This is a genomic window from Tetragenococcus halophilus, assembly GCF_001712815.1.
Classification (GTDB): domain Bacteria; phylum Bacillota; class Bacilli; order Lactobacillales; family Enterococcaceae; genus Tetragenococcus; species Tetragenococcus halophilus.
This window is the reverse complement of sequence record NZ_CP012047.1, coordinates 2,247,724-2,305,394: the sequence shown is the minus strand read 5'-3', so window position 1 is coordinate 2,305,394 and position 57,671 is coordinate 2,247,724. Positions and strand designations below refer to the sequence as shown.

At 38.4% G+C, this 57,671-nt stretch carries 43 protein-coding genes, 26 tRNA genes, 3 rRNA genes and 1 riboswitch (1 of these 73 running past the window's edge); of the genes, 61 read left to right on the top strand and 11 right to left on the bottom strand.

From position 1 onward, the window contains the following. Nucleotides 1-114: 114 nt before the first annotated feature. The 4 genes from AC806_RS11135 to AC806_RS11120 all read right to left on the bottom strand — a co-directional run bounded on the left by AC806_RS11135 (nt 115) and on the right by AC806_RS11120 (nt 6,065). A complete protein-coding gene (locus AC806_RS11135; RefSeq protein ID WP_014124543.1) occupies nt 115-1,437 on the bottom strand; it encodes an IS1380 family transposase in 1,323 nt (440 codons plus the stop codon). A 265-nt stretch (nt 1,438-1,702) separates the two neighbouring features. Beyond that, on the bottom strand, nt 1,703-3,346 hold the full coding sequence (locus AC806_RS11130) for a peptide ABC transporter substrate-binding protein (protein ID WP_069029326.1): 1,644 nt from the start codon (nt 3,344-3,346) through the stop codon (nt 1,703-1,705). Between the two features lie 22 nt (nt 3,347-3,368). Further along, nucleotides 3,369-4,787, bottom strand: a complete 1,419-nt coding sequence (locus AC806_RS11125; protein WP_069029325.1) for a transglutaminase-like domain-containing protein — start codon at nt 4,785-4,787, stop codon at nt 3,369-3,371. A gap of 297 nt (nt 4,788-5,084) precedes the next feature. Next, nucleotides 5,085-6,065, bottom strand: a complete 981-nt coding sequence (locus AC806_RS11120; RefSeq protein ID WP_014125810.1) for a polyprenyl synthetase family protein — start codon at nt 6,063-6,065, stop codon at nt 5,085-5,087. Between the two features lie 102 nt (nt 6,066-6,167). Between AC806_RS11120 and AC806_RS11115 the strand changes: the two genes are divergently transcribed. Further along, nucleotides 6,168-7,073, top strand: a complete 906-nt coding sequence (locus AC806_RS11115) for a prenyltransferase (RefSeq protein ID WP_069029324.1) — start codon at nt 6,168-6,170, stop codon at nt 7,071-7,073. A gap of 25 nt (nt 7,074-7,098) precedes the next feature. Further along, nucleotides 7,099-8,295: an NAD(P)/FAD-dependent oxidoreductase gene (locus tag AC806_RS11110; protein WP_069029323.1), complete on the top strand. Its 1,197-nt coding sequence runs from the start codon at nt 7,099-7,101 to the stop codon at nt 8,293-8,295. 86 nt (nt 8,296-8,381) lie between these two features. Here the strand turns inward: AC806_RS11110 and AC806_RS11105 are convergent, their stop codons facing one another. Further along, nucleotides 8,382-8,846: a MerR family transcriptional regulator gene (locus tag AC806_RS11105; protein ID WP_014125807.1), complete on the bottom strand. Its 465-nt coding sequence runs from the start codon at nt 8,844-8,846 to the stop codon at nt 8,382-8,384. A gap of 128 nt (nt 8,847-8,974) precedes the next feature. On the opposite strand from AC806_RS11105, the gene AC806_RS11100 reads away from it, so the two are divergent. The 5 genes from AC806_RS11100 (at nt 8,975) to AC806_RS11080 (ending at nt 14,493) form a co-directional block, all read left to right on the top strand. Next, nucleotides 8,975-10,438, top strand: coding sequence for an MDR family MFS transporter (locus AC806_RS11100; protein ID WP_014125806.1), 1,464 nt, complete (start codon nt 8,975-8,977; stop codon nt 10,436-10,438). Then, the gene (locus AC806_RS11095; RefSeq protein WP_014125805.1) at nt 10,435-10,935 is read left to right on the top strand and encodes a DUF4811 domain-containing protein; all 501 of its coding nucleotides are present in this window, start codon (nt 10,435-10,437) and stop codon (nt 10,933-10,935) included. Before AC806_RS11100 ends, AC806_RS11095 begins: the two co-directional genes overlap by 4 nt. A 494-nt stretch (nt 10,936-11,429) precedes the next feature. Then, nucleotides 11,430-12,854: an NAD-dependent succinate-semialdehyde dehydrogenase gene (locus AC806_RS11090; protein ID WP_014125804.1), complete on the top strand. Its 1,425-nt coding sequence runs from the start codon at nt 11,430-11,432 to the stop codon at nt 12,852-12,854. A gap of 322 nt (nt 12,855-13,176) precedes the next feature. Continuing rightward, entirely contained in the window at nt 13,177-13,683 is a 507-nt protein-coding gene (locus tag AC806_RS11085) for a VanZ family protein (protein WP_014125803.1), read from the top strand. A gap of 87 nt (nt 13,684-13,770) precedes the next feature. Further along, on the top strand, nt 13,771-14,493 hold the full coding sequence (locus tag AC806_RS11080) for a YebC/PmpR family DNA-binding transcriptional regulator (RefSeq protein WP_069029322.1): 723 nt from the start codon (nt 13,771-13,773) through the stop codon (nt 14,491-14,493). A gap of 42 nt (nt 14,494-14,535) precedes the next feature. On the opposite strand, the gene AC806_RS11075 is transcribed toward AC806_RS11080, so the two are convergent. Both AC806_RS11075 and AC806_RS11070 read right to left on the bottom strand, forming a co-directional pair. Then, on the bottom strand, nt 14,536-15,939 hold the full coding sequence (locus AC806_RS11075) for a L,D-transpeptidase family protein (RefSeq protein ID WP_014125801.1): 1,404 nt from the start codon (nt 15,937-15,939) through the stop codon (nt 14,536-14,538). Between the two features lie 269 nt (nt 15,940-16,208). Then, complete coding sequence (locus AC806_RS11070) at nt 16,209-17,183, bottom strand: L-lactate dehydrogenase (protein ID WP_069029321.1); 975 nt, start codon at nt 17,181-17,183, stop codon at nt 16,209-16,211. Nucleotides 17,184-17,509: 326 nt separating this feature from the next. Here AC806_RS11070 and pth point away from each other — a divergent pair, with 326 nt between their 5' ends. The 49 genes from pth (at nt 17,510) to AC806_RS10825 (ending at nt 49,959) form a co-directional block, all read left to right on the top strand. Continuing rightward, on the top strand, nt 17,510-18,070 hold the full coding sequence (gene pth, locus AC806_RS11065) for an aminoacyl-tRNA hydrolase (protein WP_014125799.1): 561 nt from the start codon (nt 17,510-17,512) through the stop codon (nt 18,068-18,070). 35 nt (nt 18,071-18,105) lie between these two features. Further along, nucleotides 18,106-21,639, top strand: a complete 3,534-nt coding sequence (gene mfd, locus AC806_RS11060) for a transcription-repair coupling factor (protein ID WP_069029320.1) — start codon at nt 18,106-18,108, stop codon at nt 21,637-21,639. Between the two features lie 47 nt (nt 21,640-21,686). Then, complete coding sequence (locus AC806_RS11055; RefSeq protein WP_069029410.1) at nt 21,687-23,252, top strand: putative polysaccharide biosynthesis protein; 1,566 nt, start codon at nt 21,687-21,689, stop codon at nt 23,250-23,252. Beyond that, a complete protein-coding gene (locus tag AC806_RS11050; RefSeq protein WP_014125796.1) occupies nt 23,249-23,506 on the top strand; it encodes an RNA-binding S4 domain-containing protein in 258 nt (85 codons plus the stop codon). Before AC806_RS11055 ends, AC806_RS11050 begins: the two co-directional genes overlap by 4 nt. 75 nt (nt 23,507-23,581) lie before the next feature. Next, nucleotides 23,582-24,001 carry an FtsB family cell division protein gene (locus tag AC806_RS11045; RefSeq protein ID WP_069029319.1) on the top strand — a complete coding sequence of 140 codons (420 nt, stop codon included), beginning with the start codon at nt 23,582-23,584 and terminating at the stop codon, nt 23,999-24,001. 207 nt (nt 24,002-24,208) lie between these two features. Further along, complete coding sequence (locus AC806_RS11040) at nt 24,209-24,652, top strand: S1 domain-containing RNA-binding protein (RefSeq protein WP_014125794.1); 444 nt, start codon at nt 24,209-24,211, stop codon at nt 24,650-24,652. A gap of 97 nt (nt 24,653-24,749) precedes the next feature. After that, nucleotides 24,750-26,174 (top strand): tRNA lysidine(34) synthetase TilS, encoded by a 1,425-nt coding sequence (gene tilS, locus AC806_RS11035; protein WP_061841005.1) that lies wholly within the window; start codon nt 24,750-24,752, stop codon nt 26,172-26,174. After that, on the top strand, nt 26,155-26,703 hold the full coding sequence (hpt, locus tag AC806_RS11030; RefSeq protein WP_061841004.1) for a hypoxanthine phosphoribosyltransferase: 549 nt from the start codon (nt 26,155-26,157) through the stop codon (nt 26,701-26,703). The genes tilS and hpt overlap by 20 nt, the downstream gene beginning before the upstream one ends. A gap of 68 nt (nt 26,704-26,771) precedes the next feature. Continuing rightward, nucleotides 26,772-28,874: an ATP-dependent zinc metalloprotease FtsH gene (gene ftsH, locus AC806_RS11025; RefSeq protein ID WP_069029318.1), complete on the top strand. Its 2,103-nt coding sequence runs from the start codon at nt 26,772-26,774 to the stop codon at nt 28,872-28,874. A 145-nt stretch (nt 28,875-29,019) separates the two neighbouring features. Continuing rightward, nucleotides 29,020-29,907, top strand: coding sequence for an Hsp33 family molecular chaperone HslO (gene hslO, locus AC806_RS11020; RefSeq protein ID WP_014125790.1), 888 nt, complete (start codon nt 29,020-29,022; stop codon nt 29,905-29,907). A 146-nt stretch (nt 29,908-30,053) separates the two neighbouring features. Beyond that, nucleotides 30,054-31,547, top strand: coding sequence for a lysine--tRNA ligase (gene lysS / locus AC806_RS11015; protein WP_094244113.1), 1,494 nt, complete (start codon nt 30,054-30,056; stop codon nt 31,545-31,547). Between the two features lie 534 nt (nt 31,548-32,081). Continuing rightward, nucleotides 32,082-33,640, top strand: a 16S ribosomal RNA gene (locus AC806_RS11010). A 68-nt stretch (nt 33,641-33,708) separates the two neighbouring features. Continuing rightward, nucleotides 33,709-33,781, top strand: a tRNA-Ala gene (locus AC806_RS11005). A 182-nt stretch (nt 33,782-33,963) separates the two neighbouring features. Further along, nucleotides 33,964-36,876: ribosomal RNA gene (locus tag AC806_RS11000) — 23S ribosomal RNA — on the top strand. An 84-nt stretch (nt 36,877-36,960) separates the two neighbouring features. Then, nucleotides 36,961-37,076 (top strand): 5S ribosomal RNA (gene rrf / locus AC806_RS10995). Together the 16S, 23S and 5S rRNA genes with 26 tRNA genes alongside form the textbook arrangement of a ribosomal RNA operon. Before the next feature lie 7 nt (nt 37,077-37,083). Beyond that, nucleotides 37,084-37,156: transfer RNA gene (locus AC806_RS10990), tRNA-Val, on the top strand. A 2-nt stretch (nt 37,157-37,158) separates the two neighbouring features. After that, nucleotides 37,159-37,231: transfer RNA gene (locus AC806_RS10985), tRNA-Lys, on the top strand. Nucleotides 37,232-37,244: 13 nt separating this feature from the next. Further along, nucleotides 37,245-37,326, top strand: a tRNA-Leu gene (locus tag AC806_RS10980). Nucleotides 37,327-37,337: 11 nt separating this feature from the next. Then, nucleotides 37,338-37,410, top strand: a tRNA-Thr gene (locus AC806_RS10975). A gap of 11 nt (nt 37,411-37,421) precedes the next feature. Continuing rightward, nucleotides 37,422-37,493, top strand: a tRNA-Gly gene (locus AC806_RS10970). Nucleotides 37,494-37,508: 15 nt separating this feature from the next. Then, nucleotides 37,509-37,594 (top strand) — tRNA-Leu (locus AC806_RS10965). A gap of 13 nt (nt 37,595-37,607) precedes the next feature. After that, a tRNA-Arg gene (locus AC806_RS10960) sits at nt 37,608-37,681 on the top strand. Nucleotides 37,682-37,684: 3 nt separating this feature from the next. Further along, nucleotides 37,685-37,758, top strand: a tRNA-Pro gene (locus AC806_RS10955). Nucleotides 37,759-37,772: 14 nt separating this feature from the next. Beyond that, nucleotides 37,773-37,845: transfer RNA gene (locus AC806_RS10950), tRNA-Ala, on the top strand. A 22-nt stretch (nt 37,846-37,867) separates the two neighbouring features. Continuing rightward, nucleotides 37,868-37,941 (top strand) — tRNA-Met (locus AC806_RS10945). A gap of 16 nt (nt 37,942-37,957) precedes the next feature. Further along, nucleotides 37,958-38,031, top strand: a tRNA-Ile gene (locus tag AC806_RS10940). A gap of 29 nt (nt 38,032-38,060) precedes the next feature. After that, nucleotides 38,061-38,150 (top strand) — tRNA-Ser (locus AC806_RS10935). Nucleotides 38,151-38,197: 47 nt separating this feature from the next. Beyond that, nucleotides 38,198-38,271: transfer RNA gene (locus tag AC806_RS10930), tRNA-Met, on the top strand. Between the two features lie 40 nt (nt 38,272-38,311). Continuing rightward, a tRNA-Asp gene (locus AC806_RS10925) sits at nt 38,312-38,385 on the top strand. A gap of 4 nt (nt 38,386-38,389) precedes the next feature. Further along, nucleotides 38,390-38,460: transfer RNA gene (locus AC806_RS10920), tRNA-Gly, on the top strand. Between the two features lie 17 nt (nt 38,461-38,477). Beyond that, a tRNA-Ile gene (locus AC806_RS10915) sits at nt 38,478-38,551 on the top strand. A 13-nt stretch (nt 38,552-38,564) separates the two neighbouring features. Beyond that, a tRNA-Glu gene (locus tag AC806_RS10910) sits at nt 38,565-38,636 on the top strand. A gap of 16 nt (nt 38,637-38,652) precedes the next feature. Next, a tRNA-Ser gene (locus tag AC806_RS10905) sits at nt 38,653-38,742 on the top strand. A 47-nt stretch (nt 38,743-38,789) separates the two neighbouring features. After that, a tRNA-Met gene (locus AC806_RS10900) sits at nt 38,790-38,863 on the top strand. 43 nt (nt 38,864-38,906) lie between these two features. Beyond that, nucleotides 38,907-38,980, top strand: a tRNA-Asp gene (locus AC806_RS10895). Between the two features lie 4 nt (nt 38,981-38,984). After that, nucleotides 38,985-39,057: transfer RNA gene (locus AC806_RS10890), tRNA-Phe, on the top strand. A 12-nt stretch (nt 39,058-39,069) separates the two neighbouring features. After that, nucleotides 39,070-39,140: transfer RNA gene (locus tag AC806_RS10885), tRNA-Gly, on the top strand. 19 nt (nt 39,141-39,159) lie between these two features. Continuing rightward, nucleotides 39,160-39,233, top strand: a tRNA-Ile gene (locus tag AC806_RS10880). A 24-nt stretch (nt 39,234-39,257) separates the two neighbouring features. Next, nucleotides 39,258-39,345, top strand: a tRNA-Ser gene (locus tag AC806_RS10875). 7 nt (nt 39,346-39,352) lie between these two features. Next, a tRNA-Glu gene (locus AC806_RS10870) sits at nt 39,353-39,424 on the top strand. A 123-nt stretch (nt 39,425-39,547) separates the two neighbouring features. After that, nucleotides 39,548-39,635, top strand: a riboswitch (SMK box riboswitch). Continuing rightward, complete coding sequence (gene metK / locus AC806_RS10865) at nt 39,633-40,820, top strand: methionine adenosyltransferase (RefSeq protein ID WP_069029317.1); 1,188 nt, start codon at nt 39,633-39,635, stop codon at nt 40,818-40,820. Its footprint overlaps the riboswitch before it by 3 nt. A 99-nt stretch (nt 40,821-40,919) precedes the next feature. After that, a complete protein-coding gene (locus AC806_RS10860; RefSeq protein ID WP_069029316.1) occupies nt 40,920-41,696 on the top strand; it encodes an alpha/beta hydrolase in 777 nt (258 codons plus the stop codon). A gap of 177 nt (nt 41,697-41,873) precedes the next feature. Beyond that, entirely contained in the window at nt 41,874-42,950 is a 1,077-nt protein-coding gene (locus AC806_RS10855) for a DUF871 domain-containing protein (RefSeq protein WP_014125786.1), read from the top strand. Continuing rightward, nucleotides 42,950-43,840, top strand: coding sequence for an N-acetylmuramic acid 6-phosphate etherase (gene murQ, locus AC806_RS10850; RefSeq protein ID WP_014125785.1), 891 nt, complete (start codon nt 42,950-42,952; stop codon nt 43,838-43,840). The genes AC806_RS10855 and murQ overlap by 1 nt, the downstream gene beginning before the upstream one ends. Before the next feature lie 16 nt (nt 43,841-43,856). Then, a complete protein-coding gene (locus AC806_RS10845) occupies nt 43,857-45,314 on the top strand; it encodes a PTS transporter subunit EIIC (protein ID WP_069029315.1) in 1,458 nt (485 codons plus the stop codon). Further along, nucleotides 45,311-45,940 (top strand): HAD family hydrolase, encoded by a 630-nt coding sequence (locus AC806_RS10840; RefSeq protein ID WP_014125783.1) that lies wholly within the window; start codon nt 45,311-45,313, stop codon nt 45,938-45,940. Before AC806_RS10845 ends, AC806_RS10840 begins: the two co-directional genes overlap by 4 nt. A gap of 113 nt (nt 45,941-46,053) precedes the next feature. Beyond that, nucleotides 46,054-47,931: a penicillin binding protein PBP4B gene (gene pbp4b, locus AC806_RS10835; RefSeq protein WP_069029409.1), complete on the top strand. Its 1,878-nt coding sequence runs from the start codon at nt 46,054-46,056 to the stop codon at nt 47,929-47,931. A 57-nt stretch (nt 47,932-47,988) separates the two neighbouring features. After that, nucleotides 47,989-48,837 (top strand): MurR/RpiR family transcriptional regulator, encoded by an 849-nt coding sequence (locus AC806_RS10830; RefSeq protein ID WP_069029314.1) that lies wholly within the window; start codon nt 47,989-47,991, stop codon nt 48,835-48,837. Nucleotides 48,838-49,002: 165 nt separating this feature from the next. Further along, nucleotides 49,003-49,959, top strand: a complete 957-nt coding sequence (locus tag AC806_RS10825) for a lactate/malate family dehydrogenase (protein WP_014125780.1) — start codon at nt 49,003-49,005, stop codon at nt 49,957-49,959. An 84-nt stretch (nt 49,960-50,043) separates the two neighbouring features. On the opposite strand, the gene AC806_RS10820 is transcribed toward AC806_RS10825, so the two are convergent. The 3 genes from AC806_RS10820 to ppdK are packed head-to-tail and all read right to left on the bottom strand — an operon-like array spanning nt 50,044 to nt 54,149. After that, nucleotides 50,044-50,859, bottom strand: a complete 816-nt coding sequence (locus AC806_RS10820) for a pyruvate, water dikinase regulatory protein (protein WP_014125779.1) — start codon at nt 50,857-50,859, stop codon at nt 50,044-50,046. Beyond that, nucleotides 50,852-51,484, bottom strand: a complete 633-nt coding sequence (locus AC806_RS10815) for a helix-turn-helix transcriptional regulator (protein ID WP_014125778.1) — start codon at nt 51,482-51,484, stop codon at nt 50,852-50,854. Before AC806_RS10815 ends, AC806_RS10820 begins: the two co-directional genes overlap by 8 nt. 34 nt (nt 51,485-51,518) lie before the next feature. Next, a complete protein-coding gene (gene ppdK, locus AC806_RS10810) occupies nt 51,519-54,149 on the bottom strand; it encodes a pyruvate, phosphate dikinase (RefSeq protein ID WP_014125777.1) in 2,631 nt (876 codons plus the stop codon). A gap of 220 nt (nt 54,150-54,369) precedes the next feature. On the opposite strand from ppdK, the gene AC806_RS10805 reads away from it, so the two are divergent. The 4 genes from AC806_RS10805 (at nt 54,370) to AC806_RS10790 (ending at nt 56,261) form a co-directional block, all read left to right on the top strand. Further along, nucleotides 54,370-54,846 carry an Asp23/Gls24 family envelope stress response protein gene (locus AC806_RS10805; RefSeq protein ID WP_069029313.1) on the top strand — a complete coding sequence of 159 codons (477 nt, stop codon included), beginning with the start codon at nt 54,370-54,372 and terminating at the stop codon, nt 54,844-54,846. 101 nt (nt 54,847-54,947) lie between these two features. Continuing rightward, the gene (amaP, locus tag AC806_RS10800; RefSeq protein ID WP_069029312.1) at nt 54,948-55,508 is read left to right on the top strand and encodes an alkaline shock response membrane anchor protein AmaP; all 561 of its coding nucleotides are present in this window, start codon (nt 54,948-54,950) and stop codon (nt 55,506-55,508) included. 13 nt (nt 55,509-55,521) lie between these two features. After that, nucleotides 55,522-55,716, top strand: coding sequence for a DUF2273 domain-containing protein (locus AC806_RS10795; protein WP_014125774.1), 195 nt, complete (start codon nt 55,522-55,524; stop codon nt 55,714-55,716). A gap of 20 nt (nt 55,717-55,736) precedes the next feature. Further along, complete coding sequence (locus AC806_RS10790) at nt 55,737-56,261, top strand: Asp23/Gls24 family envelope stress response protein (protein WP_069029311.1); 525 nt, start codon at nt 55,737-55,739, stop codon at nt 56,259-56,261. A 43-nt stretch (nt 56,262-56,304) separates the two neighbouring features. Here AC806_RS10790 and AC806_RS10785 read toward each other — a convergent pair whose 3' ends face one another. After that, a complete protein-coding gene (locus tag AC806_RS10785; RefSeq protein WP_069029310.1) occupies nt 56,305-56,880 on the bottom strand; it encodes a TetR/AcrR family transcriptional regulator in 576 nt (191 codons plus the stop codon). 178 nt (nt 56,881-57,058) lie between these two features. Between AC806_RS10785 and AC806_RS10780 the strand changes: the two genes are divergently transcribed. Then, nucleotides 57,059-57,671, top strand: the 5' portion of a protein-coding gene (locus AC806_RS10780) for an ABC transporter ATP-binding protein (RefSeq protein ID WP_069029309.1). 89 nt of this gene lie beyond the right edge of the window; the window shows 613 of its 702 coding nt (coding positions 1-613); the start codon lies at nt 57,059-57,061; its stop codon lies off the right edge, out of view.

Genomic DNA, 57,671 nt, shown 5'->3' with positions numbered 1-57,671 from the left:
GCTTTTGAATAAAGAATAGAAAGGGATGATCGAACGACGCTAAAAAAAGATAAAATTCTTCCTAGAGAATGAAAGCCAAGCCTTTTTTATCAAGAGGAAAAGGGGAAAAGTAAACTAGAGATTCAATCGCTGAATTCGTGTAAGGACTTCCCAAAAAAGCGTGTTGTAAACATTCGTACTTGATAAGTGAATTTGCACTTGACGCGCGTGTTCTGTGACTTTTCCAGCAATATGAAATAGTTGAAAACGGATCGTGTCAATCACCGTCGTCTTTTTCTCTTGCGGAAAAGTCAGCTGTTTCATCAAGTGGATGATATTATAGGCGATAAAACTTAGGGCTAAGCGAACCTTATTCGCTAAAAAGGAAGGACTGTCCGTTTTATCAGCGAAAAATCCGGTCTTCATTTCTTTAATGAAGTTTTCCATATTCCCTCGTTTTTGATAGAGCTGAAAAATGGTTTGGGGCGAAAGATGAGCGAAATCGGTCACCACAAATTGAAATTCGGAAAAAAGTAAAGTTTCGGCTTTTCGAGTAGCCTTGATGGCTACTGTTCGAGATCGGTCCCAAGAATCTGCTTGATAAGCCATCTTAAAATATTGATGTTCGGACTTTGTGTAGTCCGTACCGTTGGTATATTGGACAAGATGTTGCGCATAATGAATCAACCGTACGTTATTTTTCAATTTAATCACATAATGGGCGCCTCGACACTCACATTGTTTATAAATTTCCGGTTTGGCAAAGCCACTATCCCCGCGTACAAGCATTGTGGGATCACTCGAACGTTGTTGGTAATGCGCCAACATTTCTACGAGATAATCTTCGGCGTGGGTGGAGGTATAAGATTTGCCATGACGATGGCGAACATCTAATGCCAATCCGGTTAAACCTTCAAATGCCACAAATGGATGATACCCATTGAGGCCATAGTGGTAAATATATTCCCCTGCTTCTTGCTTTCCGTAAGTGGGACAACAGGTGGAATCCAGATCAAGCACGAGTTGTTGGCTGTTTTGCTGGTCCATGCCTAAATCGCCAAGTTTTTTCGCCACTTGTAATAGTTGATTAACATTTTCTTCTGTCAAGGTATGAAGCAAAGTAGACATCATAAATTGCGAACTAAGGCGTTCTTGTTTCAATGCTTCCTTAAAAAGGCGATCATATTGTAAGGTATTGGCGTCTCGGTCTCGAGAATAACCAGCGATCAATTGATATAGCCATTGTTTTACGACATCCAGCCATTCATGTTGGGCGAAGGCACGATACTCTGGAATATGAACGTATTGCGCTAACAGGGAATCAAAACGAATTTGATTTAGAAACTCCGAAAGTAAGACGAGCCCCGCGTCATTGGTTAAGGTGCCACCGTCATTGGCGATCAAGATAGCTTTTTGCTTATTGAATGTAAGAGAATTTTGTTGTAAAGTGAAAGACATAAGAACGCACTCCTTATTGTTATGTTTCGTTGACTTTACAATAACACGAAGTGCGTTCTTTTTGTACACCCAGAAGGTGAAGCAACTCAACCTTTAGAAAAAAGCACATGCCAAGGATTGAATGATCCTGGGAAAAATTTATAAATCATTCAGGGATACTTATATTTATTAAAACAAAGCCACTGAAAAAGAATGTAACGCCTTTTTCAGTGGCTTTTGCTTATATAGTAATCGCTAGCTTTTATTCGATTATTTTCTGAAGTTTCTAATTGTATGTGGCATATTTAAAAATTGTAGAAGCGCCAAAATTCGGGTAATAAATACCTTTCAAATTATCCTTAACTAATAAAGAACGTGTTTGTTGATATAAAGGAACAATGGCTGCATCTTCTTCTACTAATGTCTTTTCTGCATCAATCATCGCTTGCCAACGTTTTTCTGGGTCGTTTCCGTAGTCATTAGTAATTTTATCCAAAAGGTCATCGTACTCATCACTTTCATAATTGGTGTTGTTTGGTGAACGTAAGGATTCTAAATAAGTCATGGGATCTTGGTAATCGGGTCCCCATCGACCCATAGCAAGTTCATATTCTCCATTACGCGTTAAGTCAATCGAATTATTCAAAGGAACGGATTTGACTTCCAGATTTAAGCCAGGCAGTGCTTCTTGTAATTGATATTGTACGGTTTCTGCAACTTTCTTCTCAGCATCTTCATCTGATGTTAACAATTCGATGGTAATTTCATCGCCAATTTCTTTTTTGGCTTTTTCCCAATGTTCTTTGGCCTTGTCTTCATTTGTTTCCATCAGATCTCCAGCATCTTCACGAAAATCAGCATCTGTTTTTGGATTTTTTACAAAATCTTTTGGAATGTAACCATAGCTAGCGCTAGAACCATCCGCCAATACGTCGTCAACAATACCTTCTTTATCAATCGCATAAGCAACAGCTCTACGAACATCTTCATTCGCAAAAATGGTATCTTTATCGTTTGATTTTTGATTCATTTTGAAATAAAACACTTTTGAATCTGGTACCTTTTGTAGATTTGGATTATCTTCATTTTGTTTAACATGCTCTCCAGAAATTTCTGCTTGGTCTAATTCATCACTTTGGAATAAATTAAAAGCTGTAGCAGTTTCTTTGATCACATCTACGTTGACTTTCTCTAATTTGACTTTATCCGCATCATAATATTCTGGGTTTTTTTCTAAATCCCATTCCATGGAAGATTGATCCCAATTTTCCATGGTAAAAGCGCCATTTGATAAGATTTTTTCACTATCGTTTCCATATTCTTTCCCGTACTCTTCTACAAATTCTTCATTTTGTGGGAAAAATGGTGGGAAAGTCATAAGAGATGTAAAATAAGGGACCGGTTTTTCTAATTGAATTTCCAGTTCTTTGTCATTGTTTGCTTTGACACCTAATTTTTCCGGATCCATACCATCATTAATAATTTCTGAGCCATTTGCGACGGTTCCGTCAAGCAAAAACATATAATTTGCTTCATTTTCTGGACTAGCAAGCCGACGCCAAGCGTAAACGAAATCATCTGCCGTTACAGGGTCGCCATTGCTCCAATTGGCATCATCACGTAATTGAATAGTGTAGGTTTTACCATCTTCAGAAATTTCGGGCAAATCTTTTGCAACTGCTGGGACAATTTCATTGTCTTGATCGATATTATACAATCCTTCAAAGACATGGACTTGGGCGTTAATACTTGCGGTATCTTGTGTAACGAGCGTATTCATAGAGGCCACTTCGTTTTCTTCCATTAAATGCACAGTTTGTGCGTCGTTATCTGAACTATTAGCGCTTTTTGTATTATTTCCTGTTGTACAACCAACAAGAACAACCCCTACAATAAAACTGGTACAAGCTAATATGATTTTCTTTTTCATTGAAGCTCCTCCTTAAATGATCTTATAAAAAATCAAACCCTAATAAAGTGACATCCCAATCTAATTCATTAAAGCGTAACCCTCGTTGACTTGTTTCAAATTCCCCTCGTTGATTATCAATTGGATCTGCTCGTAGTTGTTTTTTTACTATAGAAAAATCTGCTTGGATATCGTCATTTGCTGGCATACGAAAGACGTCAAGATTACCAAAATAATATTTCCAACGTTCCATGTTATGACCACGATAGGCACTACCTCCAAAAGAAGCGTCGGCATAAACCCAACCGATTGTTGGTAGATAAAACTTTGCCCAGTCATGGGGGCCTTGAGTATATTCTGAAATATATAAGCCAGATTCCCATTTTGCTGGAATACCCGCCATACGACATAAGGTAATAAATAAAATTGCTTGTACACCGCAGTCGCCTTTTTGATTAATTGCACAGTATTCACTAATATTTGGAATTGTGAAATATTCTTTCATATAAGAATAATTGACTTGTGTTGTTACAAATTCATAAATTTTATAAGCCTTTTCAAGTAAGGTCATATCTTTTGTTGTAAGTTCGGCTAAAAGTTTATACAAAAAATCCGTAAATAAAATATGAGGACTTTTTTCTGCTAGTTCGTTTTGAAACTTTTTTTGTTCTTCTTTCGAAAGCTTTTTGGGAAAATCTTTTTGCGTTTCCATAACTTTAAACAAGTCGTAATAGTTTGCTTCAATTTCATAACGATGTTCTACTTCAAAAAATAAATCCTCATGACTTTCTGTTTGATAGGCGATCGTACGTTGACAAGCGTTAGTATCAGCAACTTCTAAAACAGCCCCTTTAGTAGACAAGATTTCTGAATGCTTTATATGATTGTTATTTCTTGGTAAAGGCAAATGAGCGAGAAATGGCGCTTCTTGGGCAGATATTGGCATTTTAGGAGCAATCGATTGCTTTAAGCGAATCTTAGCTCTTCGAGAACCGTGCTTTTTCATTTCTCTAATATTATCATCTAGTTCTGTTTGTCGTTCATTATCGATACTATTTTCTTCTTCATAGCGATAACGTTGATAATAATCACGTCGTGTTTTGACTAAGTTTTCAACAAAACGACGATGAAAGTATACTTGCCCCTTTTTATAAATCCATTCTACGTTATTTGTACGTATAAGTTCCTTTGTTTCCTCAGGTTTTACATTTATAAAAGCTTCTTCTAGCATTTTTTGGGCTTCTTGTTGGTTGTAAGGAAACTGGTCTTCTTTTAAAGCAGTCAAAACAGCTAATTCGCCTTCTAAGCGTCGTTTTACTGTTTGGCTTGTTTTGTCAAAATGAAGTTTTTGATGAATTAATTCTTCCGCAAGAGTAAAATCTCCATTTTCTTTTGCCCGTGTTATATCATCTGGCAAAGGGACAGAAAGATAGCTGATATCATTTAGTTCAAAGGATTTCAATTAACATTCCTCTTTTCTATTAGCGTTATATTTTAGTATTATAGCAATCTTTGATTGTAAATGCCAGAAAATTCTATCAATTTTTTTAATTAATTTCTAATAATAATTTTGTTTAGAATAAGTACTTTAAAAAGTTCCTTAATAGAGTATTTTGCTGGGATGAAAAATAGTATTTTGAGGTTTTTTTAAGGTATAATGATAATAAATTAAAATTTGGTAAGTTATTCTTGTTTAGAGAAAAAGAAGTTATAGAAAAACTCTGACAAAAATGTGGTAGAAATTTGTCAGAGTTTTTCCTTAGAATGTACGTTGTAATAATTGTTTTGTTAGCTGAGTAATTTGCTTTTTAGCTGGGCCTGCTGCTAATTTTTCAATGTCTTCTAGTGCTTTTTTGGTATAATCTTGCGCAAACTCTTTAGCTTTTTGTACGCCACCATAAGTAACGACTAGCTCTGCTACTTTCTGTGCTTCTTCTAAAGAAAGTTCGTTTTCTTTGCTTAAGTATTTCATGAATGCTTCTGGATGTTCTTTTTTAGCAAATATCAGTGGTAAGGTATAGACTCCTTGGGCCAGGTCTTCTAAAATGGGCTTTTGTAACTCATATTGGTCAGCGGTATAATCTAAAATATCATCATAGACTTGAAAAGCAATGCCGATGTTGCGACCGATTTGTCCCGCTAAAGCTTCGGTTTTTTCGTCGGCCTTTCCAAAATGAGCGCCTTGCACACAAGCCAGCCAAAATAATTCTGCTGTTTTTCCATTGATACTACGTAAATAATCATCAACGGTTTCTTGCTTATTAAAGCGCGCATGCATTTGATCTAATTCACCGAGTAATAAACGTTTCATAGAAGCTGCATTAATAGCTAAATACTGCGAGCCATTCATCGTTTTTGTGAGCAGGTCAAAAAATTGTGTAAATAACAAATCGCCAGCGTAAACGGCAATATCTTTGCCATATCTTGATTGAACCGTAATGTTTCCTCGCCGCAAAGGAGAATCATCGATAATATCATCATGGATCAATGTTGCCATATGCAAAATTTCAATTGAGGCAGCGATCTGTAGCAATTGCTCTTGATCTTGTTTAGATGTATCACCTAAATCTGCAAATAAAAGAAAATAGGCTGGACGTAAGTATTTACCTCCTGATTTTGCAAAGTCGGTTAGTGTTTCTTGCATCTCCTTATTTCGTACTTGCAGTTGTTCTTCAATTAGTGAGCAAACGATTTGGAGTTTATTTTGAATCGTGGGATAATCGTTCCAGTAAGATAGCATTTGTACGTTTCCTTTCAACGTTTGATAATAACAGAACTATTTTAACTTATTATTGAACAAAAAGGCTACTTTTATGCTGAAAAAAATAAGAAAGGATAAAAAATGTCAATTCCTATATTTTTAGAGCTGGTGGAAATGAAGGCTAAAACAGCAAGTGTGCTTCCTTTTTTGATCGGGCTTTGTTATAGTTATTATCATTACGGCATAATCCATCTAGGGTATGTGGTTATTTATTTTGTGGCCATGTTTATTTTTAATATGGCTGTGGATATCTTAGATAACTATAATGATTACCGTCATGCCAAAGAAGGTCATGATTACAGAGAAAAAACCAACATTATCGGCCGGGAAAATCTGTCTTTACGATTTGTCTTTTGTTTGATGGTTACGATGATTGTTATATCTGCACTTATCGGCATTGCCTTAGCTTATATTGTTGGATGGCCACTTTTGTGGATGGGCTTATTTTGTTATTTAGTCGGGATTTTCTATTCATCTGGACCTCGACCGATATCAAGTTTACCGCTAGGCGAAATTTTCTCCGGCGTTACTATGGGCTTTATGATTTCATTAATTTGCGTGTATATCAATACGTTTGAAGCATTTCAGTGGAATTTTTCGGAAGTTTTAGGTATCGTAGTTATTGCATTGCCCAATACAATGTGGATCGCCAATTTAATGTTAGCGAATAATACTTGTGATAAAGAAGAAGATGAAAAAAATGAGCGCTATACATTAGTTCATTACATAGGAAAAATCAATGCATTACGCTTATTTGCTGGAATGAATGTCGTTGCTTTTGTGGCAATTTTAATTTCATTTCTTTTGGGCTTGGCTCCTTGGACTGTGCTGCTATCATTTCTAGCGGTGCCCTTTGTTTACGACCAGGTCAAACTTTTTTTGCAAAAGCAAGTTAAAAGCCAAACATTTCCTTGCGCGGTCAAGATTCTTGCTGTAGGATCAATTGTACAAGTAATCACCTATTTATTAGGGATAATTATAGCATAAAAAAAGAGAAAGAAGAGGAGATACCATGAAGGAAGTTGCGATTTTAGGAGCAGGTTATGCAGGCCTAAGAGCTCTACGTGAATTGCAAAAACAAAGTGAACTGCACGTTACTTTAGTTGATCATAATGATTACCATTACGAGGCAACAGATTTACACGAGGTTGCCTCAGGGAATCAACCTAAAGAAAAAATTATCTATCCTATCAAGGATGTTGTGGATCCAAAAGTTACGACATTTATTCAAGATGAGGTTGAAAAAGTGGATCCAGACCAACAAGTGATTGAGTTAAAGAACAATCAGCCACTACATTATGATTATCTAGTCGTTGCATTAGGCTTTGAATCAGAAACATTTGGTATTTCTGGTGCGAAAGAAAATGCTTTAGAAATGGTCGATGTGGAAACTGCGGAAAAAGTTTATGATCACATTCAAGCGATGATGAAAAAATATAAAGAAACAAAAGATAAAAAATATCTGCGCCTTGTCGTTTGTGGTGCTGGTTTTACTGGAATTGAATTGGTAGGTGCTTTGCATGATGGTAAAAAACGTTATGCTCAAATAGCTGATGTTGATCCTTCAGAAATCGAAATTTACTGTATTGAAGCCGTGGCCAACATCCTTCCGCAGTTTGACGATCAACTGACGCAATATTGCTTAGATTATTTAGATAAATGGGATGTTCACCTATTAACTTCTAGTCCGATTAAGGCGATAAAACCAGAACGAGTTGTTTATAGTAATAATGATACAAATAAAGAGTTAGAAGCTGGAACAATCATCTGGACGACCGGCGTAAGCGGCAGCCATGTGATGGGCGAGTCTGGTTTTAGCGAAAAACGGGGTCGCGTGATGGTAAATGATGATTTGACAGATCCTGATCACAATAATATTTATATTATAGGTGATGTTGCAGCTGTTATGGATAAAGAAAGTGAACGTCCTTACCCTACAACAGGACAAATTTCTTTACAAATGGGTGAACAGGCCGCTAAAAATATTATGCAACAAGCTAAAGGAGAAGCGACTAAAAACTTTACTTACAAAAATCTTGGATCCGTCGCTTCTATCGGCAATACACATGCCTTTGGTTACGTTGGAAGCACAGATGTTAAAGGTTACCCAGCTTCATTTATGAAGAAAATGATTATGAATCGTTCTCTGTTGAAAACAGGCGGTTTGAAAGAAGTTATGGCAAAAGGGCGTTTTGATTTATATCATTAAAATGATGCTTAACTTAAAAATATTAAAAATAAGCAAACTTGTCTAGAAATAGACAGATTTGCTTATTTTTTTATGGTTGTTTTTATTTAAACCAATTGTTGGTAATCAACCGAAGATTGACTATCAAAAAGATGGTAAGTAAGCTTTTCTTCAATGTCATCGTAGATAATAACCATGCATTCATTATTTGGTTCAAAATCACCAATAGTAAAAATAGTGTAACGATCTTTGATTACTTCTACATCTCGAATCGTTTGAGAAAAAACTTTACGAATGTGGGATACTTTTTTAAGATAGGTTGTTGCTTTTTCGTTTGCTGTTTTCAAGGTGAAACCTTCGTTTAAAAAATCTTGTATTAATTCAACTTTGATCACTGTTAGTAAACGATAATTGCGAGGAGAAGATTGATCCTCTTTTACAATGGAGGTGATCAAGCCCTTTTCTTCCCAATAACGTAATTGTCTAGGAGAAGTGCCACTCATTTTGCTTAATTCACTAATGCCGATTAATAAATCGTCGCTGATTAATAGGTCTTTCAAGGAATTTGCCATAAGATACCTTCTTTTTTTCGTATGATTATCTGTATTGTAACTTAGATTACATAATTGTCAAACTAGTTGACAAAGTTCGAGAAAAAGAATAAAGTAGTTAAGTTGAAAAAATAGAGAGGAAGAGAACTATGGGAAATGAACAACCAGTTGATATCCATGGAAAACCTTATAATCGTTCAATCATTGTTGCGATTTTAATGGTGGGCAGTTTTTGTACAGTATTAAACCAAACATTACTAAATACTGCTTTTCCTACCTTGATGCGTGCCTTTGATATTACTGCTTCAGATGTACAATGGCTGACGACAGGTTTTTTATTAGTAAATGGGATTATGATCCCTATTACAGCTTGGATGATCAATAAATTTAATTCGAAAAATTTATATTTATTTGCAATGCTTGTCTTTTTGATTGGAAGCATTATTTGCTTTACAGCACCTGTATTTTCAGTACTATTAATGGGCAGACTTATACAAGCTGCCGGTGTAGGTATTTCTATGCCATTATTACAAAATATTATGTATACTATTTTTCCGCCTGAACGGCGCGGTGCTGCCATGGGGATGGTAGGAATTGTTATCGCGTTGGCACCAGCTTTAGGTCCAACGCTTTCTGGTTGGATCATCGATCATTATTCTTGGCGTCAATTATTTGGTATTGTAATTCCTATTGTGATTTTAGTATTGATTTTAGCTTTTTTCTTAATGCGCAGTGTGATCCCGCTTTCCAATCCTAAAATCGACTTTCTATCAGTAGTATTATCTACTATAGGATTTGGCTCATTACTTTATGGCTTTTCTAGCGTTGGAAATAACGGTTGGGGAAGTTTTGAAGTGATTGGTTTTATTGGACTTGGTGCTATTGTTTTAATCTTTTTTGCTTGGCGTCAATTGCATATTGAAAATCCATTATTGGAATTACGTGTGTTTAAATCATCAACTTTTACCTTAGCTGCTATTCTTGCTGGTGTAACCAATATGGCAATGATCGGTGTTTCAATGGTTGTGCCCATGTATATCCAAAATATTCGCGGAGAATCAGCACTGACGTCGGGTTTAATATTACTTCCTGGCGCACTTGTTATTGGTGTGATGAACCCAATTACTGGTTCAATTTTTGATAAATATGGCTCTAAACGTTTAGCAACTATCGGTATGTTTCTTTTAACTTGTGCAACTGCACCATTTGCGTTTTTAACCCAGACGACGCCTGCTGCTTACATTATTGTTTTATATATCGTACGGATGTTTGGTATTTCCATGGTAATGATGCCTGTAACAACTTCTGGGATGAACTCCTTACCAGCCAAATTAATTAGTCATGGAACTGCCGTCAATAATACCTTTCGTCAAGTAGCTAGTTCTATCGGAACAGCTATTTTAATTAGTGTATTAACCAATGTAACAAATAACAATTTGCCTAAAGAAAGTGTGGCAGAAAAAACACCACTAGCTTACGGACAGCAAGCTTTGGATGCTACTTTATCAGGGTATCAAGCTGCCTTTGCAGTAGCTATTTTGTTTTGCGTTGTTGGTTTTGGATTAACTTTCTTTATTAAGAAAACGCCAAAAAGTAAGGAGGCCCACCTATGATTTTTATCATTCTTATCTTAAGTGCAGCAGCAACAGCCTTTTTCTTTATTTTAGCGCAAAAAAAGTGGCAACAGAGCCTTTCTTTTGTATTTGCTTTTCTTTTTATTCTAAGTATTGGTTTGATCGTAGCTAATTTCAATCAACATTTTGGTATGGCCCAAGAAACTAGCACCCAAACGCTTAATTTAGTATCTTCTGTCAAAGGACAAGATACAGATGCTTTATTATATAAGCCTTTAGGGGATGGAACAGAAAAAGTTTATTTATATCAAACGGAAGAGATGGATGAACCAAAGTCCACAGCTAGTCAAGATGTAAAAAATCATATCAATCAAGATGCGGACCAAGCGCAACTTACCATAAAAACAACAGAATGGGTTTATAAGAATGACTTTTATCAAACCTTGTTTGCTATGGCCGGAAATAATCATGAGTTTATTCGACAAGATAACCAGTTTGATTTACCTTCTGATTGGCAAGTGATAAGCGCAGAATGATCTATGTATCTTAAAAAATAAAACGAAAAAGAAAAGATATTGATTTTAATATTTGTTTTTTAATCGGGGCTTAACTTTCAAGAGTTGAGCCCCGATTTATTAAAAGTATAGATAAGAAATATATATTATTTAAAAGGTAATGTGTTATTTAACGGAAATTAATGAAGCTATTTTTTTCAAAATGGATGTATTTTATGTTATCTTTGTATTAGTGGAAATGACGGAAAGGTCTAGTTAAGATTCTTTTCGTATTTTGCTTGTTATAAGCTATGTAATAATAGCCCTTTATTCAAATTGGTAAAATTTGAAAAATAGGTCTAATTATGATAGCGATTATGTTTTTTTGATTGGACTTGGTAAATGTAGGCTCTTAACAGCCAGTAAAATTGTAAGCGTTTGTTCTTGCTGGGAGTATTCGGTAAGTTGTTTTAGTTGTCGCAAGGAAATGAGTTTGTTGTAGAAACGGTTTGTAAAAATATCAAGGAGGTATTGGATTGGCATACCAAACAGTAAATCCATATACAAATGAATTAGTAAAAGAATACCCTAATGCTACAGATCAACAGTTAGAAGAAGCTTTAAAAACAGGACAAAATTTATATGAAGAATTTAAAAAACAACCGGTAAAAGAACGTGGAGAAATTTTACACAATATTGCATCTAAGATAAGAGAAAAAGCAGATGAATTAGCGCGAGCTTGTACCATCGATATGGGAAAATTACTGACTGAATCACAAGGTGAAGTAGAGTTGTGCGCAGTTATTGCCGACTGGTTTGCAGACCACGGAGAAGAAATGTTAAAACCTGAAGAAATCGAAACCACTGCCACAGGAACAGCTGAAATCCAGCACCATGCTACAGGTGTTTTGATGATGGTGGAACCATGGAACTTCCCTTATTATCAAATTATGCGGGTATTTGCGCCTAATTTTATGGTAGGAAATCCTATGATTTTAAAACATGCTTCTAATACACCGACTTCTGCCCAAATGATGGCAGATATTATTCTTGAAGCAGGCGCTCCTAAGGGTTCTCTTACTAACATGTTTTTGACTTATGATCAAGTAACTGCAGCTATTGAAGATCCACGCGTACAAGGTGCTGCTTTGACAGGTTCAGAACGTGGTGGCGAAGCTGTAGCTAGTGCAGCAGGTAAAAACTTGAAAAAAACGACGATGGAACTTGGAGGTATGGATCCATTTGTTGTGTTAGATGACGCTGATATGGATGATGTTGCAGATATTGCTTGGCGTTCACGTTTATACAATACTGGACAAGAATGTACATCCTCAAAACGTTTTATTGTAATGGAAAATGTGTACGATGAATTTGTTGAACGCTTAAAAGAAAACTTTAGTAAAGTAAAAGCAGGAGATCCATTAGATCCAAATACTACACTTGCACCAATGAATACAAAAAAAGCAAAAGAAGACCTACAAAAACAAGTCGATGAAGCTGTAAAAGCAGGTGCTGAGGTTGTTTATGGTAATGAACCGATCGATTTGCCTGGACAATTCTTTATGCCAACGATTTTAACCAATGTTGATCGAGACAACCCTGCTTATACAACGGAGATGTTTGGTCCAATTGGGGTTGTTTATAAAGTCTCCACTGAACAAGAAGCTATTGAATTGGCAAATGATTCCTCCTATGGTTTGGGAGGCGTTGTGTTTGCTGGCGATAGTGAGCATGGTGCCGAAGTTGCCTCACAAATTGAAACAGGCATGGTTTTTGTTAACAATTTCAGATATTCTTTACCTGAGTTACCATTTGGTGGTGTGAAACGTTCTGGTTACGGCAGAGAGATGAGTCGTCTTGGACAAATGGCTTTTGTTAACGAAAAATTAATCGTAAAAGCGGATAAACCAGATATGAACAACCTTGCTGGTGGGCTAGTTGCAAGCAGCAATCCTGAATAGAATAATTAATATGCGCTGTTATTTTTTCAATAGCAGCGCCTTTTTTAACTGTTTGCCTAGTATGAAAGCATCTAAACAGCTAAGCAATGAAAGTTTTGAAAAAGCCATAGTATTTAACGTGAATATGATCTAAGTATAAAAACTAGTGTAATTTCTTTTAGCTTTAGAACTTTTAACGCTTAAGAGAAGTTGTACTGGTTTTTTATCTTATTGAAAGCAACAGCTAAATATTTTTTGCGAATTTTCCTAGATTAAAAAAATTTACAAAAAAAGTTTTTTAATTACCCATAAGGTGCTATGATAAGACATTGGGGGAAAGCAGATGTTAAAAAAATCTAGGAAAAATGGGAATTTGTATTTTATACTTGCGCTATTGATCATGGCTGTTTTATTTTATAGCTCGTCACAAACTTATGAAACACAATCACAAATTTCTTTATTAGAAAATGTTTTAAAAAACCAGCCCTTTAAAGATCAATTGAATAATATTTCATTTAAATATGCAGATGATGTAGTAAGCATCGAAGAAAAGGGTTATTTTTCTTTTGTGGAATTTTTTATACGTAAATTAGCTCATTTTGTAACTTACTTTCTTTTAGCTGGTAGTTTTTTCTTAAGTCTATTACCCAAATTAAAAGTTGTCGGATTTGCTGTTTTTTTTAGTTGGCTATCGGCTACAGGTTACGCGGGAATGGATGAGTTTCATCAGATGTTAACGCAAGATCGGACCCCGCTATTTCAAGATGTAATGCTGGATTCTTTTGGCGCTTTAACTGCTGTTTTATTATGCTGGTTAGTGCTGAAGCTAAAAAAGAGGCGTGTCTTGTAAAAACAGGGGTAAAACAGTTATAATATATAAGGATACAAAAGTTGGCTTGTACATGTCTAACCAATTTTTTACAAGGAGGAGATCTTTTTGTCAGGACATAGTAAATGGAATAATATTCAAGGCAGAAAAAATGCACAAGATGCTAAAAAAGGAAAAATCTTTCAAAAAATATCTCGTGAAATATATATGGCTGCTAGAAATGGTGGGCCTGATCCAGATACAAATTCATCCTTACGAATGGTAATGGATAAGGCCAAGTCTGCGAACATGCCCAATGATAATGTGGAGCGTGCGATCAAAAAGGCAACTAGCAGTACAGATGGAGCTAATTACGAGGAAGTAACTTATGAAGGTTATGGACCAGGCGGTGTTGCGGTTTTAGTTGAAACTCTAACAGATAATCGTAATCGCACGGCAACGGATGTAAGAGTTGCTTTTGATCGTAATGGCGGTAGTTTAGGTGAAACAGGCTCAGTGAGTTATATGTTTGATCGTAAAGGCTATATTGCCATCGAAAGAGAAAACTTGGATGTAAGTGAAGACGACATGCTAGAAAAAGTTTTAGAAGCAGGTGGTGAGGATCTACTCACTTCTCCTGAAGTGTTTGAGATTTATACGGCTCCGGAAGATTTTACTGAAGTACGGGACTTTTTGGAAAAAGAATTTAACTTGGCACAAGCAGAGTTAACAATGGTACCACAAACAACGGTTTTATTAGAAGGTAAGAAAAAAGAGCAATTTGAGCATTTACTGGACAAATTAGATGAAGATGATGATGTTTCAGAAGTATACACTTCTATTGAAGTATAAAAAAAGAGAGGTTTTTTGCCTCTCTTTTTTTTATGCTTTTTTTTAAATAACTACTACAGGTGTACCTACATCGATGTCATTAAATAATTTTTCCATTACATCAGGTGGCGTATTGATGCAACCATGAGAGCCGCCTTCTTTCCAGCGGTCACCGCCAAAAGTTGGCTGCCAGTCTGCATCATGAATACCAACGCCTGTCCAATCGATAGGTAACCAAAAATCAACTGGAGATTCATAATCTTCCCCTGTTAAAGTAGCATCTTCTTCTTTATTCCAAACATAAAACACGCCAGACGGTGTTTTAGTTTTTGGTTTCCCAGAAACGATATCTGTATCTAAAACAGTTTCCCCGTCTTTATAATACCACATATGTTGATTTTTTAAGTCGACCTCTACATAAGTATCATCAACTAAGGGTTCACTTGGATCAGCACTACCTTCAACAATAGGGGAGCGTTCAAAATCTTCGCCTGCTAAGACATTTTCACTTAATGCTTCTGTTTCTTGATCTGTAGCAATCGTCCAACTTAAAGTTCCCGGTTCGACTGTTACTTCATCTTGTTTCGTACTATCAAATTCTGTGTCATTTTCGCTTGTATTGTAATTATCGCCTAGTTCTTCCACATATGCTTGAACTTTTTCTTGGTTTACATCAACTTTTCCGTCTTCGTCGTTGTATTCAACCCAATCCATAATTTTTTCTTGCGGAATTTCAACGTCTTCCCCGTTAATTTTATAGGTACCCTTTATTTGAGCTACACTATTTAACTGATCGAGTTTTTTGTTTAAATCTTCGTCATTTGAAGTGACCTCAGGTTCTTTTTGATAGCTGTTCAATTCTAGCTCGTTTTTACCTTCTAAAACATCTTTTTGAAGATTTTCGCTAGCTTGTTTGCTATCGATCTCATCTCCTTGTTTTTCCGGCTCGATGACAAAACCGTCGTCGTCTTTATCAATTTTAGCATTTTCAGTTTGTGTTCGGTTCTCATTGACCGCAGCCAATTCTTGTTCAATTGATTTTGTTTGCTGGTTAAGTGTTTGTTTATCAAAGGCGGCTGTATTAAGAGATAATTTTTGTTTGTTAGTTGATAAAGAAGAAAGGCCCCACTGCCAGTTGTTTTGCTTATTGATCATGGATTCTAGCTCATCAGAAAAATCCGTTTCTAGTCCTAAATCGACTTTTTTCAGTGTTTTCCATTCTTTGCCATCTTGTTCTATTGTAAATTCTTGGGCATCATAGCGTTCATGTAATACATCATTGGCCTGTTGGGCCGTTAAATTACTTACTTTTGTGCCATTAATGAAGGTATCAGGTAAAAAGTGGTCGGAATAATGCATACTACGATAAGCATACCCCCCAATTGCCACAATGAGTACTACAAGTAAACCAATGAGAATCGTACGGGTCGACTTTTTCATCTTCGAACGTTTATCTAAACGTGACATGCAGTTTGTCAGCTCCTTAAACTAAATAAATTCTTTTTCATACCATAGCATATTTGTAAGAAAAATCGAACCAATTCTTATTAAAACTAATAATAATTTAATACTTAAAGTAAGGATACTACGCCTCGCTTTTGCTCGCCCTAGTACTGTTCATCAACTACTCTTCGCTCCTCTTAGTCGCTAAATCGTAGTGATTCACAGCAAAAAAGGGAACGGCTCGAAATAGAGCCGTTCCCGATGAGATGGATTGTTTGTTAAAAGAATGAAAATTAATTTTCTTCGAATTGTTCAAATGCTTTGCTTAAAATATTGCTTAACTGTTCAGCAGAGGCTGCCATACGATCTTTTTCACCGTCTGTTAAAGGGATTTCGATAATTTGTTTAACACCTGCTTTATTAACAACGGCAGGAGAACCAATATATAGGTTGTTTAGACCGTATTCACCATCCATATGAACAGAAAGTGGTAGTACAGCATTTTCATCATTTAAAATTGCTCTTGTAATTCGTGCTAATGCAGCAGCAACGCCGTAGAAAGTAGCGCCTTTTTTCTCTATGATCGTATAAGCGGCATCGCGTACACTAAAGAACAAGTTAACCATTGCTTCTTCATCAATCTCAGGATTGTTTTTTACCCACTCATAAATTTGTAGTCCAGCTACATTAGCGTGAGACCAAACAGGAAATTCTGAATCACCATGTTCGCCTAAGATATATGCGTGTACGTTTCTAGCATCAACATCCATTAAGCCTGCCAATGCTTGACGGAAACGTGCCGAATCTAAGGAAGTACCGGTACCCAAAACTTTTTCTTTTGGAAAACCAGAAAATTTCCAGGTGGCATAAGTTAAAATATCAACAGGATTTGCAGCGACTAAAAAGATACCATTAAAGCCAGAATCAACAATCTGAGTCACAACGTCATGATTGATTTTTAAATTTTTATTTACTAGATCTAAACGTGTTTCGCCAGATTTTTGTGGTGCACCTGCTGTAATAACTACTAGGTCAGCGTCATGAGCGTCTTCATAAGAAGCTGAATAGATTTTTTTAGGTGCGTTAAAAGCAAGCGCATCTGATAGATCTATGGCATCTCCTTCTGTTCTATTGCTATCAATATCGACAATTCCAACTTCTTGGGCAATGTCTTGCGTAACTAGAGCAAAGGCATAACTTGAACCTACAGCACCATCTCCAACGAGAATAACTTTTTGGTGTCCTTTTTTATTTGTTTGTGCAACCATAGGTGTATCATTCCTTCCAAATTTTTGTTGTAAAAAACTTAACTATGTATTTATACTAACATTTTATGACATTTTTGTCATTCAATTTATAAAACATTATAACAAGTTTGTTTATCTGTACTAGTTTTTGAGAGACTTGTGATTGCTGTGTGATAAGTGTTTCAAGCGGTTACGTTAAATATTTAAAAAAATGTCAAAGAAATTTGATTCTAAGCGAAAAAGCTTTGTTTATGTTATAATTTATACAATAATTCTGAAACTGGACAATGAAATATTTGTCCAGCATTTTGTTGTCTTAAAAATCTTTTAGTAATGGAGTCTCATCAATGAAAATGATTGTAGGACTGGGGAACCCAGGGAAAAAATACGAAAACACAAAACATAATGTCGGTTTTATGACAGTAGAGCGCTTAGCAAAAACACATGAGGTTACTTTTAAGAAAAATCCTTTTGAGGCAGAAGTAGCTGATTTTTTTGTGAACGGTGAAAAGATATTGCTCGTTAAACCGCAGACTTATATGAATGATTCAGGAAGGGCTGTAGGACCTTTGATGACCTATTTTGGTATATATAAAGAAGAACTTATAGTAGTTCATGATGATTTGGATTTGACGGTAGGAAAAATTCGCTTACGACAAAAAGGAAGCGCTGGTGGTCATAATGGTATAAAAAGCATTATTTCACATTTAGGCTCTAATGAATTTGGCCGTTTGAAAATAGGAATAGGACATCCACAAGAACACACCACAGTTGTTAACCATGTCTTACAGCCGTTTAATAAACAACAACAAGCGGTCATGACTGAAAGTATTGATAAAGCGAAAGAAGCAATAGATTATTTTATCGAAACGAATAATTTTACTCAGGTGATGAATCGCTTTAATTAAATGAGAATTAGATATAAAAGGAGTAAAGGGAACTTATGGATTTAATTGAATTAGTCACTCAAATGCCGTTGATCAAAGATTGGCATCAAGCAATCAAAGAACATCGTCAGCGACAATTGCTCACCGGACTAGCAAATTCGGCGAAAACATTAGCTATTGCTAGTGCTTATCGTAAATTTAAGCAACAAATCATCGTCGCTTCACCTAACCTTTACTATGCTAACCAACTAGCAGAAGATTTGATGCAAGTAACAGAAGACGTATATATATTTCCGGTAGATGAAGTTCTTTCAGCTGAAATGGCATTTTCATCACCAGAGACAAGGGCACAGCGAGTGACGACACTAAATGCACTTGCGGCGAATAAAACAGGTATTTACATATTACCTGCAGCTGCCTTGCGTAAATATCTGCCTACACCCGAGTTATGGGAAAGCTATCGTTTTCATTGGCAAATTGGCTCAGAAATTAATTGGCAACAACTAGCGCAACAACTTGTTTTGATGGGCTATCAACGAGAATCGATGATCGCAAAACCAGGTGAATTTAGTATTCGTGGTAGTATTTTAGATATTTATCCTCTGACTACACCTCATCCGGTAAGAATTGAACTGTTTGATGTGGAAATTGATTCAATTCGTTATTTTGACGTGGCAACGCAACGTTCCTTAGAAAATCTAGAAGAAGTTACGATTTTACCGACGACTGAACTTATTTTTTCAAAAAAAGATTTGGAAAATGGGAGTATACAATTACAGGAATTATTGGATAAGCGTTTGTCTGTGACTACAGAACAAACCAATATAGACTTTTTAAATGATTACTTTGGACAATTGATTGCTTCTTGGAAACAAGGTGTTCCTGGAGAAGCCCCTGGGATGTATGCGGATATTTTGTATCCAGAACAAACAAATATACTATCCTATTTCCAAAATGATGCGCTTCTTTTTGTTGATGATTACGCTCGTATTTTAGAAACGAATCGTCAGATTGAACAAGAAGAAGCAGAATGGCAGACGCAAAAGATAGAGGAGTTACGTGTATTTCCTGAACAGACTTTTGGACAAAAGCTGCAGCCTATTTTTCAACAAACGAAGTTTGCTGCGACATTTTTCTCTTTATTTCAAAAAGGGATGGGAAATATCCGGTTTGAAGCAATTCATAACTTTCAATATCGACCAATGCAACAATTTTTTGGTCAAATGGGTCTTCTTAAAGCAGAAATGGATCGTTGGGAGAAACAAAATCAAACGGTTGTGTTTTTGGTTAGCGATGAACAACGTGCGCAAAAATTAGCGCAAGATTTTCGCGACTACGAAATTTACGCAGTGGAAACACAGCCAGATGAGTTGCTTTTACAAGGTACGCAAATCATACAAGGGAGTTTGCAGAGCGGTTTTGAATTGCCGCAAGACCAGCTTGTAGTAGTAACGGAAAAAGAGATCTTCCAAAAAGTAAAGAAAAAACGAGCGAAAAAGCAAACCTTGTCCAATGCTGAACGCTTGAAAAGTTACAATGAGTTAAATCCTGGTGATTATGTTGTTCACGCAAATCACGGGATTGGTAAATATTTGGGTATTGAAACCTTAGAAGTCGATGGCATACATCAAGACTACATGACGATTTTATACCAAAATGATGACAAACTGTTTATTCCTGTGTCACAGTTAAACTTAATACAAAAATATGTTGCTTCAGAAAATGCGTCGCCTAAAATTAATAAATTAGGTGGAAGCTCTTGGGAAAAAACGAAGCAAAAAGTTTCGAACCAAATTGAAGATATTGCTGACGATTTGATTCAATTATATGCACAAAGAGAAGCTGAAAAAGGCTACGCTTTTGCCCCCGATGATGCCTACCAGAAAGAGTTTGAAGACGCTTTTGCTTATACAGAGACTGATGACCAATTGCGTAGTGCCGAAGAAATTAAACGTGATATGGAAAAAGAAAAATCAATGGATCGTCTATTAGTGGGTGATGTTGGTTTTGGTAAGACAGAGGTTGCATTGCGGGCGGCATTTAAAGCCATTAAGGAAAGTAAGCAAGTTGCTATTTTAGTTCCAACGACTATATTGGCTCAACAGCACTATGAGACTATGATCGATCGTTTTGCAGGTTTTCCAGTAAATGTAGGATTATTAAGTCGCTTCCGTACTAAAAAACAGCAAGACGAAACGATTAGACAATTAAATACGGGACAAGTTGATATTGTTGTAGGGACACACCGTCTTTTATCTAAGGATGTTCAGTTTAGTGATCTAGGTTTATTAGTGATTGATGAAGAACAGCGCTTTGGCGTGAAGCATAAAGAACGGTTGAAACAACTAAGAGCACAAGTTGATGTGCTAACTTTGACAGCAACTCCTATCCCAAGGACACTCCATATGTCAATGTTAGGCGTACGAGATTTATCGGTCATTGAAACACCTCCGGAAAACCGTTATCCTATCCAAACTTATGTTATGGAAGCCAATCCAGGAGCTATCAGAGAAGCTATCCAAAGAGAAATCGCTCGGGGTGGCCAGGTCTTTTATTTGTATAATCGGGTGGAAAGTATTGAAAGAAAAGTTGATGAAATACATCAGTTAGTCCCTGACGCTAGAATTGGGTATGCTCATGGTCAAATGACAGAAATTCAATTGGAAAATACGCTGTTTGATTTTATCAATGGACAATATGATGTGTTAATCACGACTACGATTATCGAAACAGGGGTAGATATTCCTAATGCCAATACGTTATTTGTTGAAAACGCGGATTATATGGGGCTTTCCACGCTTTATCAATTAAGAGGACGCGTGGGACGAACGAACCGAGTGGCTTATGCTTATTTCATGTATGAACCACAAAAGATACTAAATGAAGTAAGTGAAAAACGGCTACAGGCGATCAAAGATTTTACTGAATTAGGTTCAGGTTTTAAAATTGCTATGCGTGATTTATCTATTCGCGGGGCTGGAAATCTTTTAGGGGCTCAGCAACATGGCTTCATCAACTCTGTTGGTTTTGATATGTATACGCAGATGTTAGAAGAAGCTGTGACAAGAAAACAAGGGAAAAATACTCAAATGCAAAAAACAGCAGCTGAAATCGATCTTGCAATTGACGCATATATTCCTGCTGATTATATTGCTGATGAAAGACAAAAAATCGAAATTTATAAACGTGTACGTGAATTGGACAGTACAGATAGTCTTGATGAATTACAAGATGATCTGCTGGACCGTTTTGGAGAATTTCCTGATGAAGTCGCTCATTTATTATCAATAGGCGAAATGAAGATGAACGCTGATCGTGCTTTAGTTGAGAAAATAACTAAAGTCGATCAAACTTTGGTAGTTAGTTTAAGTAAAATTGGTACGAATAAGTTTTCTGTAGAACAATTATTTTCTGCACTTTCTTCGACTAAGCTGAAAGCTACAATGGGCGTTGAAAAAGAACAAATGCAAATTAAACTGACTATACCTGCACAAACACAAGAAATGGTTTGGATACAAGAATTACAGTCATTTATTAAAGCTTTACGTGAAGAAAGATACCAGACGCAATTACAAAGCCAAAACCAATAAGTTAGTAGAAAGGGGGATTAGCGATTCGCAATCAGATGAAAACGATGATGGAAGGCGCGTTTATTTTAACCATTGCTTCTTTTATCGCAAAAGTACTCAGTGCGATTTACCGCATCCCCTTTCAGAATATCGTTGGTGATGAAGGATTTTATGTTTATCAGCAAGTGTATCCTATTTATGGTATCGCCATGACTTTTGCGTTGACAGGTTTCCCACAATTTTTATCGAAATTAGTAGCTGAACAAACAGGTCCACAAGAAAAACGACGTATTTTGGATGAAAGCTATTCTTTGCTGTGGTGGAGCGCTTTTATTTTATGGGCAATAACTTTTTTATTTAGTCGCGGTCTTGCCAGTTCAATGGGAGATCCAGAGCTGGCAATAGTCATTCGGGTCGCTTCTTTTACCTTTTTATTGATGCCAGCTTTATCTTTATATCGTGGACTATTTCAAGGAGAGTTGTTAATGGTACCTACAGCAGTTTCGCAAGTGATCGAACAACTGCTACGAGTAGGGGTCATCCTATTGTCGGCGGTTGCTTTTACACATTTTTCTTTGTCCGTTTATCAAACAGGCGCTTTTGCAATGTCAGGTGCTTTTGTAGGTGGTTTGATGGCGTGGCTTATCTTGATTTACTACGATCGAAAAATTTATGGTATCCATTTACGCCCGCAATTATTTCTACCACGTATTCCTAAAAAGAGTCGGTTGGTTAGACGCTTTTTTGTTGAAGGCGGTTTGGTGTCTGTTTACAGCGGTATGTTAATTTTGTTTCAGTTAGTGGACTCATTTTTAATCGTTAATTCATTAACTAGCAGTGGTTTAGCTGAACAAAGCGCTAAAGTGGCAAAAGGAATCTATGATCGCGGGCAACCGCTTGTTCAACTAGGTTTAGTTGTTGCAACAGCTTTAAGTGCTACTTTTTTACCGGCATTAACAAAATTGATCATACAAAATAACCAAAAGAAGTTTGTCATGTCTGCTAAAATATATCTACGTTTTACCTCGGCGATAGCTGGCGCAGCTTCCTGTGGGCTAGCGGTATTAGTTCCGTATTTAAACTTTGCTTTATTTAAAGATTCTTTGGGAAATACGACATTAATGGCATTTGTTTTGGCTGTAGGATTGATGGCAGAAGTTCAGGCTTATCAAAGCATTGCACAAAGCCAAGGTGTATATTTTCAAGCACTAAAAGCAGCCGCTAAGGGTTTTGTAGTAAAACTTTTAGCTACTGGCATACTGGTGTTTTATTTAGGGACGTTGGGCGCCAGTTTAGCAACACTTTTAGGATTATTTACGGTTTTGTGGTCTTTAACAAAAGCGGAAAAAAAGAGTATCAATCGTTTTAAAAAAGAACGGCATTTTGCTTGGAAATTAATCAGTTGTCTTTTTTTAATGCTCATTACTTTACTGTTATTTTTTAGTGTCATTCGTTTAACTTTTGGGGCATTGGACACTCGCTTATTTGCTTTTATTTTAAGCTTGTTGGCTGTTTTATTAGGAGCGGGTGTATTTATAAAAGCTGCTGTTATGCTTGATTTGTTTACTGTACGGGAGTGGTTGTTGTTACCTTTTGGGAAAAAGATTTTACGTATCGGAGGAAAAAATAAATGAGAATAGATAAATTTTTAAAGATTTCCAGATTGATCAAACGACGTTCGGTTGCCAAAGAGGTGGCCGATAAAGGTCGCGTTCAGGTCAATGGAAATTTAGCAAAGTCAAGTAGCAATGTTCAAATCGGTGATATAGTAAAAATTCAATTTGGTAATCGAACGATTGAATTGAAGGTCAATGCTTTGCATGAATCAACGAAAAAAGAAGATGCACAAGAAATGTATGAGATCGTTTCTGACGAAAGAAAAATTTAACTAATTTGCGTTAGACAAGCATAGAGGATGTTGGTATAATAAAGGTCAACTAAGGAGAAGACTGGAGCGGTTTGAGTGGACAAGCAAGAAAAATCAAAAGTAAAAGTCTTAGACAATGAATATGCCAAAAAACAATATACAAAATATGCAAAAGAACAACGCCAAATTATCTTTAGACGACGTCGTTTAATGGCGATTTTTGTTGTCGCTGCTATTATTTTCTTAAGTGTGGGCATATCTTTGTTTAATGACTACCTTCGTTTGCAAAAACTAGAAGATTATAAAGAAGAAACAGTAGTTAAGCAAAAAAAAGTGGCTAAACAAAAAGAGGATTTAAAAAGTGATGTCTCTTTGCTAAAAGATGAAGATTATGTTGCAAAAATCGCCAGAAGTCGCTTTTTATACTCAGACGATGATGAAATCGTTTTTCCGCTTCCAGGAAATGAGTCTGGTGTAGCCAATGAAAGTGATGAGGAAACGGATGAATCCAATTAGCTTTTAAAGCATAGACATATCTACATAAAAGACAAAAAACGTGCCAACGGCAAGGAGTATATGCTAAAATGTAAGTAGAGGGAACTTAGGTTTGCATATCCTTAAATAAGATATAGGCTACAAATAGCGAAGCCTTAGTGCTTTTTAAGTATGAGATAAGTGATAATTATTTTAGAAATGGTAAATTTTAGGAGGAACAATTTTTTTATGTCAATCGAAGTTGGAGAAAAAGTAAAGGGAAAAGTGTCGGGGATTACAAATTTTGGTGCATTTATTGATTTAGGGGATAAAAAAACAGGCCTTGTTCATATCAGTGAGATCTCAAATGGATTTGTTAAAGATATTCATGACGTGTTATCAGTAGGTGATGAAGTTACTGTGCTTGTGACTTCCATTGGAGATGATGGGAAAATTGGTTTATCTATTCGTAAAGCAGAAGATAAGCCAAAAGAAGACAAAGGCGAACGGGGGCATTCTTCAAACCGTCCTGCTCAGAAAAAAACACAAACACGTAAACAAGATACTGGAAATGAAAAAGAAGACTTCGATGCATTAATGAATTCGTTCCTAAAAGAAAGTGACGATCGTCTGTCTTCTTTAAGAAGAAACACAGAAGGAAAACGCGGTGGTCGTGGCGGCCGCAGAAACTAAATAGTATAGCAGACTAAAATTCACTGCTTAAAAGTAGTGGATTTTATGTCTGTTTTCTTTTTTCAGGAGATTTTTGAGTTGAAGTGAGGTGGTTTAAATGCTTTTATCACAAGTTGAGTCCTTTATTGAAGAAAATCAACTTTTAAAAGCTAACGAACGGATCTTGGTTGCAGTATCTACAGGCGTTGATTCTATGGTGCTGCTACATATCTTAGAAAGATTGCAGAAAAAAAGCGACTTCACTATCGGGGTAGCTCACGTGAATCATAAATTACGTAAGGATTCTGATGAAGAAGAAAGTTTTTTAAGGGCTTACTGTCAAAAACATCAGCTTGTGTTTCATACTACTTCTTGGAAACATTCACCAACGAGTGGTATGGAGGAAAAAGCTCGAGCTTTTCGTTATAATTTTTTTAGAGAAATTATGAATAATTGCCATTACCAAGTGCTTGTTACAGCACATCATAGCGACGATCAGATGGAAACTATGATTATGAAAATGGTAAGAGACGGGAATTTATTTTCAGCTAAAGGTATATTGGCAAATCAGTCCTTTGGTAAAAATCAAGCATTGATCAGACCTCTATTACACATTTCAAAAGAGGAAATCTTAAATTATAGCCAACAAGAAGGAATTGACTATTTTGAAGATCAAACAAATGCTTCTTTTGACATGCAAAGAAATCGGATCAGACACCAAGTCATACCGCTGTTAAAAAAAGAGAATAAGCAAACTTTACAACATTTTCAGCGACTCTCTCAACAGATCGAGGCTGCAGAAGAATTGATTACTGATCAGCAAAAACAATGGTATCAAATGATTACTACAGAAAAGCATAATGAATTTGAAATCAATTTGCATGCTTACTTGAAGTTTTCGCCAGCTCAGCAAGTTTTTTTCTGGCAAGAATTAGCAAAAAAAGCACGACAATATTATAATTTAACTATTAGCGCTAAACAAATAGAACAACTGATGAAACTTTTAGCAAGAGAAAAAGCAAACTGGGAAATTGATATTGATCAGACTTGGCAATTTCAGAAAAGTTATGGTCAATTATTTTTGCGTAAAAGCCAAACTGTTTTTGATAAAGATGCGTCTTATATGTTGTCTGTTGGTGAGTCCCTATTTTTATCAGAAAACGAATGGCTGGGTTTTTTTCCTAAAGATGAAGTAAAAATTCCCGAAAAAGTTAAATTTTGGTTAGAATATCGCCAAAATTTAACGTTAGAATTTCCTACTAGAGTGCAGTTGCGTAGAAGACAAGCAGGCGATCGTATTCAGTTGAACGAACAGTTGAATAAAAAGCTTTCTCGCTTTTTTATTGATAAAAAAGTTTCGCCAGTTTCACGTGAAAAAGCATGGGTTATAACCGACTTTGAAGGAAAAGTTTTAGGTGTATTACCTCATGTATTTTCTTATTTGTGTATTACAAAAGAAACTGCTAAAATACACTACGTACTTCTTTATAGGTACCAAAAGCCAAAGCTGGAAGGAGAAGCAAATGCTGGAAAAAGATATTGAAACAATCTTGATTACACAAGAAGAGATCCATAATCGTTGTGAAAAACTAGGCAAGGAGCTTACAGCAGCGTATAAAAATACACAACCGCTTGTGGTGGGTGTATTAAAGGGTGCTATCCCTTTTATGGCTGATATTGTACGTCAAATGGATACATATATAGAACTTGATTTTATGGATGTGTCAAGTTACGGTGATGCGACAGTTTCATCTGGAGAGGTAAAAATCGTAAAAGACCTAGACACAAACGTAAAGGGACGCGATATGTTGATTGTAGAAGATATTATTGACAGCGGTCGTACGCTTCGTTACTTGGTGGATTTATTTAAATATCGTCAAGCGAATTCTGTTGCAATTGTTACGCTTTTGGATAAACCTAAAGGTCGTGTCGTGGATATTGAAGCGGATTATATCGGATTTGATGTTCCCGATGAATTTGTGGTAGGCTATGGTTTGGATTTTGCGGAGCAGTACCGCAATCTACCTTACGTGGGTGTGTTAAAACCAAATATATATGAAACAAAAGTTTGACCAAAACCAAGAAAGATATGCTACAATATAAAAGGTCAAAATAAGACAAACTGGCAAGGAGGGGCCGCATGAACAAGAATAATAAAGGGACAGCAAGAAACACCTTATACTATGTGCTGATTATTTTGGCCATGGTGATGGTTGTTTACTTCTTCCTAGGCGATGGTAATGATGAAACGCCGGAAATACAATATTCTACTTTTTCTGAACAACTAGAAGCTGGCGATGTTAAATCTTTTAATGTTCAGCCAACAAATGGTGTTTACCAAATTACAGGAGAATATGAAGAAGAAAAAACGGTTAATAATAATGATGGTTTAGCTGTATTAGGCTCAACAGAGTCAACGACCACACAGTTTTCCACAGTTGTTTTACCGAATGATTCCACATTGAGTGAAATCACCAATTTAGCAGATGAAAATGATGTACAAACTTCTATTGAAGAAGAATCAAGCAGTGGCATTTGGATGTCGCTTCTCTTTAGTTTCCTGCCGATAATAGCCATTTTTGGTTTATTCTATTTGATGATGGGCCAACAAGGTGGCGGAGGCGGCGGAGGTGGCCGAATGATGAACTTCGGCAAATCCAAAGCCAAAGAAGCTGACAAATCAGCGAATAAGATTCGTTTTTCTGATGTGGCTGGTGCTGAAGAAGAAAAACAAGAATTAGTTGAAGTTGTTGAATTTCTAAAAGATCCAAGACGTTTTTCTAATTTAGGCGCACGTATCCCTGCAGGGGTTCTTTTAGAAGGCCCTCCAGGAACTGGGAAAACACTTCTAGCTAAAGCAGTAGCTGGTGAAGCAGGCGTACCATTTTATTCTATTTCTGGTTCAGACTTTGTTGAAATGTTTGTAGGTGTCGGGGCAAGCCGTGTTCGGGACTTATTTGAAACAGCGAAGAAAAATGCGCCAGCTATTATCTTTATCGATGAAATCGATGCGGTCGCTCGTCAACGTGGTGCTGGCATGGGCGGTGGCCATGATGAACGAGAACAAACGTTGAACCAATTGTTAGTTGAAATGGATGGTTTTGAAGGAAATGAAGGAGTTATTGTCATTTCTGCCACCAACCGTTCTGATGTATTGGATCCAGCGCTATTACGTCCAGGTCGTTTCGACCGTCAAATTTTAGTTGGACGTCCAGATGTTAAAGGCCGTGAAGCTATTTTACGTGTTCACGCCCGCAATAAACCGATAACTGACGATGTTGATTTGAAAGTTGTAGCACAACAAACGCCTGGTTTTTCAGGTGCAGATTTAGAAAATGTATTGAATGAAGCAGCGCTTGTTGCAGCAAGGCGCGGTAAGAAGAAAATCGATGCTTCGGATATTGATGAAGCTGAAGACCGTGTTATTGCAGGACCCGCTAAAGAAGATCATGTCGTTAATAAAAAAGAACGCGAAATGGTGGCCTTCCACGAAGCAGGACACACCATCGTTGGTCTAGTATTGAGTCGAGCACGGGTCGTTCACAAAGTAACGATTATTCCACGTGGTCGTGCGGGTGGTTATATGATTGCCTTGCCCAAAGAAGATCAGAACTTAATGACAAAAGACGATTTGACTGAACAAATTGCAGGCCTATTAGGTGGTCGTGCTGCTGAAGAAATTGTTTTTGACTCTCAATCAACGGGGGCTTCTAATGACTTTGAGCAGGCGACAAATATCGCTCGTAGTATGGTTACCCAATACGGTATGAGTGACAAACTTGGTCCGATTCAATATGAAGGAGGCAATCAAGTATTTGTTGGTCGTGACTATGGGCAAACGAAGTCTTACTCTGAACAATTTGCTTATGAAATCGATGATGAAGTGCGTAAAATCGTAAATGATGGTCATGATAAAGCACGTGAAATTATCGAATCTCATCGCAATAAGCATAAGTTGATAGCAGAAAAACTGTTAGAATATGAAACACTTGATGCTAAAGCTATCAAATCATTATTTGAATCAGGCGAAATGCCAAAATCTTATGAGGAAGAAAGCAAATTTCCAAGTGAAAACGGCCGATCTTATGAAGAAGCAAAACGTACTTTGGAAAAGAAAGAAGAACAAGGTCGGGTGAATGATAAAGAGGAAGATTCTACAGCGGCTAATGAAGACAATAGCCAAGGATCAAATGAATCTTCATCAAAAGAACAAGATGATCAAACAGATAAGACAGATGAATAATTGTACAATAAAAGCTGTGGTGTTAGCATCACAGCTTTTCCCTTGTGCAAACATAAAAATTGCGTCTTGTAATATTTATTAGTAAGATACTTAAATAAACATAAGGAATGATTGTGTGCAATTGAACCAAAAGGAGAAAGGAACAATGGAAGATTATTTAGTAAAAGCAATGGCTTACGATGGTTTTGTCCGGGCTTATGCGATGAATGCTACTCAAACTGTGGATCAGGCGCAAAGGAATCATGATACTTGGAATACATCCTCAGCTGCGTTAGGACGTACTTTAGTTGGTGCCCTATTATTAGGTAGTACAGTTAAAGGTGAGGACACCATAACTGTTCGTGTTGAGGGAGATGGACCAGCAGGCGCGATCATTGTAACAAGTGATGGTAGCGGAAGCGTCAAAGGCTATATCCAAAATCCTCATGTTAGTTTGCCTTTAAATGAACAAGGTAAACTAGACGTTAGTGGTGCGGTAGGCACGCGGGGGATGTTTTCAGTAACTAAAGACCTTGGCTTAAAAGAACCGTTTTCTGGGCAAACGCCGATCGTATCAGGAGAAATTGGGGCGGATTTCACTTATTATCTTGCTGTATCAGAACAAATTCCTTCTTCTGTGGGATTGAGTGTATTGGTTGATACTGATGACTCTATTAAAACAGCGGGAGGCTTTATGATACAAATGATGCCCGGTGCATCCGAGGAAGTAGTGAATGCTTTAGAAGAACGTTTACAACATCTGCCCAATATTTCTGCTATGTTGGACGAAGGAAAAGCGCCAGAAGAAATTTTAGATTTTATTTTTGCAGACGAAACGGTAGCTATTCTTGATGAAATGCCAGTTCAATTTCAATGTGATTGTTCTAAAGAACGTTTTGCAGCAGGATTGATTTCATTAGGTGCACAAGAAATTCAAGAAATGATTGAAGAAGACCATGGGGCAGAAGCTGTTTGTTCGTTTTGTGGTAATAAGTATTACTTTAGCGAACAAGATTTGGTAGAACTTAAAAAAGAAGCAGCAGAAGAATCCTAAAGAATTATTGTTCGAATCAACGTTAGAAATTAATGAAAAATAGCTAATTTGTGAAAAAATCAAGCCATGTTTCTTTTTCGGCTTGCTTTTTTTTCTTATCATTGGCATTATAAAAAGGAAAGCTATCAGAGAATGGAGGAAGACTTTTGGCAGGAGAACATGAAAACCAAGATGAATTAAATGATCAAATGCTGGTTCGCCGGCAAAAAATGGAAGAACTACAAGAAAAAGGGATAGACCCATTTGGCCATCGTTTCGACCGCACCCACAGTTCAAATGAAATTCATGAAGAATTTGATGATAAAACGAAAGAAGAACTGAATGAGATAGGACTTGCAGCTAGCGTTGCAGGACGGATGGTTTCAAAAAGAGGCAAGGGTAAGGTTGGCTTCGCCCATTTGCAAGACCGAGAAGGTCAGATCCAGATTTATGTCCGCAAAGATGAAGTCGGCGAAGATAACTATGATATCTTTAAAAAAGCCGATTTGGGCGACTTTTTAGGTGTTACTGGTGAAATAATGAAAACAAACACGGGTGAGGTTTCAGTTAAGGCTGAAAAAGTTACACTTTTAACGAAAGCTTTACGTCCTTTACCAGAAAAATACCATGGATTGACAAATGTTGAACAACGTTATCGCCAAAGATATTTAGATTTAATCAGTAATCGCGATAGTTTCGAGCGGTTTAAAAAACGTAGTCAAATTATTAGTGAGATTCGACGCTATTTAGATCATCGTGGATATTTAGAAGTTGAAACACCTGTATTACACAATCAGGCAGGAGGCGCTGCAGCACGTCCATTTGTGACACACCATAATGCTTTAGATATAGACTTATATCTTCGTATTGCTTTAGAGTTGCATTTGAAACGCTTGATTGTAGGCGGAATGGAAAAAGTTTATGAAATCGGACGTGTCTTCCGTAATGAAGGGATCGATACAACCCATAATCCGGAATTTACTATGTTGGAGTGCTATACAGCTTATGCAAATTTTGGTGATGTTATGGACCTAACAGAAGGTATTATCCGAAATGTTACTAAAAACGTACTAGGAACAACGCAACTTTCTTACGATGGGCAAACTGTGGACTTAGGGACAGATTTTGCTCGACTTCATATAGTTGATGCGATTAAGGAATATACAGGAGTTGACTTCTGGCAAGATATGTCATTGGACCAAGCAAGAGAACTTGCCGAAAAACATAAAGTGGCGATCACAGACGCAATGGGCGTGGGTCATATTATCAACGAATTTTTTGAAACATTTGTAGAAGATAACTTGCAACAACCGACCTTTGTTTATGGCCATCCGGTAGAGGTTTCCCCGCTAGCTAAGAAGAGCCAAGATGATCCTCGCTTTACTGATCGTTTTGAACTGTTTATAGTAAATCATGAATTTGCTAATGCCTTTACTGAATTAAACGATCCAATCGATCAACGTAAACGTTTTGAAGAACAAGAGAAAGAACGTATTGCTGGTAATGAAGAAGCTCATGGCGTGGACGAAGATTTCTTAGAATCATTGGAATATGGTATGCCGCCTACTGGAGGTTTGGGCATTGGAATTGATCGTTTAATTATGTTGTTAACAGACGCGCAGTCGATTCGGGATGTTTTGCTTTTCCCAACCATGCGATAATAAAAAATGCGGCTTTTATAGCCGTATTTTTTTATGATGGAAACATGTGAGAAACAAAAAAGCTTTGCACGGGATTTATCTTGATTATAAAGAAAATTATAGGCTATAATGATTGACCTAAAGGGTAGTTATTGATATATTATTAGTTGGCTGTGATAGTGAAAAACTTTTTCATTTTTTTACAAAAATGATTGACGCATCTTTACAGTTTTGATAAGATTATCAAGTCGTCGTAAAAAGCAATGTTTTTTATTTGATTAATGAAAAAACATTTTCAAATTAATAAGTTAGAAAGTTAAAATAAAAATTAGCTAACTTGCAAAAAGATATTGACAAACACTTGTCGAATTGATAAGATATAAAAGTTGTTACGGCAACAAGCAGTAGACCTTTGAAAACTGAACAAAGCAAGCAAACGAACCAATGTGTCGGGCGCTTCTTTGCAAGAAGAAGCAACCAAGCAATAAACGCGAACAACACGCGAGCAAAAAGTTGAAGAGCTAAGTAAGATCAACGGTGTTGATCGATCAAATTCAAGATGAGAGTTTGATCCTGGCTCAGGACGAACGCTGGCGGCGTGCCTAATACATGCAAGTCGAACGCTGCTTAAGAAGAAACTTCGGTTTTTTCTTAAGCGGAGTGGCGGACGGGTGAGTAACACGTGGGGAACCTATCCATCAGCGGGGGATAACACTTGGAAACAGGTGCTAATACCGCATACGGCTTTTTTTCACCTGAAAGAAAGCTCAAAGGCGCTTTACAGCGTCACTGATGGCTGGCCCCGCGGTGCATTAGCCAGTTGGTGAGGTAACGGCTCACCAAAGCAACGATGCATAGCCGACCTGAGAGGGTGATCGGCCACACTGGGACTGAGACACGGCCCAGACTCCTACGGGAGGCAGCAGTAGGGAATCTTCGGCAATGGACGCAAGTCTGACCGAGCAACGCCGCGTGAGTGAAGAAGGTTTTCGGATCGTAAAGCTCTGTTGTCAGCAAAGAACAGGAGAAAGAGGCAATGCTTTTTCTATGACGGTAGCTGACCAGAAAGCCACGGCTAACTACGTGCCAGCAGCCGCGGTAATACGTAGGTGGCAAGCGTTGTCCGGATTTATTGGGCGTAAAGCGAGCGCAGGCGGTGATTTAAGTCTGATGTGAAAGCCCCCAGCTCAACTGGGGAGGGTCATTGGAAACTGGATCACTTGAGTGCAGAAGAGGAGAGTGGAATTCCATGTGTAGCGGTGAAATGCGTAGATATATGGAGGAACACCAGTGGCGAAGGCGGCTCTCTGGTCTGTAACTGACGCTGAGGCTCGAAAGCGTGGGTAGCAAACAGGATTAGATACCCTGGTAGTCCACGCCGTAAACGATGAGTGCTAAGTGTTGGAGGGTTTCCGCCCTTCAGTGCTGCAGTTAACGCATTAAGCACTCCGCCTGGGGAGTACGACCGCAAGGTTGAAACTCAAAGGAATTGACGGGGGCCCGCACAAGCGGTGGAGCATGTGGTTTAATTCGAAGCAACGCGAAGAACCTTACCAGGTCTTGACATCCTTTGACCGCCCTAGAGATAGGGTTTCCCCTTCGGGGGCAAAGTGACAGGTGGTGCATGGTTGTCGTCAGCTCGTGTCGTGAGATGTTGGGTTAAGTCCCGTAACGAGCGCAACCCTTATTGTTAGTTGCCAGCATTGCGTTGGGCACTCTAGCAAGACTGCCGGTGACAAACCGGAGGAAGGCGGGGATGACGTCAAATCATCATGCCCCTTATGACCTGGGCTACACACGTGCTACAATGGGAAGTACAACGAGCGCGCCAAGCCGCAAGGCCGAGCGAATCTCTGAAAGCTTCTCTCAGTTCGGATTGCAGGCTGCAACTCGCCTGCATGAAGCCGGAATCGCTAGTAATCGCGGATCAGCATGCCGCGGTGAATCCGTTCCCGGGCCTTGTACACACCGCCCGTCACACCACGAGAGTTTGTAACACCCAAAGTCGGTGCGGCAACCCCTAGGGGAGCCAGCCGCCTAAGGTGGGACGAATGATTGGGGTGAAGTCGTAACAAGGTAGCCGTATCGGAAGGTGCGGCTGGATCACCTCCTTTCTAAGGAAACATACGGAAGGTCGACACATCGTTTGCGCTTTGTTCAGTTTTGAGAGGTCTACCCGTAGGGGGCCTTAGCTCAGCTGGGAGAGCGCCTGCTTTGCACGCAGGAGGTCAGCGGTTCGATCCCGCTAGGCTCCATAAACGATCGATTTTAGATCGTTTGTTTGGTTCTTTGAAAACTGGATAGAAAAACAACAATCAACACCAACCGAGAATCCGCGTTGAACACGTTTTTTAACGAAGTTTACGCACATGTTCGAAGGGCTTTGATCGCTCAAAGCAAGCACCTTCGAGAAACCCTTGACCGCAAGGTCAAGTCAGGTTAAGTAAGAAAGGGCGCACGGCGGATGCCTTGGCACTAGGAGCCGATGAAGGACGGGACCAACACCGATATGCTCTGGGGAGCTGTAAGTAAGCTTGGATCCAGAGATTTCCGAATGGGGAAACCTCGCATTTTTCATCGAATGCGGCTTGACCTGTGAATACATAGCAGGCAAGCGGAAGACGCAGTGAACTGAAACATCTTAGTAGCTGCAGGAAGAAAAAGAAAAATCGATTCCCTGAGTAGCGGCGAGCGAAACGGGAATAGCCCAAACCAGGATGCTTGCATTCTGGGGTTGTAGGACGTTTATTCACGGACAGGACGGTTAGCCGAAGGCTTTGGGATAAGCCGCCGGAGCGGGTAAGAGCCCCGTAGGCGAAAACTGTCAGGTTCGTAAACGGATCCTGAGTACGACGGGACACGTGAAATGCCGTCGGAAACCGGGAGGACCATCTCCCAAGGCTAAATACTCCCTAGTGACCGATAGTGAACCAGTACCGTGAGGGAAAGGTGAAAAGCACCCCGGAAGGGGAGTGAAAGAGATCCTGAAACCGTGTGCTTACAAGGAGTTAGAGCCCGTTTATGGGTGATAGCGTGCCTTTTGCAGAATGAACCGGCGAGTTGCGCTGGCTGGCGAGGTTAAGTCTGAAAAGACGGAGCCGCAGCGAAAGCGAGTCTGAAATGGGCGTTGAGTCAGACGGCGCAGACCCGAAACCAGGTGATCTACCCATGTCCAGGTTGAAGGTGCGGTAAAACGCACTGGAGGACCGAACCCACGTACGTTGAAAAGTGCGGGGATGAGATGTGGGTAGCGGAGAAATTCCAAACGAACTTGGAGATAGCTGGTTCTCTCCGAAATAGCTTTAGGGCTAGCGTCAAGGAAGCAATGATGGAGGTAGAGCACTGTTTGGACGAGGGGCCCGTCTTGGGTTACCGAATCCAGATAAACTCCGAATGCCATTGATTGCCCCTTGGCAGTCAGACGGTGAGTGATAAGATCCATCGTCGAAAGGGAAACAGCCCAGACCACCAGCTAAGGCCCCTAAATGTATGTTAAGTGGAAAAGGAGGTGGGGTTGCTTAGACAACTAGGATGTTGGCTTAGAAGCAGCCATCATTGAAAGAGTGCGTAATAGCTCACTAGTCGAGTGACCCTGCGCCGAAAATGTACCGGGGCTAAACATACTGCCGAAGCTGTGGAAAACACCATAGGTGTTTTGGTAGGAGAGCGTTCTAAGGGCGGTGAAGGTCGACTGAAAAGACGGCTGGAGCGCTTAGAAGTGAGAATGCCGGTATGAGTAGCGAAAGACAGGTGAGAATCCTGTCCACCGTAAGACGAAGGTTTCCTGGGGAAGGCTCGTCCGCCCAGGGTTAGTCGGGACCTAAGCTGAGGCCGAAAGGCGTAAGCGATGGCCAACAGGTTGATATTCCTGTACCTGTTATCTTCATTTGAGTGATGGAGGGACGCAGGAGGCAAAAGAAAGCAGACGAATGGAAAGGTCTGTCCAAGCAGTGCATCGGAGAAAGAGTGAAAGGCTTTTTCTTGTCAACGATAAGCTGTGACGGGGAGGGAAATTGAAGTACCGAAGTTCTGGCGTCACACTGCCAAGAAAAACTTCTAGCAAGAAGGTAATGGCCCGTACCGCAAACCGACACAGGTCGTCGAGGAGAGTATCCTCAGGTGAGCGAGCGAACTCTCGTTAAGGAACTCGGCAAAATGACCCCGTAACTTCGGGAGAAGGGGTGCTGCTCTAACGAGCAGCCGCAGTGAATAGGCCCAAGCGACTGTTTATCAAAAACACAGGTCTCTGCAAAATCGTAAGATGACGTATAGGGGCTGACGCCTGCCCGGTGCTGGAAGGTTAAGAGGAGTGCTTAGCGTAAGCGAAGGTACGAATTGAAGCCCCAGTAAACGGCGGCCGTAACTATAACGGTCCTAAGGTAGCGAAATTCCTTGTCGGGTAAGTTCCGACCCGCACGAAAGGCGCAACGATTTGGGCACTGTCTCAACGAGAGACTCGGTGAAATTTTAGTACCTGTGAAAATGCAGGTTACCCGCGACAGGACGGAAAGACCCCATGGAGCTTTACTGTAATTTGATATTGGGTGTCTGTGACGCATGTACAGCATAGGTAGGAGCCGTAGAATTCGGGACGCGAGTCTCGAAGGAGGCATCCGTGGGATACTACCCTTGCGTTATGGCCACTCTAACCCACGCCACTGATCGTGGCGGGAGACAGTGTCAGATGGGCAGTTTGACTGGGGCGGTCGCCTCCCAAAAAGTAACGGAGGCGCCCCAAGGTTCCCTCAGAATGGTTGGAAATCATTCAAAGAGTGTAAAGGCAGAAGGGAGCTTGACTGTGAGAGCAACAACTCGAGCAGGGACGAAAGTCGGGCTTAGTGATCCGGTGGTTCCGCATGGAAGGGCCATCGCTCAACGGATAAAAGCTACCCTGGGGATAACAGGCTTATCTCCCCCAAGAGTCCACATCGACGGGGAGGTTTGGCACCTCGATGTCGGCTCGTCGCATCCTGGGGCTGTAGTCGGTCCCAAGGGTTGGGCTGTTCGCCCATTAAAGCGGCACGCGAGCTGGGTTCAGAACGTCGTGAGACAGTTCGGTCCCTATCCGTCGCGGGCGTAGGAAATTTGCGAGGCGCTGTCCTTAGTACGAGAGGACCGGGATGGACCTACCGCTGGTGGACCAGTTGTCGTGCCAACGGCATCGCTGGGTAGCTAAGTAGGGCAGGAATAAACGCTGAAAGCATCTAAGCGTGAAGTCCCCCTCAAGATGAGATTTCCCCTTTCTAAAAGAAAGTAAGATCCCTGAGAGAAGATCAGGTAGATAGGTTCGAAGTGGAAGACCTGCGAGGGTTGGAGCGGACGAATACTAATCGATCGAGGACTTAACCACAAAGGTTTGGATTTTCGGTGAAGCGAAGCAGTTGTTTTTCATCCAGTTTTGAGGGAACCAAAAGGTTCACTCAACGTCAAGTTGTGTGGTGATGATGGCAAGAAGGAGACACCTGTTCCCATGCCGAACACAGTCGTTAAGCTTCTTAGCGCCAATTGTAGTGAGGGGCTTCCCCTTGTGAGAGTAGGACATCGCCACGCAGCAAGCGGAGGTTTAGCTCAGCTGGGAGAGCATCTGCCTTACAAGCAGAGGGTCATAGGTTCGAGCCCTATAACCTCCATTGAGTCGTTAGCTCAGTTGGTAGAGCATCTGACTTTTAATCAGAGGGTCACAGGTTCGAATCCTGTACGACTCATTTCACAAAATCAGCGGGTGTGGCGGAATTGGCAGACGCACTAGATTTAGGATCTAGCGCCGCAAGGCGTGGGGGTTCAAGTCCCTTCACCCGCATGTAGGAAAAAGCCGGCTTAGCTCAGTTGGTAGAGCATCTGATTTGTAATCAGAGGGTCGAGGGTTCAAGTCCTTTAGCCGGCATCCGACAAGCTGCGGAAATAGCTCAGCGGTAGAGCACCACCTTGCCAAGGTGGGGGTCGCGGGTTCGAATCCCGTTTTCCGCTTGATGCCAAAACCACGCCGGGGTGGCGGAACTGGCAGACGCACAGGACTTAAAATCCTGGGGTAAGTAATTACCGTACCGGTTCGATTCCGGTCCTCGGCATTGAACAAAATATGCGCCCATAGCTCAACTGGATAGAGTGTCTGACTACGGATCAGAAGGTTGAGGGTTCAAATCCTTCTGGGCGCGTAACGGGAAGTAGCTCAGCTTGGTAGAGCACTTGGTTTGGGACCAAGGGGTCGTAGGTTCGAATCCTGTCTTCCCGATGGATTTTAATGAAGGGGCCTTAGCTCAGCTGGGAGAGCGCCTGCTTTGCACGCAGGAGGTCAGCGGTTCGATCCCGCTAGGCTCCATGTCATTTGATAAAATGGTTTTCGCGGTGTAGCTCAGCTGGCTAGAGCGTCCGGTTCATACCCGGGAGGTCGTGGGTTCGATCCCCTCCACCGCGATTTTGATTAAGAGCTTGGACCTTTAGCTCAGTTGGTTAGAGCAGACGGCTCATAACCGTCAGGTCGTAGGTTCGAGTCCTACAAGGTCCATTGCGTCATTATCATTTTATTTATTTGATGGAGGATTACCCAAGTCCGGCTGAAGGGAACGGTCTTGAAAACCGTCAGGCGGGTAAAACCGTGCAAGGGTTCGAATCCCTTATCCTCCTTTGCTAAAATTATTTATAGATATTATAATAATATTTAGTTTTATTATCGCGGGATGGAGCAGTCTGGTAGCTCGTCGGGCTCATAACCCGAAGGTCGCAAGTTCAAATCTTGCTCCCGCAATTATACTTGTTTTTCAAGTATTGAAGATACAACAAAAATTGGTCTGGTAGTTCAGCTGGTTAGAATGCCTGCCTGTCACGCAGGAGGTCGCGGGTTCGAGTCCCGTCCAGACCGTCATGCGGGTGTAGTTTAGTGGTAAAACCACAGCCTTCCAAGCTGTTGTCGCGAGTTCGATTCTCGTCACCCGCTTGTTGTGTTTATTGCTTGGGCCTATAGCTCAGTTGGTTAGAGCGCACGCCTGATAAGCGTGAGGTCGATGGTTCGAGTCCATTTAGGCCCATTTATTAAATAAAGGTCCGTTGGTCAAGAGGTTAAGACACCGCCCTTTCACGGCGGTATCACGGGTTCGAATCCCGTACGGACCATGCGTCTTGGGGTTATGGAGGATTACCCAAGTCCGGCTGAAGGGAACGGTCTTGAAAACCGTCAGGCGGGTAAAACCGTGCAAGGGTTCGAATCCCTTATCCTCCTTTGCTAAAATTATTTACAAATATTATAATAATATTTAGTTTTATTATCGCGGGATGGAGCAGTCTGGTAGCTCGTCGGGCTCATAACCCGAAGGTCGCAAGTTCAAATCTTGCTCCCGCAATTGTACTTTGTATGCAAGTACTTATTATATTTACAACAAAGCGGGTCTGGTAGTTCAGCTGGTTAGAATGCCTGCCTGTCACGCAGGAGGTCGCGGGTTCGAGTCCCGTCCAGACCGTTTTGGATCGATAGCTCAGTCGGTAGAGCAACGGATTGAAGCTCCGTGTGTCGGCAGTTCGATTCTGTCTCGATCCATCAATATATAAGGCGGGTGTAGTTTAGTGGTAAAACCACAGCCTTCCAAGCTGTTGTCGCGAGTTCGATTCTCGTCACCCGCTTTTGTTGTAGTTATAATAAGGGCCTATAGCTCAGTTGGTTAGAGCGCACGCCTGATAAGCGTGAGGTCGATGGTTCGAGTCCATTTAGGCCCATGAAAATCAATATTTTTTGGTTTTGGGGAAGTACTCAAGTGGCTGAAGAGGCGCCCCTGCTAAGGGTGTAGGTCGTTTACGCGACGCGAGGGTTCGAATCCCTCCTTCTCCGTATCAGCGATCCGTTGGTCAAGAGGTTAAGACACCGCCCTTTCACGGCGGTAACACGGGTTCGAATCCCGTACGGATCATCGAAGCATTCAGTAATGGATGCTTTTTTTTAAGTTAATTTGAGGACTTTTGCTGACAGTTTCGGTTTCAACTCATTTTGGCAAAAAGTGAGGATAGATCGTTCTTATTATCTATTAGAATCAGACCGTTGCAAGTTCCCGAAAGGATTCATTTGAAAATCAAGTGAAGATGCCTTGTAACCGAAAAATTATTTTAGGGGGAATCATCGTGAAAGAAAGGCGTTTGTTTACTTCTGAATCTGTTTCAGAAGGACATCCAGACAAGATTGCTGATCAGATCAGTGATGCTATTTTAGATGCACTTTTAGCGCAGGATCCAATGGCACGCGTTGCTTGTGAAACATCTGTTACAACAGGTTTGGTATTGGTCTTTGGGGAAGTTTCTACATCGGCATATGTTGATATGCAAAAGGTTGTACGTCAAACAATCAAAGATATTGGTTATAATCGTCCAGAATATGGCTTTGATGGCGATAATGTAGCGGTCTTAGTTGCAATTGATGAACAATCACAAGATATCGCACAAGGTGTGGATACATCTTTAGAAGCAAGAGAAGATAGAGAAAAACGTATTAATGCAATCGGAGCTGGTGACCAGGGCTTAATGTTTGGCTTTGCGACTAACGAAACTGACGAGTTGATGCCTTTACCTATTTCATTAAGTCATAAAATCGTCGCTCATTTAGCAAAATTAAGAAAAAAAGCAGAAATTAGCTACTTACGTCCGGATGCAAAATCACAAGTTACTGTGGAATATGATGAAAATGATCAACCCAAAAGAGTAGATACGATTATTATTAGTACACAACATGATGACGAAGTTGCAAATGAAACAATTAGACGTGATATGATTGAAAAAGTCATTAAAGAAGTCGTTCCTAATGAACTTTTAGACGAACAAACGAAGTATTTCATTAACCCTACCGGTCGTTTTGTCATTGGTGGACCACAGGGTGACGCTGGTTTGACCGGAAGAAAAATTATTGTAGACACTTATGGTGGCTATGCGCGTCATGGTGGCGGTGCATTTTCCGGTAAAGATGCTACAAAGGTGGATCGTTCGGCAAGTTATGCTGCCCGTTATATTGCAAAAAATATTGTTGCAGCAAAATTAGCTGATAAAGCTGAGGTGCAACTGGCATATGCTATTGGGGTGGCTGAACCTGTATCTATTTCAATTGATACTTTTGGAACGTCTAAAGTTAGTCAAGAAAAATTAATTGAAGTTGTACGTCAAAATTTTGATTTAAGGCCAGCTGGCATTATTGAGATGTTGGATTTACGACGTCCTATTTATAAGGATACAGCTGCTTATGGACATTTCGGTAGAACCGATATTGATTTGCCTTGGGAAAAAACAGATAAAATGAAAGCTTTACAAGAAAATATAAAATAATCAAAAAGGATCCTATTGGTTTTATTCAATAGGATCTTTTTTTATTTTAGAAAAAATCTGCTACAATGGATGATAAATAATAAAGGACGTGAAAAAATAATGGCTCTTTTACAAGTAAATGCTTTTTCCAATGTGTTAGAAATGGAAGTGATGTTGGATGTCATTTTACCACAAGAAACCAAAAAAACCTTTGGAACAAGTACTAAAGGAACAACTGAGGATGTAGCAGTACTTTATTTACTGCATGGTATGAATGGTAATCATAGTGTATGGCAAAGACGAACAGCAATTGAGCGTTACGTATCTGATAAGGGCTTAGCTGTGATTATGCCTTCTACTGATTTAGGGTGGTATACAGATACTACCTATGATATGAAGTATTGGACATTTATTGCTGAAGAGTTACCTAATATTTGTCATGAATTATTCCCTCAACTAACGAAAAAAAGAGCCAAAACATTTGCAGCGGGTTTATCAATGGGTGGCTATGGCGCTGTAAAATTGGGTTTAAAAAAACCTGAAAATTTTGCAGCAATTGCTTCACTTTCAGGCGGTTTAACGATTGCTGAAGGAATAAACCAATTACTAGAAATAAGAAGTAAAGCATACTGGGAAGGAATTTTTGGTCCTTTAGAGGAAATCAAAGGCTCGGAAAATGACTTGATACATTTGATTGAGACATTAGATGGATCACAAGCGCCTAAATTTTATCTTACATGTGGTACTGAAGATTTAATATATCAAGCAAGTGCTTATACCACTAAGAAAATGAGAGAAAACGGCTATGATGTGGTTTTTGAAGATGGCCCTGGTGAACATGATTGGTTATTTTGGGACGATTGGATTCAACGGGTTTTAAATTGGTTACCCCTTTAAAGTATTTTATCAACCAGTTAAACAGAAGTGTTGTTTAGCTGGTTTTTTTGTTTGATTAATGATTATTTTACTAATTTTCAAGAAACAATATTTCGAAATAACACAATTACTGTTTTATTTATTGAAATATTGTTTCTTTTAAGATATAATGAAAGCGAATTAATAAGGATGGTGTAAATGATGCTAGGATTTTCGGTTTTCTTGGGAGAAGGGTTATCAAAAAATAAGCAACAGTATATTGAAGCCATGAATCGTGCAGGCTTTACACGTATTTTTACTTCTTTGCATATTCCAGAGGATGACCCAGAAGAAATTATTTATACTTTAAAACAACTTGGTGAATTAACTCAGCAATTTCAAATGGAATTAATGGCGGATGTATCAAGTGATGGCTTACAGTATTTAGCGACCGATTTTAATCAAGTGGAAGCTTTTGACCAGTTAAAAGAATTAGGCGTTACAGGCGTACGTATGGATTATGGCGTTGATAATCAAACGATTGCAGCTATTTCAAGACACATGCAGGTGGGATTGAATGCATCAACTTTAACAGACGAAGATGTAGCCGAATTAAGTTCTCTTCAAGCGGATTTTACGAATATGGAGTTATGGCATAATTATTATCCACGTCCGGAGACAGGCTTATCAAGAGACTATTTACAAAGAGTAAACCATAAATGGCGTGCTTACGGTTTTAAGATCGTTGCTTTTGTTCCAGGGGATGAAAATCTGCGGGGGCCATTACATGACCACCTTCCTAGCTTAGAAATCCATCGACGGCAACATCCATTGGCAGCAACCCTTGATTTGTTTTACAACTATGATTGTGATGCAGTTTATATTGGAGATGGTGGACTTACAAAAAAAGCAAGGGAACAGTTTATTGCTTATTTCCAACATAAAAAAATGTTACTTGAAATTGATTTGCTGACGAAAAATTATCACTCCTTATTCTTGGGTGAACATACAAATCGGATCGATGAAGCGGAGTATGTGGTGCGAAGTCAAGAGGCGCGGAAAAATAATCAAGAAATCATTGAAACTGAAAATATTCAATCACGAGAAAAAGGTAGCATAACTGTGGATAATAAAAAGTATCTGCGTTATATGGGAGAATTACAAATTACTAAAGATGATTTACCTGCTGATGAGAAGGTAAATGTGCTAGCTAAGGTAATAGAAAAAGACCGTAACTTAATTGATTATATCGACTCAGGATGTCGGTTTGAACTAAAGGAAGGGAGAAAAATCTAGTGAGTGAATTAGAAAAATTAGCGACAGAAACTAGAAATCAAAAAACGATGGCTTTGGATGATATGGATATCATGGAAGTTTTACAAACGATGAATGATGAAGATAGAAAAGTTCCTTTGGCTATTGAAGAAGCACTACCACAAATTAAAAAGGTTGTCGAACAAATTATCCAAGCATTCAATAAAAAAGGAAGACTATTTTATATTGGTGCTGGTACAAGTGGACGCCTAGGCGTTTTAGATGCAGCAGAGTGTGTCCCAACATTTGGAACAACCCCCGAAATGGTACAAGGGTTGATCGCCGGTGGAATAAAAGCTATGACTGTTGCCGTTGAAGGAGCAGAAGATTCCAAAGAACTTGCAAAAAAAGATTTAAGCCAAGCTTCGTTATCACAAAATGATCTTGTAGTGGGAATCGCTGCCAGCGGAAGGACACCTTATGTCATTGGTGGTTTGGATTACGCAAAAGAAATTGGTGCGACCACAGCTTCAATAGCTTGTAATAATAAAGCGCAAATTAGTCAGCATGCGCAGTTTCCTATCGAAGTTGAAGTCGGTCCAGAAGTTTTAACCGGATCTACTCGTTTGAAATCAGGTACAGCGCAAAAATTAGTATTAAATATGCTTTCAACAGCATCGATGATTGGTATTGGCAAGGTCTATAAGAATTTAATGGTAGATGTCCGGGCGACCAATGAAAAATTAGTTGAAAGATCTAAAAGGATTATTATGCAAGCAACAGAGTGTAGCTATGAACAAGCAGATAAAGCTTTTTATCAAGCAGATGAAAATGTCAAACTTGCTATTGTTATGATTTTAACTGGGGTAAAAAAAGATGAAGCTGCAGAAAAATTAGTTGCGGGTAATGGGTTTGTAAGAAATACACTTTAAAAAGGAGGAAGAAAAAGTGGCAGATAAAGTAACAAAGTTAGCAGAAGAAATTTATGAATATGTCGGCGGTGTAAATAATGTGAATAAAATTGTTAACTGTATGACACGTATTCGTATGGGTGTGATCGATGGCAGCAAGGTAGACCTTGATGGCTTAAGAGCTGTTGACGGTGTAATGGGTGTTGTCGAAGACGAAACGCTACAAATTGTACTTGGACCAGGTACTGTAAGTAAAGTTGCCCAAAAAATGGCTGATATGGCTGGTGTGGAACTGGGAGAAGAACGTCCGGATGGCACAGCTGTGGAAGAGCCCCCAACTAGTACAAGCGGGAAAGAAGATGTTAACGCCAAAGCAGAAGAAGTTCATGCGGAAGTAAAAAAGAAAAATCAAAAGCCTTGGTCAAAGGTTTTAAAGTCAATTGCTAATATTTTCGTACCTTTAATTCCAGCTTTTGTTGGTGCTGGGATCATCGGTGGAATTGCTTCGGTTTTAACAAATATGCTAGAAGCTGGAACAGTTTCTGGTGATGCTTGGGTCAATATCGTAAGTGTTGGTTCGATTATTCAAAGTGGTGTATTTACTTATCTAGTGATTTATGTAGGGATTAATGCTGCGCGCGAATTTGGCGCTTCACCCAGCTTGGGTGGTGTTATTGGCGGTGTCACCATGCTAACTGGAATGAGTGAAGACATGCCACTTCCTAACATTTTTACTGGTGAACCTTTAGCAGAAGGTCAAGGTGGCGTAATCGGCGTTATTATTGCGGTTTTCTTGATGGCGCAAGTGGAAAAATGGTTGCATAAAGTAGTGCCAGATACAGTTGACATTATTGTCACACCAGTACTTACCTTAGCTGCTATGGGTATCGTTACAATCTTCTTTATTATGCCTCTAGCAGGATGGATTTCTGATGGACTTGTAGGTGGTATTACTTGGGTGCTAGGCGTAGGTGGTGGCTTTGCTGGTTTTGTATTGGGTACTTTATTCTTACCAATGGTTATGTTTGGCCTTCACCAAATATTGACACCGATCCATTTATCATTGATTGAGACCTATGGTAGTACCTCTTTATTACCCATTTTAGCAATGGCTGGTGCAGGACAAGTTGGGGCAGCATTTGCTTTGTGGTTACGTTGTCGTAATAATAAAAAGTTGACTGAGATGATAAAAGGTGCGTTACCAGTCGGCATTCTAGGTATTGGTGAACCCTTAATTTATGGTGTTACTTTGCCTTTAGGCCGTCCATTTATCACTGCTTGTTTAGGTGGTGGGATTGGCGGCGCCGTTGTTGGTTTGCTTGGCGGTGTTGGCTCAATTTCCATTGGGCCAAGTGGCTTAGCTTTGATTCCTTTGATTGCTGAAGGTGGATGGTTTGTTTATGTCATCAGTTTAATTGCAGGTTATATTGGTGGTTTTGTATTGACTTACTTCTTTGGTACTAATGAAGATATTCGGGAAGGTAGAATTATGTGAGAAGAGCAGTTATTTTTGATGTAGATGGTGTGATTGTTTTCTCAGAGAAGGCTTATCAGAAACGACGTGCGGCTTTCTTTGAACAAAATAACGTGTCGGTTGCCCAAGAAGTGCAAGACTATTTCGTAGGTTCCAATGCCTACGATATGTTTGAACAGTTATTTCCAGAAGATATTGATAAGCGTACAGAGTTATTACAAGCTTACAAAGAATTTCGTCAGCATTATCCGATGGACTATCAAGAAATGTTTAATCCTGATATTTTACCTACTCTGGATAAGTTGGCCAGTAAAAATATTCGTATGGCTGTGGCATCCTCTGGTCCTTTGGAAAATATTTATCGAATTTTAGAAGTCAACCAAATAAAAGAATATTTTGAATTGATTACCAGTGGTGATATGTTTGCTCGTAGCAAACCTAACCCTGAAATTTATCAATATACACTTTCTCGTCTTAAACTGCGCCCTAGTGATTGTTTAGTTATCGAAGATTCGACATTTGGTATTGAAGCTGCTCGTCGAGCAAATTTGACTGTAGCAGCTTTAAAGAGCCCACAATTTAATATCGATCAATCACAAGCTAACTATCAAATCGAATCGTCTCAGCAATTATTGGATTTAGTTTAAATAAAAGCAATCGTTTTGATTTAACGAAACGATTGCTTCACTTTTATCACTTTTGAAATCGGATACGAAAACGAAGGAAGGTATCTAAATATGAAAAAGTGTTGGAAAAAATTATGATGTCTAGTGTAATGTTTTGTATCTTATTTTTTATGAGTGCATGCGTACTAGAAGACAAAACGGATGTGAGAGAAATTAGTAGTCCTAAAGGTTCGTATCAACTTAGTCAAAGCTATCCAATCCCAGCAACTGATGAAGCCTTTGATAGTTCTCTTTTAACAAATCAAATGGAGACATTTTATGGATATAAAGGGCAAGGACAGTTATTAATAAAAACAAACGATAAAGAAGCCTTCAAGATTTATGTCAATGGCCAGGAAATATTTGCTGATTTGTCGAATAAAAAATGGCAGCAGATCGATATCTCAGATTTTACTAAAAATGGAGATAACAATTTACAAGTCAGCCGAGTTGCTAGCAATAATAAGGCAACAATGAATATAAAAATTCCTTACCCTGTTTTAAAGGATAATACAAAAGAATACACTGATGATGATAATTTTAAGTTGATCGATCAACTGATTAATGCTGAAATAAAAAATGGTTTTACCTCGGCTCAATTAGTGGTGGCAAAAAATGGAAATATCATTAAATCAAGTGCTTATGGCAATGTAAATGCCTATGATCAACAAGATAGACCACAAAAGGATAGTCAACAAGTTACGAAAAACACCTTATATGATTTGGCCAGTAATACGAAGATGTATGCAACGAATTACGCTATCCAAAAATTAGTTTCAGATGGAAAATTAAACATTGAGCAAAAGGTTAGTGAAATTTTCCCAGATTTTAAAGACAAAAGGTCAGATGAAATTAAAGGAAAAGATGATTTGACGATTAAAGAAATACTACAGCACCAAGCAGGATTTCCAGCAGATCCACAGTATCATAATAAAAACTATGACCCGGATGCAGAGGATCAAACGACTCCGGATGCTAATAAAGAACTGTATACACAAGATAGAAATGAAGTTATGGAAAAAATCATTGCTACGCCTTTGGAGTATACACCAGGTACAGAAACAATGTATTCAGATGTGGACTATATGTTACTTGGGTTTATTATTGAAGAAGTAACAGGGCAACGCTTGGATGAATATATGAAGCAAAATTATTATCAACCGTTAAACTTGCAGCATACGACTTTTAAGCCTTTGGAACATCATTTTTCAAAAGAACAAATCGCTGCAACCGAATTACATGGAAATACGCGAGATGGGGCGGTTGATTTTGATAATATTAGAAAAAACACAGTGCAAGGAGAAGTGCATGACGAAAAGGCTTTTTATTCAATGGATGGTATCAGTGGACATGCCGGCCTGTTTTCTAATGCAAAAGATTTGGCAGTATTAACTCAAATTACTTTGAATAAAGGCGGTTATGGAAATCAACAGTTCTTTTCTGAAGATACAATGGATCAATTTATTAAAGCTAAAGATACTGATCCAAGTTTTGGTTTAGGTTGGCGTCGTAAAGGGCAACAGTTATATTCTTGGGCCTTTTCTCCTTTAGCTAATTCAAGTACTATCGGTCATACTGGTTGGACTGGGACATTAACTGTGATCGATCCAGTTAATCACACTTCTGTTGTACTACTGACGAATACAAAGAATTCTCCAGTTGTTGATAAAAAGAAAGACCCTAATGATTTTATAGGGGATCACTTTTTAACAGGACAATATGGGCTGATAGCAACGCTAGCTTTTGATAGTCAAAAGGATGATCAAGCAGCTAATAATAGTAAATTAGTGGATATGTTCGATTCGAAATACCGTTATATGAAAGCAAATCAAAAAGCACAAACTTCAGCAGATTACGCGCAGCTACAATCCTTACTTGATGTAGTAGATGAACGTAAAAACGGTAAGGAAATTACTGATTTTATGAAGACTAAACGTTTTAAAGAAATTACAGCGTTTGTGGCTAATGATTAACCAATCAAAGGCATTACTAAGGTGTAAATTTAGCAGGAGAAGTTGAGGGATAAAGAGATGAATATTTTGTTTACAATGCAACATCATTTGAATAAATTGTCAAAAGCAGAAAGAAAATTAGCAGAATGGATCCTTGAGCAACCAGAAAAGGTCATTTATATGAGCGCTAAAGCTTTATCACAAGCTTCTAATACAAGCCCGGCGACCGTTGTACGATTATGTTATTCACTAGGTTTAGAAGGATTCACAGACCTGAAATTAAAACTTTCTGCGAATCAAACAACGATCGAAGAAGATTTATATACAGATATTGTTCCCAATGAAGATGTTGGTACAATTAAACAAAAATTATTGTTAAAAATGACTGATGGTCTAGAAAAAAATTGTGAGGATCTTGAAGTGAATCCGATCGAACAAGTAATTAATTTGCTCGAATCAACAGACGCTATATTTACTTATGGAATTGGTGCTTCGGGCATCGTGGCTGATGATTTTGCCCAGAAATTTTTACGGATTGGAAAAAAAGTGATTTATAGTAAAGACTATCATTTGCTTACAACAGTGATCGTAACCAATGAAGCCCCCAGCTGGGTTTTTCTAGTTTCTAATTCCGGGAAAAAGCAAGAAGTTATCAATTTAGCTTTACTAGCAAAAGACAAAGGGATTTCAGTAGTATGTATGACAAGTAAAGCACATTCAACATTGGCCACGATTTCTGATGTATTGTTACATACAGCTGATGGTGGTGAAGCGCCTTTAAGAAGTTCGGCAACAAACTCTTTACTGGTACAATTATATACTGTTGATGTGTTATTTTCTGCCTACGCAAGTAAGCACTATGATGAAATACTAGGGAAATTAGAACAGACAAAAACGATGGTACAAATTATTGAACAAAATGATTAAAATGCAAGCTCATGTATTTTATTTTTTCATTGCTAATAAATAGCTGTTAAAAATAAGATACATGGCGCTTGCTTTTTGTTATACTTATAAAAAAATACATATAGTCTCAGTTTAAAGCTTTGTTGAACTAAAAAACATGTATTAGGCTATATTAAGGAGAAATAAATGAAGACACAAAAATTAGCGATTATTGGGGTGGGGCATGTAGGGTCTAGCGTGTTAGCAACTGCTTTACAAACAGAGCTCTTTGGAGAGATTGTTTTGCTTGATCCTAAAGATAAAGTTGCTTGGGGAGAAGGGTTAGATCAAATGCATGCTGCTGGTCTATTGTCTCGAAAAAACATTGCAGTTCATATAGGAGATTATACAGATTTAGCGGATGCAGATATTGTTATTGTTGCCGCTACCCATGTCTATCCAAACGGTGAAATTCCCGCAGATCGCCAAGAGTTACTTACTGAAAACCTCCCGATCATTCATGAGATTATGACAAATATTGTACAAAATACGCAATCAGCGATGTTAATTTTTATTACAAATCCGGCTGATACAATCGTTTATATTGCAGCGACTTATGACTATCCTAGAAATTTACTTTTAAGCACTGGAACTATGCTAGACTCTTCAAGGCTACGCCAGCTGCTTGGTCAGCGCTATCAGGTAGATCCTAAGTCTGTTTCGGGTTATATGATGGGTGAACACGGGTTTGCTGCTTTTCCTGTACTTAGCCATTTAACAATTGCTGGCATTTCTTATGATAAACTGAGTACTTATTTTCCTGAGGTAGCCTTACTTACAGCTGAAGAGATAAAAGAAAAGGTAGTGCAAGCGGCTTATGATGTTTTTGCTGCCAAAAACGGGGTGACCAACGTTGCTGTTGCACAAGCGGCAATTGATATTGCACGTTGTATTTTATTGGATGAAAAAAGTATTTTTCCTGTGAGTGTACCAATGACTGGACATGAATATCATTTTGCAAAGCCTTGTGCCTATAGCATTCCGTGTGTGTTGGGAAAAGAGGGTGTAGAAAAGAAATTACTTGTTTCCTTGAATTCTTGGGAAAAGGAAAAACTAGCAGAGTCAGTCGCTAGCATACGAAAATCAATTATACTAACAGAATAAGAAGTTTATCTTTAAGTTAACTTTTATAAAAACAGCTTAGTCATTGATTAACCTTGACTAAGCTGCCTATTTATAAAATTGTGTCTATCGATTAATTTGCAAACGAGTAATAAATTCGGCGATCTCTTCTATCGACATATCATCAATCTGTACTGTTTTTGCGTCTAATTGATTATAAATATTTTGCGCATAATCCATTTCTTCTTTAATATGTGTAACATCGGTATAAGACGTACTACCACCTAAGCCAAGTGAGTTTAAGCGCTTCTGACGTGTGCGTTGGATGATCTCAGGTGTTGCTACTAAGCCAATTAGCTTTTCTTTTGGAACATCAAAAATCTCTTTAGGTAAGGGGATTTCTGGTATTAAAGGCAGATTGGCTACTTTATATGATTTGTTAGCTAAATACATGCTTAAAGGTGTTTTTGACGTACGTGAAGGGCCTAAAATAATATAGTCTGCTTTAAAAAAGCCTTTTGGATCTTGTCCATCATCATATTTCACAGCAAAGTCAATGGCCTCTATTTTTTCAAAATAATCAGGCGTTAATTTATGCTGGGCGCGAGCTTCACCTTTAGGCACAAGACCTGTCTTACCTTGGATCAATTCCATCATAGGAGTCATGAAATCGACATAGCTTAAAGAAGTGCGTCTTACAAATTCTTGTGCGGTTTCATTAAAAGAATCTTTGACTAAAGTACTAACAACAATTGCGTGCTCCTGCAGAGCGTCTCCTAAGATTTTAATCAGTTCTTCTTTAGAGTCGATAAAAGCAAAACGTTGCGTTTCGATATTGGTTAATTCTGGAAATTGGGCAAGGACAGCGTTAGTGACTTTTTGGGCTGTATCTCCGATGGAATCTGAGATAATAAATAATTTTAGTGAATGTTTGTTATTCATTGTGTGCTTTCACCTTAATCCCTTCTTCGATAAAATGGTTCATGATACGTGTTTTGGTAATTTTACCAATGATTTTATCGTTTGTTCCTTTCTCAACAACAGGAAGCGAGTCAATTTGCTGTTGCATTAGCTTACTACCAGCAGACAAAATCGTCTTATCTGGTGTGATCGTGACAATATTTGGCATTCGGCTCATTACAACCGCTACTGGAATACTCTCTTCACTGTTTGTCAAAACACTGCGTAAAAGGTCTTTTCTTGAAAGAAGGCCGACCAATCGTTTACCTTCATTAACGACATACAAAGAACCTACGTCATACATAAATAAATCAGTAATCGCTTCTTTTAATGATGTGTCTTGCTTAATAAATACGGCTGGAATCATAATATCATCGACTTTTTTGGTATATAATTTTTCAAATAGTAATGGCTCAATTGTTTGTCCTGAATAAATGTAACCGACTTTGGGACGGGCATCTAATACACCTGTCATCGTTAATAACGATAAATCATTACGTAATGTGGGCTTAGTGAGATTGAGCTTTGCAGCGATGTTATCTCCGGTGATTGGCTCATTCTCCTTAACAATGTCGATAATCAACTTTTGTCGAGCAGAAAATTCCAAGGCAACACCTCCCTTGTTTTTTTACCTACTCTTATCATAGCGTAACTTTAGCGAATCGGCAATCATTGAGCGTTGCTTGGGCGCAAGCTAAGCGAGCAGCAGGGATTCGATAAGCTGAACAGGAAACATAATCTATGCCAATTTGTTGAAAAAAGGCGATTGATTGAGGATCTCCGCCAACTTCTCCGCATACACCGATCTTCATGTCAGATTTGGTTTGACGAGCTTTTGTTACGGCTGTTTGAATCAACTGGCCAACACCTGTTTGATCTAAGCTTTGGAAAGGATCTTCTGGTAAAATTCCTTTTTCTTTATATATAGACAAAAATTTACCAATATCATCACGTGAGAAACCATAGGTCATTTGTGTGAGATCATTTGTACCAAAACTGAAAAAATCTGCTTCTTTAGCTAATTGATCGGCTGTCATGCAAGCTCTAGGTAATTCAATCATCGTACCGATTTCAAAAGGAAAGGGTGTTACATCATATTTTTTAAATAAATCTTCAATCGTTTGCAGCAAAGATCGTTTCACTTCAATTAGTTCTTTTTCTTCTGCAATCAACGGAATCATTATTTCGGGTTTCACATTGTAACCATTTTGATTTAATTGAATAGCACTTGTAAAAATTGCTTCAACCTGCATTTGATAAATTCTCGCTTCTGTAATACCTAAACGACAGCCACGATGACCTAACATAGGATTGGTTTCGTGTAGTTGGTTGATTTGTTTGTTTATTTTTGTTGGAGACTTATTAAGACTAGCAGCCAATTCGGCGATCGTTTGTTCATCTTTTGGTAAAAATTCGTGCATAGGTGGATCTAAAAGTCGGACGATCATAGGTTTTTCATTTGTTATTTCTAACATATGATAAAAATCATCTTGCTGAAAATGAAGTAATCGTTGTAGAGCTACTTCGAATTCCTGATCATCTTCAGCTAAAATTAGACGACGCATCTCTAAAATTCGGTTTTCCCCAAAGAACATATGCTCCGTGCGTGCTAGACCTATTCCAGAGGCGCCAAAATCGATCGCCGCTGTTAAGTCTTGTAATGTTTCAGCATTAGCACGTACTGACAAATCAGCTTGTTCATCTGCCCAACTTAATAAAAGTTGTAATTTTTGATTGCTTATAGGAGTAACGGTTTGAAGTTTACTTTGATAGATCCTACCTGTAGAACCATCTACAGAAATAATATCGCCTTCTGTCAATACTTGATTATCACAAGTAATCATTAGATTTTCTTCGTTTACAGTTAATGCTTCACATCCGGCTACACAGCAAGTGCCCATGCCACGAGCAACCACAGCAGCATGGGAAGTCATTCCGCCCCTGGAAGTAACGATTGCTTCACTTACAACCATTCCTTCAATATCTTCTGGAGAAGTTTCTTGACGTACTAAAACAACTTTTCTCCCTTTTTCATGAAATTCTTTAGCTTTTTCTGCTGTAAATACAATTTGACCGCTTGCAGCTCCTGGACTTGCGGGGAGTCCCTCAGCTAACAAGCTAGCTTCTTCTAGTGCTTTTGGATCGAATACAGGATGGATTAACTGTTCTACCATAGTAGGTGTCACTTGTAAAAGAGCTTCTTTTTTAGTTATGACCTTGTCTTCAACTAGTGCTAAGGCGATAGATAAAGCTGCCTGTGCAGTACGCTTCCCATTTCTTGTTTGCAGAATAAATAACTGTCCTTTGTCAATTGTAAATTCAATATCTTGCATATCTCTATAGTGTGATTCTAATATTTCTGCATAATGAATAAAATCTGTATAAGCATTTGGTTGTAACTTTTTTAGTTCACTTAGCGGTTGCGGTGTGCGTATTCCTGCAACGACATCTTCACCTTGAGCATTACGTAAAAATTCACCAAATAATTTCTTTTCACCAGTGGCCGGATTCCGAGTAAAAGCTACACCTGTCGCACTTTCTTCCCCACTGTTACCAAAAACCATCGTTTGTATATTTACAGCGGTTCCTAGGTTAAACGGGATGTCGTGTAATTGCCGATAAACTTTTGCTCGTGGGTTTTCCCATGAGTGAAAAACCGCTTTGATTGCAATAAAGAGTTGTTCTATAGGATCTTGCGGGAATTCCTTTTGTTGAATATAGTAAAGGTCTTTATAAGCTTCTATTACTCTTTCTTGTTCTATGATGGAAAAATCTGTCGCATTCTTAGAAAATGACGCTTCATATTTTGCTAAGATTTTATCAAAACTTTCCTTAGCTATGCCATAGACTACATCTCCAAACATTTGTATGAGACGGCGATAACAATCATAAGCAAAGGAAGAATCCGTTAATTTGGCAAAAGCTTTTACTTTAATATCGTTTAAACCCAAATTAAGAATAGTATCCATCATTCCCGGCATAGAAAACTTCGCACCACTACGCACAGAGACTAACAGTATAGGTTCATTCGTTAAAAATGATTTTCCAGTTTCGTTTTCCAGCTGATGAATCGCTTCCAAAATATCTTTTTTCAAATTTTGTTCAAAATAATTTTCTTGCTTTAAAAATTGTACACAGGCCGTGGTCGTAATGGTAAACCCCGCGGGAACAGGTAAACCTAAGCTGGTCATTTCTGCTAGATTTGCTCCTTTTCCTCCTAAAAGATCTTTCATGTCAGCATTACCTTCGTTAAAACGATAGATTTGTTTCAATTAATACACACCTTTCTTTATTTATTACGTATCATATGATATAAATAAAATATATATGACTCATATATATTTGTCAATAAATAAAATAAAGCGTGTTAAATTTATTTATTATTTTATTAGAGTAAAAAGGCTTTTTAATTTAATTTTTTCGAGCTTTGTTTTATTATAAATATGTAAGGTTGTTTTTTAACAACGAATAAAAATTAGGAGGAAAAAGCATATGGCAGATCAAAAAGGTACAAACGTTCCAACTAGTGAAGTAAAAGAAACAAACGGACAAGTTTCAGGGGAGTTAACATTTGAAGATAAAGTAATCCAAAAGATCATTGGTATTGCTTTGGAAAAAGTTGACGGTTTGTTACAAGTTGACGGTTTGTTACAAGTTGACGGTGGCTTTTTCTCAAATATGGCTGAGCGTATTTCAAATTCAGACAATGTAACAAACGGTATCGAGACTGAGGTCGGCAAAGAACAAGTTGCTGTAGATTTAGATGTTGTTGTTGAATATCGTAAAGACGCTCAAAAAATTTATGAACAAATTAAAAAAGTGGCTGCAGAACAAGTCAAAAAAATGACTCATCTAGATGTAGTTGAAGTAAATGTTCATATAGAAGATATCAAAACAAAAGAAGAAATTGAACAAGATAAAAAATCTGATGAAAAACAATCGGATAACTCAGATGAATCAGATAACTAAAATAAAGGTCGATTTATCACTGAATTCAACGAGCGTGTGTAGCTAGGAAGTTTTAGTATTCTTTTTGCTAAGTTCGTATCGTTGGTAGAGAGGGTGAAGCTATGGGTAAGCTAGGTAAAAGCTTAATCAGCATCCTGTTGTTGCTTTTGGTTTTCATATCTTTTTTTGTGTTGATAGAAAATCAAGATGCTGTGCAACTACCGATACGTTTTATTTCAATGTATGACTATCCATGGATTGGTATGTATATGCAGCAAACGTTATTCTGGTTAAGTATCTTATTGTCTGTGTTAGCGATCTTGTTATTAATTATCACAATTTTTTATCCTAAAAAGAAAAATAATTTAATTTTAGAACAAGAACAAGGTTCATTAAAAATTCAAAGAAAGGCAGTAGAAAATTTTGTACTGCAAATTGTGAATAAAGAACCTTTTGTTGAAAACCCCAGCATAAAAGTGAAGATGTATAAGAAAAAGATTCGGATCAAAGTTGCAGGCTATATGAGAAAAGCGATGGCGATTCCGGAAAAGCAAAATGAATTAGTGGATGAGATTCAAACAGAAGTATCTTCACTGTTGGGAACAACTGAAAACATCAAGACAGATGTGTATCTTGAAAATTATCGAAAACCTGAAGAAAAAAATGAAGAGCGTGTAAAATAAAGGAGGTTGCCAAATGCAGGAATTTTTACAGCGATATCGTGATGGAATCATTGGCGGTGGGATTGGATTGATTTTGGCAATTCTTCTGCTAACGATTGGTTTTGCAAAAACATTGTTAGTTATTGTGTGTACGATTATAGGAGCATTTATTGGCCTTTATCTGAACCAAATTGGTTTTTTTGATCGTTTTAAAGGACCTAGAAGATAGAAGATTAGGAGGATGTCAATATGGAAAAACAAGAAAATAAAGTAAATATAAATGATATTTCTGGAGAGTTAACTTTTGCAGAAAAAGTCGTTAAAAAAATTATTGGTTACGCGATGGATAATATTGATGGTTTGTTAACAATTAATGGTGGTTTTTTCTCAAACATTGCTGAAAAATTAGTGAATACTAATGACGTTACCACAGGAATTAATGCGGAAGTAGGGAAAAAACAAGTCGCTGTTGATATGGATGTAGTTGTTGAATACGACAAAGACAGCCGTCATATTTATGATGAAATCAAACGTATAATTGCAAAAGACATTCGCGAAATGACTCATTTAGAAGTGGTTGAAGTTAATGTAAATGTTGTAGATATTAAAACCCAAGAACAATATGAAGAAGAAAGCGAAACTGTGCAAGATAAAGTAACAAGCGCTGGAAAAACGACTGGACATTATATTTCACAACAAACTAGTAAAGCCACTCAAAGTGTCAATGAAAGTGTTGAAAACATTGAAGAAAATCGCGAACCTAGAGTGGAATAACAAAAAAGTAAAAGAGGTTGGGATGAACAATCCCAGCCTCTTTTTAAGGTTGCAATAATTCAGTGGGGGAAGTATTTCGAGCATAATTAATATAGGTTAAAAGCAGCTCTGGAGATTCCTTCCCTCCTTTTTTTATCCACAGTAAAAGAATAGAAATTGTACTTGATAGTAAAATTTCTTCGGCATAATCATTGGGAATCTTTTCAATCGGTAATTGATTTTTTTCATGAGCTATGTATTTTTTTACAGTATTGGTTAATAATTTTTTAAAAGTAGAGACAAACTTAGGATCTCCATTTTCCTCTACTAAAGCTTTAATAAAAGCTAAATCATCTTTTACATAATAAAGTGCATTGAGAATCAATCGATCCGGAATTAATGGATTTTCTTCCCCCTTTTCAACAGGCTGATCAAATATTTGCTGAATATTTGTTAAAATGTCTTCTTCTAGTTTTTCAATTAAATCATATTTATCTAGGTAATGGAGATAAAAAGTTCCTCGATTAATTTGTGAGTGACGAGTAATATCACTTACGGTGATTTCTTCTAAATTTTTTTTATTAAGCAGTTGGACCAGTGCTTGTTTAATTTTATTTTTCGTTTGTGTATTGCGTTGCATGACGATCTCCCTCTTTTGATTATAGTGTACAATGGAAATAGAACTAAAATCAACATCATGTATAATTAATTACTTAAATCGACAAAAAAATGCAAGTTGTTTATGGAAAGTTTTCTGTAATCATACTATAATACTACACGGAACTCAACAAGTTGTCCATATAAGGAGGAGCTTTTAGATGTCTTACATTGAAATAAAAGACAGTACGAAAAAATTTAAAACAGGCAATACAGAAATTATTGCCAACGATGCTTTAACTTTTTCGATTGAAAAAGGCGAGTTAGTAGTAATTTTAGGCGCCTCTGGAGCAGGAAAATCTACATTGTTGAATATCTTAGGGGGGATGGACACCAATACCAGCGGTCAAGTGATGATTGACGGAAACGATATTTCTGCGTATTCTGCCAAAGATTTGATCACTTATCGTCGTCATGAGGTGGGTTTTGTTTTTCAATTTTATAATTTGGTGCAAAATTTAACCACTAAAGAAAATGTAGAATTAGCTTCAGAAATTGCAAAAAATCCTCTGGACGCTGTAGATGTCTTAACAGAGGTCGGTTTAAATGACCGTATCGATAATTTCCCTGCACAACTTTCTGGTGGGGAACAACAACGGGTCTCAATTGCTCGAGCCATTGCCAAAAACCCTAAAATCCTACTTTGCGATGAACCTACCGGAGCACTAGACTCGCAAACGGGAAAACAAATATTACAGATCTTGCAAGATCGCAGTAGAAAACAAGGCGCAACCGTTATTATTGTCACGCATAATTCTGCAATTGCACCTATTG

Coding starts and splice junctions, on each gene's coding strand:
- AC806_RS10860 (WP_069029316.1), top strand. CDS start 40,920: ATGGCTCTTTTACAAGTAAATGCTTTTTCCAATGTGTTAGAAATGGAA.
- AC806_RS11055 (WP_069029410.1), top strand. CDS start 21,687: ATGGAAGGCGCGTTTATTTTAACCATTGCTTCTTTTATCGCAAAAGTA.
- AC806_RS10820 (WP_014125779.1), bottom strand. CDS start 50,859: ATGAATAACAAACATTCACTAAAATTATTTATTATCTCAGATTCCATC.
- AC806_RS11110 (WP_069029323.1), top strand. CDS start 7,099: ATGAAGGAAGTTGCGATTTTAGGAGCAGGTTATGCAGGCCTAAGAGCT.
- AC806_RS10805 (WP_069029313.1), top strand. CDS start 54,370: ATGGCAGATCAAAAAGGTACAAACGTTCCAACTAGTGAAGTAAAAGAA.
- AC806_RS10855 (WP_014125786.1), top strand. CDS start 41,874: ATGATGCTAGGATTTTCGGTTTTCTTGGGAGAAGGGTTATCAAAAAAT.
- AC806_RS10785 (WP_069029310.1), bottom strand. CDS start 56,880: ATGCAACGCAATACACAAACGAAAAATAAAATTAAACAAGCACTGGTC.
- mfd (WP_069029320.1), top strand. CDS start 18,106: ATGGATTTAATTGAATTAGTCACTCAAATGCCGTTGATCAAAGATTGG.
- AC806_RS11050 (WP_014125796.1), top strand. CDS start 23,249: ATGAGAATAGATAAATTTTTAAAGATTTCCAGATTGATCAAACGACGT.
- pth (WP_014125799.1), top strand. CDS start 17,510: ATGAAAATGATTGTAGGACTGGGGAACCCAGGGAAAAAATACGAAAAC.
- AC806_RS10825 (WP_014125780.1), top strand. CDS start 49,003: ATGAAGACACAAAAATTAGCGATTATTGGGGTGGGGCATGTAGGGTCT.
- amaP (WP_069029312.1), top strand. CDS start 54,948: ATGGGTAAGCTAGGTAAAAGCTTAATCAGCATCCTGTTGTTGCTTTTG.
- AC806_RS11120 (WP_014125810.1), bottom strand. CDS start 6,065: ATGCTATCTTACTGGAACGATTATCCCACGATTCAAAATAAACTCCAA.
- AC806_RS11105 (WP_014125807.1), bottom strand. CDS start 8,846: ATGGCAAATTCCTTGAAAGACCTATTAATCAGCGACGATTTATTAATC.
- AC806_RS11075 (WP_014125801.1), bottom strand. CDS start 15,939: ATGTCACGTTTAGATAAACGTTCGAAGATGAAAAAGTCGACCCGTACG.
- pbp4b (WP_069029409.1), top strand. CDS start 46,054: ATGATGTCTAGTGTAATGTTTTGTATCTTATTTTTTATGAGTGCATGC.
- AC806_RS11135 (WP_014124543.1), bottom strand. CDS start 1,437: ATGTCTTTCACTTTACAACAAAATTCTCTTACATTCAATAAGCAAAAA.
- hpt (WP_061841004.1), top strand. CDS start 26,155: ATGCTGGAAAAAGATATTGAAACAATCTTGATTACACAAGAAGAGATC.
- AC806_RS10795 (WP_014125774.1), top strand. CDS start 55,522: ATGCAGGAATTTTTACAGCGATATCGTGATGGAATCATTGGCGGTGGG.
- AC806_RS11115 (WP_069029324.1), top strand. CDS start 6,168: ATGTCAATTCCTATATTTTTAGAGCTGGTGGAAATGAAGGCTAAAACA.
- AC806_RS11070 (WP_069029321.1), bottom strand. CDS start 17,183: ATGGTTGCACAAACAAATAAAAAAGGACACCAAAAAGTTATTCTCGTT.
- ftsH (WP_069029318.1), top strand. CDS start 26,772: ATGAACAAGAATAATAAAGGGACAGCAAGAAACACCTTATACTATGTG.
- AC806_RS11040 (WP_014125794.1), top strand. CDS start 24,209: ATGTCAATCGAAGTTGGAGAAAAAGTAAAGGGAAAAGTGTCGGGGATT.
- AC806_RS11085 (WP_014125803.1), top strand. CDS start 13,177: ATGTTAAAAAAATCTAGGAAAAATGGGAATTTGTATTTTATACTTGCG.
- AC806_RS11095 (WP_014125805.1), top strand. CDS start 10,435: ATGATTTTTATCATTCTTATCTTAAGTGCAGCAGCAACAGCCTTTTTC.
- AC806_RS10830 (WP_069029314.1), top strand. CDS start 47,989: ATGAATATTTTGTTTACAATGCAACATCATTTGAATAAATTGTCAAAA.
- AC806_RS11100 (WP_014125806.1), top strand. CDS start 8,975: ATGGGAAATGAACAACCAGTTGATATCCATGGAAAACCTTATAATCGT.
- hslO (WP_014125790.1), top strand. CDS start 29,020: ATGGAAGATTATTTAGTAAAAGCAATGGCTTACGATGGTTTTGTCCGG.
- AC806_RS11130 (WP_069029326.1), bottom strand. CDS start 3,346: ATGAAAAAGAAAATCATATTAGCTTGTACCAGTTTTATTGTAGGGGTT.
- AC806_RS10790 (WP_069029311.1), top strand. CDS start 55,737: ATGGAAAAACAAGAAAATAAAGTAAATATAAATGATATTTCTGGAGAG.
- tilS (WP_061841005.1), top strand. CDS start 24,750: ATGCTTTTATCACAAGTTGAGTCCTTTATTGAAGAAAATCAACTTTTA.